Annotated in this window: 49 protein-coding genes and 3 tRNA genes (1 of these 52 running past the window's edge); 25 read left to right on the forward strand and 27 right to left on the reverse strand. The window is 63.0% G+C overall.

All coding sequences use genetic code 11. From position 1 onward, the window contains the following. The first annotated feature begins 308 nt into the window (after positions 1–308). The 6 genes from hisD (at position 309) to V3572_RS07050 (ending at position 5,967) form a co-directional block, all read left to right on the forward strand. Positions 309–1,619, forward strand: coding sequence for a histidinol dehydrogenase (gene hisD, locus V3572_RS07025; RefSeq protein WP_332110272.1), 1,311 nt, complete (start codon positions 309–311; stop codon positions 1,617–1,619). 38 nt (positions 1,620–1,657) lie between these two features. Further along, the gene (locus tag V3572_RS07030; RefSeq protein WP_332110273.1) at positions 1,658–2,554 is read left to right on the forward strand and encodes a phosphoribosylaminoimidazolesuccinocarboxamide synthase; all 897 of its coding nucleotides are present in this window, start codon (positions 1,658–1,660) and stop codon (positions 2,552–2,554) included. Positions 2,555–2,870: 316 nt separating this feature from the next. Further along, a tRNA-Arg gene (locus V3572_RS07035) sits at positions 2,871–2,947 on the forward strand. A 217-nt stretch (positions 2,948–3,164) separates the two neighbouring features. Then, the gene (locus V3572_RS07040) at positions 3,165–3,341 is read left to right on the forward strand and encodes a hypothetical protein (protein WP_332110274.1); all 177 of its coding nucleotides are present in this window, start codon (positions 3,165–3,167) and stop codon (positions 3,339–3,341) included. Positions 3,342–3,663: 322 nt separating this feature from the next. Beyond that, positions 3,664–4,683: a Tim44 domain-containing protein gene (locus V3572_RS07045; protein ID WP_332110275.1), complete on the forward strand. Its 1,020-nt coding sequence runs from the start codon at positions 3,664–3,666 to the stop codon at positions 4,681–4,683. A gap of 114 nt (positions 4,684–4,797) precedes the next feature. Beyond that, positions 4,798–5,967, forward strand: coding sequence for a TerC family protein (locus V3572_RS07050; RefSeq protein ID WP_332110276.1), 1,170 nt, complete (start codon positions 4,798–4,800; stop codon positions 5,965–5,967). 410 nt (positions 5,968–6,377) lie between these two features. Here the strand turns inward: V3572_RS07050 and V3572_RS07055 are convergent, their stop codons facing one another. The 11 genes from V3572_RS07055 to V3572_RS07105 all read right to left on the reverse strand — a co-directional run bounded on the left by V3572_RS07055 (position 6,378) and on the right by V3572_RS07105 (position 16,725). Further along, a complete protein-coding gene (locus V3572_RS07055) occupies positions 6,378–7,190 on the reverse strand; it encodes a hypothetical protein (protein ID WP_332110277.1) in 813 nt (270 codons plus the stop codon). 181 nt (positions 7,191–7,371) lie between these two features. Next, complete coding sequence (gene acs / locus V3572_RS07060) at positions 7,372–9,354, reverse strand: acetate--CoA ligase (RefSeq protein WP_332110278.1); 1,983 nt, start codon at positions 9,352–9,354, stop codon at positions 7,372–7,374. A 281-nt stretch (positions 9,355–9,635) separates the two neighbouring features. Then, positions 9,636–10,577, reverse strand: a complete 942-nt coding sequence (locus V3572_RS07065; RefSeq protein WP_332110279.1) for a LarC family nickel insertion protein — start codon at positions 10,575–10,577, stop codon at positions 9,636–9,638. Further along, positions 10,567–11,223 (reverse strand): nickel pincer cofactor biosynthesis protein LarB, encoded by a 657-nt coding sequence (larB, locus tag V3572_RS07070; RefSeq protein WP_332110280.1) that lies wholly within the window; start codon positions 11,221–11,223, stop codon positions 10,567–10,569. Before larB ends, V3572_RS07065 begins: the two co-directional genes overlap by 11 nt. After that, on the reverse strand, positions 11,220–12,038 hold the full coding sequence (locus tag V3572_RS07075; RefSeq protein ID WP_332110281.1) for an ATP-dependent sacrificial sulfur transferase LarE: 819 nt from the start codon (positions 12,036–12,038) through the stop codon (positions 11,220–11,222). Before V3572_RS07075 ends, larB begins: the two co-directional genes overlap by 4 nt. 29 nt (positions 12,039–12,067) lie before the next feature. Next, complete coding sequence (locus V3572_RS07080) at positions 12,068–13,738, reverse strand: 4Fe-4S binding protein (RefSeq protein ID WP_332110330.1); 1,671 nt, start codon at positions 13,736–13,738, stop codon at positions 12,068–12,070. Continuing rightward, the gene (locus V3572_RS07085) at positions 13,738–14,745 is read right to left on the reverse strand and encodes a DUF362 domain-containing protein (protein ID WP_332110282.1); all 1,008 of its coding nucleotides are present in this window, start codon (positions 14,743–14,745) and stop codon (positions 13,738–13,740) included. The genes V3572_RS07080 and V3572_RS07085 overlap by 1 nt, the downstream gene beginning before the upstream one ends. Before the next feature lie 55 nt (positions 14,746–14,800). Then, a complete protein-coding gene (locus V3572_RS07090; protein ID WP_332110283.1) occupies positions 14,801–15,223 on the reverse strand; it encodes a hypothetical protein in 423 nt (140 codons plus the stop codon). A gap of 11 nt (positions 15,224–15,234) precedes the next feature. Continuing rightward, the gene (locus V3572_RS07095; RefSeq protein WP_332110284.1) at positions 15,235–15,498 is read right to left on the reverse strand and encodes a hypothetical protein; all 264 of its coding nucleotides are present in this window, start codon (positions 15,496–15,498) and stop codon (positions 15,235–15,237) included. A 34-nt stretch (positions 15,499–15,532) separates the two neighbouring features. Further along, entirely contained in the window at positions 15,533–16,201 is a 669-nt protein-coding gene (locus tag V3572_RS07100) for a FecR family protein (protein ID WP_332110285.1), read from the reverse strand. Positions 16,202–16,648: 447 nt separating this feature from the next. After that, positions 16,649–16,725: transfer RNA gene (locus V3572_RS07105), tRNA-Arg, on the reverse strand. A 359-nt stretch (positions 16,726–17,084) separates the two neighbouring features. On the opposite strand from V3572_RS07105, the gene V3572_RS07110 reads away from it, so the two are divergent. From V3572_RS07110 to rho, 8 genes are all read left to right on the forward strand, one after another. Beyond that, positions 17,085–18,575 carry a Do family serine endopeptidase gene (locus tag V3572_RS07110; protein WP_332110286.1) on the forward strand — a complete coding sequence of 497 codons (1,491 nt, stop codon included), beginning with the start codon at positions 17,085–17,087 and terminating at the stop codon, positions 18,573–18,575. 57 nt (positions 18,576–18,632) lie between these two features. Then, positions 18,633–19,526, forward strand: coding sequence for a 4-(cytidine 5'-diphospho)-2-C-methyl-D-erythritol kinase (ispE, locus tag V3572_RS07115; protein WP_332110287.1), 894 nt, complete (start codon positions 18,633–18,635; stop codon positions 19,524–19,526). Between the two features lie 44 nt (positions 19,527–19,570). Next, positions 19,571–19,646: transfer RNA gene (locus V3572_RS07120), tRNA-Gln, on the forward strand. A gap of 141 nt (positions 19,647–19,787) precedes the next feature. Further along, positions 19,788–20,732: a ribose-phosphate diphosphokinase gene (locus V3572_RS07125; RefSeq protein ID WP_332110288.1), complete on the forward strand. Its 945-nt coding sequence runs from the start codon at positions 19,788–19,790 to the stop codon at positions 20,730–20,732. 53 nt (positions 20,733–20,785) lie between these two features. Beyond that, positions 20,786–21,382: a 50S ribosomal protein L25/general stress protein Ctc gene (locus V3572_RS07130; RefSeq protein ID WP_332110289.1), complete on the forward strand. Its 597-nt coding sequence runs from the start codon at positions 20,786–20,788 to the stop codon at positions 21,380–21,382. 189 nt (positions 21,383–21,571) lie between these two features. Further along, positions 21,572–22,180 carry an aminoacyl-tRNA hydrolase gene (gene pth / locus V3572_RS07135; protein WP_332110290.1) on the forward strand — a complete coding sequence of 203 codons (609 nt, stop codon included), beginning with the start codon at positions 21,572–21,574 and terminating at the stop codon, positions 22,178–22,180. A gap of 110 nt (positions 22,181–22,290) precedes the next feature. Then, positions 22,291–22,803: a CarD family transcriptional regulator gene (locus V3572_RS07140; protein WP_332110291.1), complete on the forward strand. Its 513-nt coding sequence runs from the start codon at positions 22,291–22,293 to the stop codon at positions 22,801–22,803. 348 nt (positions 22,804–23,151) lie between these two features. After that, positions 23,152–24,399, forward strand: coding sequence for a transcription termination factor Rho (gene rho / locus V3572_RS07145; protein WP_332110292.1), 1,248 nt, complete (start codon positions 23,152–23,154; stop codon positions 24,397–24,399). 171 nt (positions 24,400–24,570) lie between these two features. On the opposite strand, the gene V3572_RS07150 is transcribed toward rho, so the two are convergent. Further along, complete coding sequence (locus tag V3572_RS07150; RefSeq protein WP_332110293.1) at positions 24,571–25,050, reverse strand: hypothetical protein; 480 nt, start codon at positions 25,048–25,050, stop codon at positions 24,571–24,573. Between the two features lie 33 nt (positions 25,051–25,083). Continuing rightward, entirely contained in the window at positions 25,084–25,719 is a 636-nt protein-coding gene (locus tag V3572_RS07155) for a hypothetical protein (protein ID WP_332110294.1), read from the reverse strand. 248 nt (positions 25,720–25,967) lie between these two features. Here V3572_RS07155 and V3572_RS07160 point away from each other — a divergent pair, with 248 nt between their 5' ends. The 3 genes from V3572_RS07160 (at position 25,968) to V3572_RS07170 (ending at position 33,555) form a co-directional block, all read left to right on the forward strand. Next, a complete protein-coding gene (locus tag V3572_RS07160; RefSeq protein WP_332110295.1) occupies positions 25,968–27,428 on the forward strand; it encodes a beta-barrel assembly-enhancing protease in 1,461 nt (486 codons plus the stop codon). 2 nt (positions 27,429–27,430) lie between these two features. Beyond that, positions 27,431–27,835, forward strand: a complete 405-nt coding sequence (locus tag V3572_RS07165; protein WP_332110296.1) for a PPC domain-containing DNA-binding protein — start codon at positions 27,431–27,433, stop codon at positions 27,833–27,835. Positions 27,836–28,089: 254 nt separating this feature from the next. Continuing rightward, positions 28,090–33,555, forward strand: coding sequence for an alpha-2-macroglobulin family protein (locus V3572_RS07170; protein ID WP_332110297.1), 5,466 nt, complete (start codon positions 28,090–28,092; stop codon positions 33,553–33,555). Between the two features lie 139 nt (positions 33,556–33,694). On the opposite strand, the gene V3572_RS07175 is transcribed toward V3572_RS07170, so the two are convergent. The 14 genes from V3572_RS07175 to V3572_RS07240 form a co-directional block, all read right to left on the reverse strand. Further along, on the reverse strand, positions 33,695–34,321 hold the full coding sequence (locus V3572_RS07175) for a nitroreductase family protein (protein WP_332110298.1): 627 nt from the start codon (positions 34,319–34,321) through the stop codon (positions 33,695–33,697). A gap of 203 nt (positions 34,322–34,524) precedes the next feature. Further along, positions 34,525–35,220, reverse strand: coding sequence for a leucyl/phenylalanyl-tRNA--protein transferase (aat, locus tag V3572_RS07180; RefSeq protein ID WP_332110299.1), 696 nt, complete (start codon positions 35,218–35,220; stop codon positions 34,525–34,527). Positions 35,221–35,294: 74 nt separating this feature from the next. Further along, positions 35,295–37,652, reverse strand: a complete 2,358-nt coding sequence (gene clpA / locus V3572_RS07185) for an ATP-dependent Clp protease ATP-binding subunit ClpA (RefSeq protein WP_332110300.1) — start codon at positions 37,650–37,652, stop codon at positions 35,295–35,297. After that, on the reverse strand, positions 37,653–37,967 hold the full coding sequence (gene clpS / locus V3572_RS07190) for an ATP-dependent Clp protease adapter ClpS (RefSeq protein ID WP_332110301.1): 315 nt from the start codon (positions 37,965–37,967) through the stop codon (positions 37,653–37,655). A 308-nt stretch (positions 37,968–38,275) separates the two neighbouring features. Continuing rightward, a complete protein-coding gene (locus tag V3572_RS07195; protein WP_332110302.1) occupies positions 38,276–38,953 on the reverse strand; it encodes a class IV adenylate cyclase in 678 nt (225 codons plus the stop codon). A 55-nt stretch (positions 38,954–39,008) separates the two neighbouring features. Next, positions 39,009–40,079, reverse strand: coding sequence for a protein-glutamate methylesterase/protein-glutamine glutaminase (locus V3572_RS07200; RefSeq protein WP_332110303.1), 1,071 nt, complete (start codon positions 40,077–40,079; stop codon positions 39,009–39,011). Positions 40,080–40,242: 163 nt separating this feature from the next. Continuing rightward, positions 40,243–41,112 (reverse strand): CheR family methyltransferase, encoded by an 870-nt coding sequence (locus V3572_RS07205; RefSeq protein WP_332110304.1) that lies wholly within the window; start codon positions 41,110–41,112, stop codon positions 40,243–40,245. Beyond that, positions 41,099–41,635 carry a chemotaxis protein CheW gene (locus V3572_RS07210; protein ID WP_332110305.1) on the reverse strand — a complete coding sequence of 179 codons (537 nt, stop codon included), beginning with the start codon at positions 41,633–41,635 and terminating at the stop codon, positions 41,099–41,101. The genes V3572_RS07205 and V3572_RS07210 overlap by 14 nt, the downstream gene beginning before the upstream one ends. A gap of 16 nt (positions 41,636–41,651) precedes the next feature. Beyond that, a complete protein-coding gene (locus tag V3572_RS07215; protein WP_332110306.1) occupies positions 41,652–43,745 on the reverse strand; it encodes a chemotaxis protein CheA in 2,094 nt (697 codons plus the stop codon). Positions 43,746–43,790: 45 nt separating this feature from the next. Continuing rightward, positions 43,791–44,153, reverse strand: a complete 363-nt coding sequence (locus V3572_RS07220; RefSeq protein ID WP_332110307.1) for a response regulator — start codon at positions 44,151–44,153, stop codon at positions 43,791–43,793. Next, positions 44,128–44,481 (reverse strand): STAS domain-containing protein, encoded by a 354-nt coding sequence (locus tag V3572_RS07225; protein ID WP_332110308.1) that lies wholly within the window; start codon positions 44,479–44,481, stop codon positions 44,128–44,130. Before V3572_RS07225 ends, V3572_RS07220 begins: the two co-directional genes overlap by 26 nt. Before the next feature lie 110 nt (positions 44,482–44,591). Continuing rightward, complete coding sequence (locus V3572_RS07230) at positions 44,592–46,421, reverse strand: methyl-accepting chemotaxis protein (protein ID WP_332110309.1); 1,830 nt, start codon at positions 46,419–46,421, stop codon at positions 44,592–44,594. A 176-nt stretch (positions 46,422–46,597) separates the two neighbouring features. After that, positions 46,598–47,176, reverse strand: coding sequence for a DedA family protein (locus tag V3572_RS07235; RefSeq protein WP_332110310.1), 579 nt, complete (start codon positions 47,174–47,176; stop codon positions 46,598–46,600). A 481-nt stretch (positions 47,177–47,657) separates the two neighbouring features. Then, entirely contained in the window at positions 47,658–49,883 is a 2,226-nt protein-coding gene (locus V3572_RS07240; protein ID WP_332110311.1) for a toxin-antitoxin system YwqK family antitoxin, read from the reverse strand. A gap of 1,091 nt (positions 49,884–50,974) precedes the next feature. Here V3572_RS07240 and V3572_RS07245 point away from each other — a divergent pair. The 8 genes from V3572_RS07245 to flhB form a co-directional block, all read left to right on the forward strand. Further along, on the forward strand, positions 50,975–51,274 hold the full coding sequence (locus V3572_RS07245; RefSeq protein WP_332110312.1) for a hypothetical protein: 300 nt from the start codon (positions 50,975–50,977) through the stop codon (positions 51,272–51,274). A 22-nt stretch (positions 51,275–51,296) separates the two neighbouring features. Next, positions 51,297–52,568: a hypothetical protein gene (locus tag V3572_RS07250; protein WP_332110313.1), complete on the forward strand. Its 1,272-nt coding sequence runs from the start codon at positions 51,297–51,299 to the stop codon at positions 52,566–52,568. Between the two features lie 131 nt (positions 52,569–52,699). Then, positions 52,700–53,176: a chemotaxis protein CheD gene (locus V3572_RS07255; protein ID WP_332110314.1), complete on the forward strand. Its 477-nt coding sequence runs from the start codon at positions 52,700–52,702 to the stop codon at positions 53,174–53,176. After that, a complete protein-coding gene (locus tag V3572_RS07260) occupies positions 53,173–54,021 on the forward strand; it encodes an HDOD domain-containing protein (RefSeq protein WP_332110315.1) in 849 nt (282 codons plus the stop codon). The genes V3572_RS07255 and V3572_RS07260 overlap by 4 nt, the downstream gene beginning before the upstream one ends. Before the next feature lie 124 nt (positions 54,022–54,145). Then, positions 54,146–54,898, forward strand: a complete 753-nt coding sequence (locus V3572_RS07265; protein ID WP_332110331.1) for a tRNA lysidine(34) synthetase — start codon at positions 54,146–54,148, stop codon at positions 54,896–54,898. Positions 54,899–55,034: 136 nt separating this feature from the next. Continuing rightward, a complete protein-coding gene (locus tag V3572_RS07270; protein ID WP_332110316.1) occupies positions 55,035–55,955 on the forward strand; it encodes a M23 family metallopeptidase in 921 nt (306 codons plus the stop codon). Between the two features lie 257 nt (positions 55,956–56,212). After that, complete coding sequence (gene fliR / locus V3572_RS07275; protein ID WP_332110317.1) at positions 56,213–56,992, forward strand: flagellar biosynthetic protein FliR; 780 nt, start codon at positions 56,213–56,215, stop codon at positions 56,990–56,992. A 35-nt stretch (positions 56,993–57,027) separates the two neighbouring features. Next, on the forward strand, positions 57,028–57,671 hold the 5' portion of the coding sequence (gene flhB, locus V3572_RS07280; protein ID WP_332110318.1) for a flagellar biosynthesis protein FlhB. The gene runs 430 nt beyond the window's last position; 644 of the gene's 1,074 nt are visible here — the first part of the coding sequence; its start codon is at positions 57,028–57,030; its stop codon lies beyond the right edge, outside the window.

The following is a 57,671-nucleotide window of genomic DNA, read 5'->3' on the forward strand; positions in this document are numbered from 1 at the left end:
GCCTGGAACGAGGTCGGCATGCCCGCCGTGACGGTGCGCTCCAGGGCGTCGGGCCCCCTGATATCGTTGGCGTTTCCGGAGCAGCTTCGCAGCTCCGGAAACGCCAACGAAAATCCAGGTGGTGCGGAGAACGTGATAGCTCCCAAGCGCGGACGCGAAGCGCGACGAAGCTTTTTGGAGAAGGTCCAGGGAGAACCTTTTTTTCAAAAAAGGTTCTCCCTGGTCGCTACAGGCCGTCCCTCGACATCCCGGGACGTTCTGCGTAAAAAAACGCCCGTTGCAGACGAAAAAGAAAAAACGAGGTCATCATGTCCTGTCCGCTGTTCGTATGTCGCTGTCCGGAGGATTTCGCCCCCGTCCTGGATCGCCTGGCCGCCCGCAACGAGCCGCCGCACGGCGAAATCGCCGAACGCACCGCCGCCATCCTGGCCGACGTGGCCGCACGCGGCGACGCGGCGCTCGTGGACTATACCCGGCGCTTCGATTGCCCGGAGTTCACGGAAGCCATGATCCGCGTGCCCGAGGCCGACATCGCCGCAGCGGCTGAAAGCGTGCCTGCGTCGGACCTGGCCATCATCGCCGAGGCCGCAGACAACATCCGGCGCTTTCATCAGGCCCAGGTCCAGCATTCCTGGTGGATGACCCAGCCCGACGGCACGCTTCTGGGACGCATGGTCACCCCCGTGGACAGCGCCGGGCTCTACGTCCCCGGAGGAGTCGGCGGCGAAACGCCGCTCATCTCCAGCCTGCTCATGAACGCCATCCCGGCCCAGGTGGCTGGCGTAGCGCGCATCGCCGTGGTCTCGCCGCCCCGAAAGGACGGCTCGCTCAATCCCAACATTCTGGCCGCCGCCCATGTCCTCGGGTTGACCGAGGTCTACCGGGTGGGCAGCGCCTGGGCCATCGCCGCCCTGGCCCACGGCACGCGGACCATCGCCCCGGCCGATGTCCTGGCCGGGCCCGGCAACATCTACGTGACCACGGCCAAGCGCCTGCTCGTGGGCACGGTGGGCATCGACATGATCGCCGGACCCAGCGAAATCGTGATCCTGGCCGACGACACGGCCAATCTGGACTGGCTGGCGGCGGACATGCTCTCCCAGGCCGAACACGACCCCCTGGCCGCCTCGGTGTGCCTGACGACCAGCGAACAGATGGCCCAAGCCGTGCGCCGCGCCCTTGAAACGCAGCTTGCCGCCCTGCCCCGCGGCGACATCGCGGCCCGGTCCCTGGCCGATTTCGGGGTCGTGGCCGCCGTGGCCGACCTGGACATGGGGGCCCGACTGGTCAACCGCATGGCCCCCGAGCACCTGGAATTGGCCGTGGCCGACCCCTTCGCGCTGCTGGGAAAAATCCGCCACGCCGGGGCCATCTTCATGGGGCACATGTCGGCGGAGCCCGTGGGCGACTATTTCGCCGGTCCCAACCATGTGTTGCCCACCATGGGCACGGCCCGGTTTTCCTCGGGCCTGTCCGTGGCCGCCTTTTGCAAGGAATCGAGCATCATCTCCGCCTCGCCGGATTTCGTACGGGAACACGGCGCAAAAATCGCCCGGCTGGCCCGCCTCGAAGGCCTGGAGGCCCATGCCCGGTCCATGGAATGCCGTTTTGTGAAATAACGACCCCAAACCGCCCCAAACCGCAAGGACGATCCGCCATGAACGTGGTGACCACCACCGATATCAAGGAATATCCCCTGGCCTCCCGGGGCAAGGTACGCGATATTTACGAGCTGTCCCCCGAGACGCTGCTCATCGTGACCACGGATCGCCTCTCGGCCTTCGACGTGGTGCTGCCCGACCCCATCCCCCACAAGGGCATCATCCTCAACAAAATCACTATCTTCTGGATGAACCGCTTCGCCGGGATGATCGACAACCATCTGCTGGCCACGGACCCCGCCGATTTTCCCGCCGCCCTGGCCCCCTACGCCGACATGTTGCGCGGCCGGGCCGTGGTGGTCAAAAAGGCCAGGCCGCTGCCCATCGAATGCATCGTGCGCGGCTACATCACCGGTTCCGGTTGGAAGGACTACCAGGCCACGGGATCGGTCTGCGGCCACGCCCTGCCCGAGGGCCTTGCGGAATCCGCCATGCTGGCCGAGCCGATTTTTACGCCGTCCACCAAGGCGGACCTGGGCAGCCACGACGAAAACATCACCCTGGCCAAGGCCAAAGACCTGGTCGGCGCCGACATCTTCAACCAGGTGCAGGACATCTCCATCGCCCTCTACTCCGCCGCCCGGGACCACGCCCGGCAGTGCGGCATCCTCATCGCGGACACCAAGTTTGAGTTCGGCCTGACCGACGCGGGGCTTGTGCTCATCGACGAGGTGCTGACCCCCGACTCCTCCCGGTTCTGGCCCGCCGCCGGATACCAGCCCGGACGCGGCCAGCCCAGCTTCGACAAACAGTACGTGCGCGACTGGCTGACGGACATCGGTTTCAACAAGAAACCGCCCGCGCCGCACCTGCCCGAGGACGTCATCGCCCGCACCCGCTCCAAATACATCGAGGCCTACGAATTTCTGACCGGCGCGAAATTCGAGCGTTAGCCCGCCGGGGGGAACCTTTTTTGAAAAAAAGGTTCCCCCCGGACCCCCCGCCAAAAAACTTCGGCGCGCTTCGCGTCCGCGTGCGGGAGAACTTATGCTCTCCGCACCACCTGGATTTTCGTTGGCGTTTCCGGCGAAGCTTCGCTTTGCCGGAAACGCCAACGATATCAGGGGGTCCTGGGGAAATGATTTCCCCCGGGCGGGGTTCGGGGCGGCAGCCCCGACGCCAAGCGTGGTTCGGGTCGGCAGCCCCGACGCAGGGCGAAAGAAAAAACTTGACCGTGCGGGCTGCAGGGTTTAGTTATCCGCTTCTCGCGCGCCCGTAGCTCAGCTGGATAGAGCGCCGGACTACGAATCCGTAGGTCAGAGGTTCGAATCCTCTCGGGCGCACCATAAAAATCAAGGGATCCGTCGAAAGACCGGTCCCTTTTTTTATTCCCGCGCCAACGCCATTTTTGCCGGGCGGGCAGCGGCGCGGGCGTGGCGCCATGGCGGCAAAACGGCAATGCCCTCTTGCCCAGGCGACCGTGATGGCCTACAACGGAAATGCCCTCGAAGACTTTTCCCCTGCCAAACGCCGCCTTCGAGGAATCCACCTGGAAGTAGCCCTATGCTTGAAATCATCATTTATATTTTCGCCTCGATAGCCCTGGTCGTCGCTGCGGTCTTCATGGTCACCCGGCTGCGGCCCGGGTCTAATGATTCCATAGGTTCTTTCGACTTCGGCAAGTTCAAGACCCGCGAAATCAACAAGCGCGGCGTCCACGACAAGACGCGGTGGCATTAGCGTCCCTGGCGGAAAAAGAAACCGGCCGACCCTTCCTCCCCCCCACGGAATCGTGGCGGGCGGCGTTCTCGCTTCGAATCCGCGTGTTTCCCCATCCCGGCAGGCCCCGCCCAGAGCCCTTGACACGGAGAACGAAAAGGTTATTTTGAAACTCCTTGAAGGGGAGTAGCTCTTTCGGGCAAGGTCAACAGCACTGCGCTACCCGGCGCTTGGCCTTGCCGTCGACGCCAGTCGACGAGCGAGACCTTCTGCATGAGCAATCATGCTGGAAGTCTCGTTTTTTATTTGGGGACCTCCAGCAGAAACCAGACTGGAGGCTTCCATGCATCACCATCCGCCATCCCTCGTCAAACCGGCCGCCGATTGGCGGCAAACCGCCGCCCGCCTCGCGACGTTTCTGCGCCGCATCGGCATCCCGCTCCTCGCTTTGTGCCTGCTCCTTGCGGCCGTGGACATGGCCGAGGCCAAGCGCGTCGGCGGCGGCAGATCCTTCGGCAGCCGGGACACCTATTCCAAGCCCTACGACAAGCCGACCGCGCCGGATCGCAACTCCTCAACCTTCAATCAGCAGGCCGCCCCGAACCAGCCGGGCAGCCCGGCGGCCCCAGGCGCGCCCGGCGCCAGACCCGGCTTGTTCGGCGGCATGGGCGGCATGGGCGGCATGTTCGGCGGCCTGCTCATGGGCGGGCTCATCGGCTCGATGCTGTCCGGCGGCGGCATGGGCGGCGGCTTCGGCATCCTGGAGATTCTGCTCCTTGGCGGCGGCGCGTATCTGCTCTTCAGGCTCTTTTTGGGGCGAAAGGCAGCCCCCACGCGGCAGGCCGCGTCCGGCGGCGAGCGTTTCGCCTACGCCACGGGCCCTGGCGGCGCTCCGGACGCCGACCGGGCGCCGGACGGCTGGGGCGCGCTTAACGCCACGCCCCCGGGCCAGGATCGGGTTGAAACGGCCTCATCCCCGGTCATGCCCGCAGGCCTGGACGAGGCCGAGTTTCTGGACGGGGTCAAGGCCCTCTACGCCCGGCTTCAGGCCTCCTGGGACAGGCGCGACCTGGACGACATCCGGCAGTTCACCAGCCCCGAGGTGTTTTCCGAGATCACCCGGCAGGCCCAGGAAGACCCGACCCCGGGCAAGACCGACATCCTCATGGTCGAGGCCCGGGTGCTCGAGGCCGGTTCGCAGGGCGGCCAGACCGTGATCACGGTTTTTTTCGACGTCCTTTTGCGCGAGGACCGGGCGGCTGACGCCCCCAGCCAGGTCCGCGAGGTTTGGCGCATCAGCCGCGACGAAAAGGCCCCCAAGCCGTCCTGGACCCTTGAGGGCATCCAGCAGTTGGCCATGTAAGGCGCGACGCCATCAGAAAAAGCCGGGCCGGGCCGTCACTGACGACGCCCCGGCCCCGGGGCTTCGCCCTTCAAAACGATGAACCGGTTCTCGGAACCGATCCGGAGAGACATTTTGGGAACGGCCTGGATGTGGATAGGATTTAATGTGTTGGTCCTGGCGCTTCTGGCCCTGGACCTCGGCGTGCTGCACCGCAAGGGGCGCGAGATCGGCGTGCGCGAGGCGCTGCTTTTGAGCCTGGGCTATGTGGCTCTGGCCCTTTCCTTCGGCGTCGGCATCTATCATCTGCTCGGGCCGCAGGCCGGGAAGGAATATCTCACCGGCTACCTCATCGAGAAAAGCCTGTCCATCGACAACATCTTCGTGTTCGTGCTGATTTTCCTGCACTTTTCCGTTCCGCGCCGCAGCCAGCACACGGTTTTGTTCTGGGGCATCCTGGGCGCGCTGGTGCTGCGCGGGTCGCTCATCGTGGCCGGGGCGGCGATCCTTAGCGCCTTCCATTGGGTCATCTACGTGTTCGGGGCCTTTTTGGTGTTCACGGGGATCAAGATGCTGGTGACCGTGGGGCAGGAACCGGACATCGCCCAAAACCGCATCAACCGGTTCATGCGCCGCCATTTCCGGGTGACCGGCGGCTTCGAGGGGCAGCGGTTTTTTGTGCGGCGAAACGGACTGACGTACATCACGCCGCTTTTCATCGTGCTGGCGCTGATCGAGATCACGGACGTGGTCTTCGCCCTGGACTCCATCCCGGCCATCTTCGCCATCACCACCGACCCGTTCATCATCTATACCTCCAACGTCTTCGCCATCCTGGGGCTTCGGGCGCTGTATTTCGCCCTGGCCGGCATCATCCACCGCTTCCACTACCTCAAATACGGCCTGTCGCTGGTGCTGGTGCTGGTGGGGGTGAAGATGATCGTGAACGCCTGGTTCGGCGGCAAGGTGATCTCCACGGAACTGGCCCTCTCGGCCACGGCTGGGATCATCGCCCTCTCCGTGCTGGTTTCGATGATGAAGACCCGGGCCACGCCCGGCGCGGAGGAAAAGCGCGAGGCGGCGCGGTGGTGGGTGCCGGGAAGTCCGGCCAAAGCTGAGACTGAGACGGCGGCGGCTGGTGATGCTGCGGCTGATGCTGTGGGTGCGGCTGATGCTGCGGGCGGGGCTGCGGTTGATGCTGGGATTGCGGCCAGGACGACGGCTGCGACTGCGGGTAAGGCGGCTGCGGCCGAAGACGCGACAACGCCCCGGCCCGGGGATACGGACGTGCCGCCGAAGGGTTGATGCGGGCGGGATGTTCTTGCAAACCGCGCGGCACGTCGCAAAGTATGGTCGCGCCGGGCGGTCGCTGCACGCGCCCCCCGGCGCTCCTGACGCGGAACATGCCCATCGCCTGGAAATCGCACAGGGCCACCCCACTCCGGGGCGGCCCTTTTTCATGCCCGAAGCTGTTCCCAGGCCACGCCCATGGCGGCGGCGATCTTTTTCAGCGTTGCCACGCGGGGATGCGCGGCGAGTATACGGCATAAACAGCTTGGCATTATGCGTCATTTTCTCTGAAGATCGCTTCTCGGTCACGGACCCGACGCAGACGCGGATATGGAAGCAGCCTAATCGCTCCCCCGTAGGGGCGGCAGTGTCAGGTAAATACTATCACTGTACATCTGATTAACAATTCTTTTACTGAACAAACTCTATCTTGTATCGACATCCTCTAACCGAGAACTTTTTAACAGGAACACCCTCAAATCAACTTTCGATTGAAAATTTAAACTTTCACTATGGAACTCTGCAACCCCATTTAATATTTTATCAAGCCGATCTTCTCTGTCAGTAACGATTGAAAAAACAAACAAAATATTCCTGTTCAATGGAACCGGAACCCCATCGACAAACTGTTTTGCACGATATACAAAATTATCAATCTTATCCTTAACAGTAGCACCCATACGAGTAAAAAAAATATCTAACACAACAGCTCTATCTTTACCATATGACACAGCATCAAATACAACTTTTGAATTTTCTTTCAAAGCAAGATACCGATCGAAATTTAATCGCATTTCGCGTGATATCTTTTCAATTACGAGATCTTTAACATATATACTATACCCTCGATAACTGACGACAAATGAATTATTGTTTACACTAGACAGGTTTTGAATTTTCTCTGAAAATATTGTACAATCCTCTGATTCAGATGCCACTTCACTTTCATTGTCGAGCTTACTCATCGCATCAATATACGGTCTATGCTGCAGAATATCTTTAAAAATCTCATCATTGCTAAAGTCAGAAGGCGCATACAACACATGATGTTTTAATACCAACACACCGAAAAATAACAATAGAAGAACAATTGGGAAAAACATCAAAAAATATACATATACTAGTTGAGTTTCAAGAGGAATCAAAGGAAGAATGACAGTTCCACTCACTTCTGCCAATGCCGCAAAAATTGCGACAATGGTCAATGGATTACGAATATGCCCAACATGTTCAACCATCACCCACCCCAAAGACCAATATAACCACAATTCATATCAGATATATATACTTATTAATCAAGACAAACGATATGTGTCAAGTAAATCATTTACCATTCTACACGACCAAAAAGGGCCACCCCTCTCGGGGCGGCCCTTCCATTTTTCTTTTCTCCGGCCTTTCGCCGGAACCCACTCGGCGCTAACTCATCAACCGCTTCTTGCCGTCGATAAGCTCCCCAACCACGCTCGGATCGGCCAGGGTCGAGGTATCGCCAAGGCTCTCGGTCTCGTCCGAGGCGATCTTGCGCAGGATGCGCCGCATGATCTTGCCGCTACGGGTCTTGGGCAGCCCCGGCGCGAACTGGATCACCTCCGGCTGCGCGATGGGGCCGATCTCCTTGCGGACATGGACCTTGAGCGCCTTCAAAAGCTCCTCGTCCTCTTCGAAGCCCGCCTTGAGCGTCACATAGGCATAGATGCTCTGGCCCTTGACGTCGTGCGGCATGCCCACCACCGCCGCCTCGGCCACGGTCGGGTGCGACACCAGCGCCGACTCGATCTCGGCCGTGCCCATGCGGTGCCCGGACACGTTGATCACGTCGTCCACGCGGCCCATGATCCAGAAATAGCCGTCCGTGTCCCGGCGCGCGCCGTCGCCGCTCTCGTAGACGCCCTTAAACCCCGCGAAATACTGCTGCTTGAAGCGGGCCGGGTCGCCCCACACCCCGCGCAGCATGCCCGGCCAGGGTTTGCGGATGACCAGAAACCCGCCGTCGCCAAGCGGCGCTTCCTGGCCCTCGGAGTTGACGATGGCCGCATCCACGCCCGGCAGCGGCAGCGTGGCCGACCCGGGCTTGAGCGGCGTGGCGAACGGCAGGGCCGAGATCATGAGCCCGCCGGTCTCGGTCTGCCACCAGGTATCCACGATGGGCAGTTTCCCCTTGCCGATGTGCTCATGGTACCACATCCAGGCCTCGGGGTTGATGGGCTCGCCCACGGACCCCAGCACCCGCAGCGACGACAGGTCGTGGTTCTCGGTCCACTGCGGCCCGGAGCGCATCAGCGACCGGATGACGGTGGGCGCGGTGTAGAAGATGTTGACCCCGAATTTTTCACATATCTGCCAGAAGCGGTCCGGGCCCGGATAGGTGGGCACGCCCTCGAACATAAGCGAGGTGGCCCCAAGCGCCAGCGGCCCGTAGACGATATAGGAATGGCCCGTGACCCAGCCGATGTCCGCCGTACACCAGTGGATGTCGCTCTCATGCACGTCGAAGACCCACTGGGTGGTGTGGGCCACATAGGTCAGGTAGCCGCCGGTGGTGTGGTAGACGCCCTTGGGCTTGCCCGTGGAGCCGCTGGTATACAGGATGAACAGCACGTCCTCGGCGTCCATGTGCTCGGGCTCGCAGTGGGCGGTGATGTCCGGCGCGGCCATCTCTTCGTGCCACCAGGTGTCGCGGCCCTCGACCATCTCCACGGCGTTGCCGCCGTGTTTGAGGACGATGCATTTTTCAACGGTGGGGCATTCCGAAAGCGCCGCGTCGGCGTTTTGCTTCAGAGGTATGGTCTTCCCGGCCCGGATGACGGCGTCGCTGCACACCAGGATCTTGGACTGGCAGTCGTTGATGCGGTCACGCAGGCTGTGGGCGGAAAATCCGGCGAACACGATGCTGTGCGGCGCGCCGATGCGGGCGCAGGCCAGCATGGCGATGGCCAGTTCGGGGACCATGGGCAGATAGAGGCTGACCCGGTCGCCGCGTTTGACGCCCATTTTCTTCAGCACATTGGCGAAGCGGCAGACCTCGTCATGGAGCATCTGGTAGGTGTAGACGCGTACGTCCTTGTCGGCCTCGCCCTGCCAGATGATGGCCGCCTTGTTGCGCCGCCCGTTTTCCAGGTGCCGGTCCAGGCAGTTGTAGGCCACATTGAGCTCGCCGCCCGCGAACCACTTGATTTCGGCGGTGTCGAAGCTCCATTCCAGGGTCTTGTCCCACTTCTTGTACCAGGTCAGAAGCTCGGTGGTCCGGTCGGACCAGAAGCCCTCCGGATCCTCCATGGACCGCTTGTATACCGCGCGGTATTCGTCAAGGCTTTTGATATAGGCGTTTTCCCGTCCGACCATGGGCGGTTCGAACACGCGATCCTCATGCATCATGCTCTCAATTTTCTCCGAAGTCATCGTCTTCCCCCGGTTCCTTGGTTAAAACGCATTGCAAACGTGGGCGGAACCTACACGCCCGGCAAACGAATATCCACGCCTTTTCGGTAAACGGTTCGGATGCGTCGGTTATACGTTGCGCCCGGACCCGGCCGCGCCGTTTACCGGACCATGCCCGCCGTTTACCGTAGCGGTTCACGATCCGCCGGGGCCTTGTCCATGAAATCACAAGAGGCGCGGGCCTGTTCCCGGTGCAGGACATGCCGAAATGCGGTGTCCGGCCACGCCCCGGGCAGGACGGATCAGTCCCGATGCGCGGCGTGGCGGTGCGGCCCGTCCCCGGCATGGCTGTGACCGTGATCGTGGTCATGCTCGTGGCTGTGGCTGTGGCCGTGATCGGGGGCATGGTGTGCGTGATGGTGCATCAGGAGAGGCGGTGTCGCGCCGTCCCCCCTGGGAGCGGGGCATTCGGCGGCCAGGGCGGCGGGCAGGGGGTCGCCCAGAGCGAACATCGCGCCATTGGGCACGCCGGGGATGATCCGGCCGCCGTAGGCCCGAACCTGGCGCATAAGCCGCATGGGCGGCCAGGGGCCGAACTGCGGGGCGAAGGCCCGCAAAAGGGCCGCCGCCGTGGGGGTGACCGTCTCCCCGGCCCCGGGGATGCCGTACACGGGCATGCCCTCAAGCAGGGCCAGGGTGGCCGGGGCGGGCGTGGACAAAAGGCCGTGGGCGCAGGCCACCACCCCGTCGCTTATGGGCAAGGGGCTGCACACGAAGCGCGACGGATCGATCATGGCGAAAAGCTCGGCGGACAGGCACACGTCCAGGATGCTGTCCAGGGCCCCAACCTCGTGGAAGGCCACGTCGTCCACGGCCACGCCGTGCACGGCGGCCTCGGCCCGGGCCAGCTCCCCGAAGGCCGTAAGCGCCAGTTCCCGGCCGCGCGGCGACAGTCGCCCGGCGGCGAGAAGCCCCCGGATGTCGGCCATGGTGGTGTGGGAATGGGTGTGCGGCAGCCGGATGTCGCATCCCACCCCGGCGATGCCGGACACGGATGTGTCCACCACGGCCAACGCGCCGTCCAGTTCGGGCAGCCCAAGCCGCGTGACGACCTCAGCCAGGGCCGGGGCGTCCAGGTCGGCCAGGCGGACAAGCCCGGCCACGAACATGTCTCCGGAAAGCCCGGACGGGGCGCGCACCACCAGCACGGGACCGGCGGCGGCCGCTTGGGCATCATCTTTCATTGAGAAGCCTGATGATCCGGGCCGCGGCGCAGGCCGCGCCGTAGCCGTTGTCGATGTTTTGCACGCACACCCCCGGGGCGCAACTGGCCAGCATGGCGAAAAGCGCGGTTTGCCCGCCCTCGGCCACCCCGTAGCCCACGGAGGTGGGCACGGCGATGATCGGCTTGGGCGTCAGCCCCCCGGCCACCGAGGCCAGGGCGGCGTCCATCCCGGCCGCCACGATGACCGCGTCGTGGCTGTTGATCTCGTCCAGGTTCCGGGCGATGCGCCACAGTCCGGCCACGCCGTTGTCCTCGAAAAGGGTGTTCGGGATGCCCAGGTAGTCCAGGGTCCGGGCGGCCTCATGGGCCACGGGGCCGTCGGACGTCCCGGCCGAGACCACGGCCACCCGGCCCCGGGCCACGGTCGGCAACACGGCGGTATAGGCCGTGCGCGACAGGGCGTGGTAGTCGGCCAGGGCCCGGACCTCCGGGGCCAGGGCCGCAAAGACCTCCGGGGCCAGACGGGTGAACAGGAGCGGCGAGGCCCAGGGGCCGCCGTGCTCCCGCATGAGCCCCTCGATGACCGCCAGGGGCTTGCCCTGGCAAAACACGGTCTCGGGCAGGCCGATGCGCTCCTGGCGGCTGTGGTCGAAAAGAATGCTCATAAGGTGGTATGGAAGGCCCGGCCCCGGGCATAGCCCCGGGGGTCCAGGCCGATGGTTGCGATGTCGGGAAAATGCTCCCGGAACTGGCGGCCAAGCTCGGCCACGGCGGCCTCGATCTCCCCCCGCCGCCCGGCGTCCGAAGCCAGCAGGGACGGGTCCACCTCTATCCGGGCCGTATCGCCGTGGATGCGGCAGCGCACCAGATCGAGCCCCAGGCGGTCGCGCAGGGCGTCCTCGGCAAAGGCTACGGCGGCCAGGCGCTCCCGGGTGATGGGGGTGCCGGTGTGGATGCGGCTGCCCAGGCACGGCGAGGCCGGGGCCTCGGCGAAAAAAAGCCCCAGGGCGCGGGCCATGGCCCGGATGTCGGCCTTGGCCAGGCCCGCCTCCACAAAGGGATGGCGCACGCCGAAATCCTTGGCGGCCAAAAGGCCCGGGCGGTAGTCGGACAGATCGTCCAGATTCGTGCCGCTGGCCACCTCGGCCGCGCCCGTCTCCCGGGCCAGAGCGGAAAGCGTCCGGTACAGGGCGGTCTTGCAGTGGTAGCAGCGGTCCACGGGGTTTTCCAGGTAGCGCGGGTCGCGCATCTCCCCGGCGTCCACCCGCTGCACGGTAAAGCCCTCCAGGCGGGCCGTCTCGTCGAGCCGGGCCGTATCCCCGGCGGGCACGGCCGGACTCGCGGCATGAGCGATCACGGCCCCGGCGCCCAGGGCGCGATGGGCCAGGACGGACAAAAGCAGGCTGTCCACGCCGCCGCTTGCGGCCACCACGCAGGAGCCGTATCCGGCCAGGACGGAGGCGATGTCTGATGTGTTCATGGATTCGTTCGAACTCATGGCCCTCAATCTCAAGGGAGAAATCCCGGCGGCAGATCGCCCCCGCCGTCGGGATCGGGAAACAGCGGCGGCCCGTGCCCGGCATCGGGACGGCGCTTGATGCGCAGGCCCTGGGATTGCCCGGCCTCGCGATATGACCCGGCGGCCAGCCGTAGCGCGCCCATGGGCTCAACCACGATGGCCGGGACGGCGCTCACCGGACAGTGGCGTTCGCACCAGCCGCAGCCCGTGCACTTGTCCTCGATCACATGGGGCACGGCCACGTCAAGGCCCTCGGCCCGACGAAACTCCAGGGCGTTGTACGGACAGACCTCATCGCACACGAGGCATTTCCGGTTGAATTCCCAGGCCAGGCACTTGTGGCGCAACACCTGCGCCGTGCCCGTTTTGGCCCACAACCGCTCGGTCGGGACCAGTCGCCGGATGGCCCCGGTGGGGCATACGTCGCCGCAGGCCGTGCAGTCCGGCTGGCAGCCGCCGCGCCGGGGCACGGCCAGGGGCGAAAACAGCCCGGCCGCCCCCGTGGAAAAAAAGGCCGGTTGCAGCATGTTGGTGGGACAGGCCCGCATGCATGCCCCGCAACGCACGCACCGGGCCAAAAAATCCGGCTCGGGGACCGCCCCGGGCGGCCGCACGGCCGTGGGCGACAGGGGACGTCCGCCGGAATCGTCGGCGGAGACGCCCTCGGAGAGTCCCGTCAGCAGCGCCAGCGCCGTCCCGGCGCCCATGACTCCTGCGGCCAGAAACTCCCGCCGCGACGGCAAAACCGGCGCCCGTGAGGCCGCAGCCCCGGCATGTGGTCCGGTCCAGGGGGTGAACGCGATCACGCCCTCGGGACAGACGCCCAGGCAGGTGCGGCAGACGATGCATTCGGAAAAGACGGTGGTTTTCGGGTCGGCCGGTATGGCCCCCATGGGGCAGGCCCGGCGGCAGGCCCCGCAGCCGGTGCAGCCCTCCCCCACCCGGCGGACGACGAGCCCCGGACGGCGGGAGAAAAGGGCGATGATGGCCCCGGCCGGACAGATGTAACGGCACCAGAAGCGGGGATCGCGCCGGGCCAGAAAAAAAAGCGTCCCGAAAAAGACCGCGATGAACAACTGCCCGACGAAGCGGTGGCTGGGCAGGGTGGCATAGACCAGGGCCTTGGAGTCCAGGACGCGAAGCAATGGGTCGGCCGCCTCCAGGGCGGCGCGTGCCCCTAGCTCCGCCGCTGGCAGAACAAAAAGCCCGTACAGCCGGGTGATCAGAGCGAGGGGCGAGACGAAAAAGACCAGGGACACCCCGGATAAGGCGCTGGCGACGACGCCTGTCAAAACCAGATACTTGATGCGCCGGTGACCGGGGCCGGAGGCTGCGTCGCCGTTACGGGGGGCGCCGGGCCGCCTTTTCCGGCCCGCAAGCCGCCCGGCCGCGTCCAGGGTGGCCCCCATGGGACAGATGTTGCCGCAAAAGGCCCGGCCGAGAACCAGCCCGGACAGGGCCACAACACCGGCCAGCCACAGGGATGCGGCCAGAGCCCGGGCCGCGATGTCCACGCCAAGGACCAGAACCGGATCGAGCCGCAAAAAGAACCGGGCCAGGGTCGCGCCGGGTCCGGTCATCCCGGAATCCCGGGCCAGGGCCCACACGGCGATGACAAAAAGCCCGAGGCTTGCCGTCTGCACGGCCCGTTTGAGAACCATCACACCGCCACACGGCTCTCGCGCAGGTTTTCCACATCCATGCGTCCCAGCCCCCTTTCGTGGGCCAGGGCGATGTGCCTGACCTGCCTGGGCGCAAACCGCCTGCCGTACCATTCGGACAACAGCACGGCCCGGGCGTCGGCGGCCACGGGATCGCGAGAGGCGATGACCGTGTCCAGCACGTCCACCTTGCCCGGCCCGCCGGGACCGTTGGTGGTCAGGACGCGGGTGGCGTCCACCACCGCCAGGGCCGGGCGCAACAGCGAGACCAGATCCACGATGGCCACGTTCAGGTCATGCCGGGAGTGCATGACGCTGCGATCAAAGATGAGCCCCATGAGGTTTTTCATGGACAGGGACACCCCGGCCGAGGAATGGGATTTGGCCACGGGCGCGGAGATGAGCACGTCGGCGTCGAGCACGTCGGCCATGACCCGGGTGGATTTCATGGACACCCCCAGGGGGATGGCCGCCTCACGGTAGAACCGGGCGTCGCCCAGGGCCTGGACCATGCCAGGTTCCACGGATTCGCAGGCGGCGGCCACCCCGGACTGTTCCAGACAGGCCGTGCGGTCGTAGAGGGTGTGGTCCAAGATCATAATCCGGGAGGCCCCGGCCTCGCGGCACATGACGGCCAACTCCCGCACCACCTCGGGATGGGTGGTGGTGGCGGCCTCGGGCGGGTTGGGAAAGGAGATGTTGGGTTTGATGACCACCCGGTCGCCTGGCTTGACGAAGGCCGCCATGCCGCCCAGAAGCTCCACGGCGGCCCGGGTGGCGGCGGCGGGACGTCCCGTGGCCAGGGCGATGTCCGGCCCGGCCTCGGCCAGGGCGTCACGCGGCAGGACGAGATTCCCCACATCAAGGATTCCGGCGGCCCCGGCCGCAAGATACAGCGCCCCACGCATCTGCCGCTTGAGAAACTCCCGGCGGGAGACGGCTCCGTCAGGGCGCGGCAGGCACGAAAATCCATGCCCCGGACCATGGTGTGGAAAACGCACCTTCATGTCGCACGCCTCCTGCGGGCTGCGCCTGTCCGCGCCCTGCCCGATGGGAAAGAACCTATCTGGCCGCAGCCGACGCCTGCTCCATGACGCTGACGGCGTGATCCTCGACCACGGCGACCAGTTCCGCCACGTAGTCCTTGTCCCCGGTCTTCTCGAAGACATATTCCCGAAACGGCTCCAAAAGGGTGGAGCAGGCGGCGCAGGCGTCCGTGGCCGCCTCGGGCCGGTAGGGCTTTTTCCCGGCCTGGGCCGAGACGAAGGCGGCATAGGCGCAGTCCAAAAAAGGCTTGACCCGGGCCAGAAGCGCCGCGTCCTGGCCGCCGGGGGCCGTCGCCGCCGGGGCGGCCATTGAAGGCGCCCCGCCCGATACTCCCGCCGACGTGGTTTTTCCGGCCTGGCATCCCCACATCCCGGCCAGGCAAAGGGCCGCCATGACGGCCAGGGCCGCCCGGCGCAGAGGGCTTTGGCGCTGAGGCATGTCCATCCCCCCTATTTCGAGCCGGACAGACATCCGGCCAGCTTGGCCGCCTGCCCGGGGGCGGCGGCGGATAAGACGACTTCCAGGGTTTTGCGGCCGAGTTTTTGGCCGGTCTTGGTCACTTCGCGGGCGCTGGGGGTCTTGGCGAATTTCATGACCACCACCTCGCCCGTCAGGGGATTGGTGATGTCCTTCTCCGCCCGGGCCTCAAGCGCCCCCACGGCCAGGATCAGAAACGCCGCCGCGACGGCGAAAAAAAACGGGGTGATTCGCATGGATCGTTCTCCTTACGCCTGAAGGGCCGTTTTTTCAGCATCCGCCGCCGACCTGGGGATCGGCGGGAGCGGGCGAGAGATTTTTGAAAACATCGCCGACCGCCGACGGCGTCGCCTCCGGCGCCCCCATGGCCTTGCCGCGCTCCTTGGACACGCTTGTACCCGCAGGCGCCTCCACCGTGGCCCCGAACTCCCTGTCCGTAACCAGGGCCGGGCCGCCGGACAGCACGGAGACCTGCCCGGAACCGGCCGTGACGGAAATCCCCAGGTCCGTGCCGCGCACCCCGATGTCCAGAAGCGGGGTCTGCACCTTGAAGCTCTCGGGGCGCTTCTGGGCCATTTTTCCGGTGATGAACCGGAAAACGCCCACGGAACCGGTGAAGAGCATGGCATTTTTCCCGGGGGGGTTGTCGTAGGCGTAGACATAGTCCGCCAGCGCAAGCGCGCTCTCGGCGTCCATGACCAAAAGGGATTGGTCCAAAAACTGGAACTGGGCCCGGGAGGCCTTGCCCGTATGCAGCACATCGGCCCGGTAGACGCAGGCCGTGGGGGTCAGCAGGCGCGCGTCCCCCCCGGGGCCGCGGGCCTCGACCGTTCCGGCCACGTGCTGGGCATGCCCCACCGGGCCGGATTCCTGAGCGCGCGCCGTCGGGCAGAAAAAAAAGAGAAACACCAGACAACACGCCGCCGCAGGAGTTCTCATCGCTAAATCCCCCTTGGGAAGGACGTGAAACGACGTTTGGCGAAGACCGCCGCCATCGCGGGAGGATGGCGTACGGCGCGGCCGAGACAAGCCCACGGCCCATCTGTATCATTTTCTTTACAGGTATTCGTCCTGCCGCGTCAATGAAAACGGCCTATGCGGCACGGACGTCGGCACGGCGAACTCCGCGCCGGATATGGCGTTTCCCGCATTCTTCGGTTCCGGGCGGTTCCGGCCGGACACCCTTTCCAAACCGCACCCTGCACATGTCTGCACTTTAAACGTGCAACAATCTGCACAAATAATCCTCCGAGATGGTAAAAAAAGAAGACAAATCCCGGCAGAATGTGGAAAATGCACAAAGGCACGTTTCTTGATGGAGGGGTTTGTCCCGGCTGACGAACGAAAAAAGGGACGCAGCAACAAACCGCGTCCCTGGGACATGCCTGGTGCTCCCGGTAGGATTCGAACCTGCGGCCTATCGCTTAGGAGGCGATCGCTCTATCCACCTGAGCTACGGGAGCACGAGCCGGAAGGGGCGGCCGCCAGGCGCAATGCGGCGGCCAGTCTTGACGAAGCCCGAATCTGATATAGTATTTTTCGTCGCCCTGCTTGTCAAGATGGCGGCGACGGCTGAGGCCCCGGCGGCGCTAAAGCGCGCCAAAAAACGGCCTCCCGCGACGACTCCGCGACAGGTGTGGCGTCCAGGCGGGGCCGGTTTACAAGACCGGGAGTGGCGTATAAAATTTCTAATCGCCGGTGCGCCACGCGCCCTGTCCGGGGATATCCCCCGGACATGCCCGATGCGCGAACGCACCCGCAGGCCCCGGCGCATCCCCTTTGCGGGGGCATGAGAACACGCCGCGCGGCCCAGGAGAACCACATGATCCGCACGCTGAAATCGTCCGTCCTGGCGATTCTCGCCATCTTCGTTTTGGCCGCCTCCGCCGTGGCCTCCTCTCTTCCGGAGATCACCACCCTGGCGGAAAAGGCCGGCCCGGCCGTGGTCAACATCTCCACGACCAAAACCATCAACAACCAGGGCAAGCTGCGCGACTTCTTCCAGCAGATGCCGCGAAAAGGCACGCCATTTGACGACTTTTTCGATCAGTTCGACCGCTTCTTCGGTCCCCAGGGCCCCCAGGGCAACCAAGGCGGCCCCCAGGGCGGCCCCAACGGCGGTCCCCAGGGTCGTGAGCGCGGCCCCAAGCAGCGGTCCCTGGGTTCGGGATTCATCATCTCCCGCGACGGCTACATTGTGACCAACAACCACGTCATCGACCAGGCCGACGAGGTCAAGGTGCTGTTGCGCGACTCCGACAAGCCCCTGACCGCCAAGGTCATCGGCCGCGATCCGGAGATGGATCTGGCCTTGATCAAGATCGAAGGGAAAAACGACCTGCCCTACCTCGAATTCGGCGACTCCGGGGCGCTCAAGGTCGGGGAATGGGTGGTGGCCATCGGCAACCCCTTCGGCCTGCAAAACACCGTCACCGTGGGCATCGTGTCCGCCAAGGGGCGCATCATCGGGGCCGGTCCCTTCGACAACTTCATCCAGACCGACGCCTCCATCAACCCCGGCAACTCCGGCGGCCCGCTCTTGGACCTGGACGGCCGGGTCATCGGCATCAACACCGCCATCGTGGCCTCGGGCCAGGGCATCGGCTTCGCCATCCCCAGCAACATGGCCAAGGACATCATCACCCAGCTGCGCGAAAACAAGTCCGTCAAGCGCGGCTGGCTCGGCGTGACCATCCAGAACATCGACGAAAACACCGCCAAGGCCCTGGACATGAAGGACACCAAGGGCGCCCTTCTGACCTCGGTCATCCCCGGCGATCCGGCGGACAAGGCGGGGCTTAAGACCGGCGACGTCATCACGGCGATCAACGGCGAAAACATTGAGGACACCAACGCGCTTTTGCGCAAGGTGGCGGCCATCCGGCCCGGCGAAAAAGCGGAATTGACCATCCTGCGCAAGGGGGCCACGAGCAAGATCAGCGTCAGCCTCGGCGAGCGCGACTCCAAGAACCTGGCCCAGGGCGAGATGCAAAACGGCGAGGATGAGACCGCCAGCGAGACCATGCTGGGGCTCTCCCTGCGCCAGATGAACGCCCAGGAGGCCAAGGCCCTGGGCATGGACAAGCCCCAGGGGCTGTTGGTGGCGGGCGTGGCCGAAGGCTCCGCCGCCGAAGAGGCCGAGGTGCGCCCCGGCGACGTGATCCTGGAGATCAACCAGACCGCGGTCACCTCCGTGGACGCCTTCACCAAGGCGGTCAAGGAGGACGGCCGGAAAAAGGGCGTGGTCATGCTCCTGATCAAGCGTCAGGGTCAAAGCCTGTTCCGCACCATCCCGGTGACGGACGGCAAGTAGGACAACGATTGAGCGCGGGACGGGGCCCTCCCCGTCCCGCGTTTTCATCACCCCTCCATGACACAAACCGCCTCCACCGCTCCCGCCGGGGAAACCCGCCTGGCCGCGCCGTGCAAGATCAATCTGCATCTGCGCATCCTTCGGCGCCGCCCCGACGGCTATCACGATCTGGAGACCCTGTTTCTGGCCCTGCCCGAACCGGCGGACGAACTGGTCATCCGCCCCCTGCCCGGGGACGGCGGCCTGACGCTTGCCTGTTCGGACCCGGCCCTGGACGGCCCGGACAACCTCGTGGCCCGGGCCTACCGGGCCTACGGCGAAAACACGGGTTTTTTCCCAGCCCTCGACGTTTTTTTGGACAAACGCATCCCGGCCGGTTCGGGACTTGGCGGAGCCAGTTCCGACGCCGCAGGCATCCTGGCCTATCTCAACGGCCACGCCCCACAACCCCTGTCCGCCCGGGAGTTGTCGGCCCTGGGCGCAGGCCTGGGCGCGGACGTGTCTTTTTTTCTCCAGGACGGTCCGGCCCTGGCTCTGGGCATCGGCGAAAAACTGTCGCCTTTTCCCCTCGATCTTTCCGGATTCGCCCTGGTTCTGGTCTGCCCCAGACAGCGGGTGAACACGGCCTGGGCCTACCGGACCTACGACGAACAGTCAGGAAACGACGCCCCCGCCTCGGAAAGTCACTTGACAAGCGCATTTCACCGAAATATACGACCCTTTTGCGTGACCGGGCTGCCACTGTTCAACAGCTTTGAAGGGGTCGTTTTTGCGGCCCTGCCGGATCTGCGGCGTCTCAAGGAAACCCTGTTTTCCCTGGGCGCATCGGGTGCGGCCTTAAGCGGCAGCGGGTCCGCCATGTTCGGACTGTTCCGGGATCGGGAAAAGGCCCGCCAGGCCGTGGCCGAGCTTGTCCGCCAGGGCGTTGACGGACGACTGGTTCTTCCCTGACGCCGCTTTGCGGCGCTTTTTTTCCGGGATTGTCCGGTACTTGCTGGGGCGTCGCCAAGCTGGCAAGGCACGGGGTTTTGGTCCCCGCATTCGAGGGTTCGAATCCTTCCGCCCCAGCCATATTTCGTGCCCGGCCCCACACGCCCTTGGCGGGCCGGACGCCACGCGGGAACGCCGCATCCGGCCGTGGCTGGACGGAGCGGACGTCAAAGGCGCGCCGCAAGGTCCGCCCCCGGCACACCACTATCGAGGCAAAACTCCATGGCCCAAGGCGATCTGAAAATCCTCTCCGGCACGTCCAATCCGGCGTTGGCTGAAGCCATCTGCGACCACCTGGGCTGCACGCTTCTGCCCTCCAAGGTGAGCACCTTCAGCGACGGCGAGATTCGGGTGGAGATCGGGGCCAACGTCCGGGGTTCGGATATCTTCGTCATCCAGTCCACCTGCAAGCCCGTGAACTTTCTGTTCATGGAGCTGTGCCTGATCCTGGACGCCCTCAAACGGGCCAGCGCCCACCGGGTGACCGCCGTGGTGCCGTATTACGGCTACGCCCGCCAGGACCGCAAGGTGGCCCCCCGGGCCCCCATCAGCGCCAAGCTGGTGGCCGATTTTCTGACCGTGGCCGGGATGAACCGCCTTTTGACCATCGACCTGCACGCCGGACAGATCCAGGGCTTTTTCAACCTGCCCGTGGACAACCTCTATGCCGCGCCGATCATGGCCGAATATTTCAAGGGCATCCACAGCGACAACCTGATGATCGTCTCCCCCGACGCCGGGGGCGTGGAACGGGCCCGGTCCTTCGCCAAGCGTCTTGAGGGCGGGCTGGCCATCATCGACAAACGCCGCGACGCCCCCAACCAGGCCAAGGCCATGCACGTCATCGGCGACGTCACGGACAAGGTCTGCGTGGTCCTGGACGACATGATCGACACCGCCGGGACCATCGTCCAGGCCGGCCAAGTGCTGCTCGAAAACGGCGCCCGGGAGGTCATGGCCTGCGCCACCCACCCCGTGCTCTCCGGCCCGGCCATCGAACGCCTGGAGGCCTCGTCGTTTTCCCAGATCGTGACCACCAACACCATCCCCCTGAGCGAAGAAGCCAAGTGCTGTTCCAAGATCAAGGTGCTGTCCATCGCCGGGCTTCTGGCCAAGGCCATCCACAACATCCACACCGAGTCTTCGGTGAGCGTGCTTTTCACCTAATAAATCACACGCCGGGCGCGAAAGCCGCGCCGGAATCGAAAAGGAGAACCACCATGAAAGAGCAACTGTCCCTCGCGGTCACCCCCCGCGCTACGAAGGGAAAAGGCGCCTGTCGGCGGCTGCGCGTCGAGAACCTTGTGCCCGGCATCTTCTATGACTCCAAGGGAACCAACATTCCGGTCATGGTCGCCGAACTGCCCCTGACCAAGCTGCGGGAAAAGACCGGCTCCTCCCACGTTTTCGATCTGGTGATCGAGAGCGAGGAAGGCCCCCAGACCCGGCCGTCGCTCATCTGGAACGTCCAGCGCCACCCCACCAAGCCCCGCATCACCCATGTGGACTTCTACGGCGTGGACCTGGAAAAGGTCATCCGGGTGTCCGTGCCCGTGGTGGTCACCGGCAAGGCCAAGGGCGTGGTGCTCGGCGGCAAGCTCGAAATCTTCCGGGACATGGTCGAGGTGGAGTGCCTGCCCCTGTCCATCCCGGACATGGTGACCATCGACGTGTCGGCCCTGGACACCAATGAAAACATTGTCGTCTCCGATCTGGTCCTGCCCGAGGGCGTCAAGGCCGTCTACGAGGACAATTATGCCGTGGTGGGTGTGGTGTTCGAGGCCGAGGAAGAAGAAAAGACCACGGCCGAATCCTGATCATCGCCCTGATCCGGAGGCGGCCCTGTCCGGGTCGCCTCCTTTGCATCGCTTCATGCCGGACGGGCCGCGCCGGGTGTTCGCAGACGCGCGGCCTCGTTTTCCGCCCTCTCGTACGCACATGATGGCGACGAACGATATTTCCGGCCCGGGACTCGCCCTGCGGCCGCATCACAACCCCCGCTTGCCATGGCGTTCACTTCCCTGATTTTGGGACTGGGCAACCCCGGTCCCCAGTATGCCATGACCCGGCACAATCTGGGTTTCTGGGCTGCGGACGCCCTGCGGGAGCAAGGCCAGGCCTCGCGCATCTCGTCGCGCAAGGATGTCGAATTGTTTCACCTGACGCTTACGGGTCCGGCCAGAGGGCCGCATTTGCTGGCGAAACCCCTGACGTTTATGAATTTAAGCGGACTGGCCGCCTCCTATCTGTGTGGATATTACAAGATCGATCCGGAGAACGTGGTCGTGATGCACGACGAACTGGATCTGCCCCTGGGACGCATCCGGATCAAGCGCGGCGGCGGCGACGCCGGGCACCAGGGCCTGGCCTCCATCACCCGGGAACTGGGCGCCCCGGATTACGTGCGCATCCGCCTGGGCATAAGCCGCCCCGCCCCCGGGCGCGACGTGAAGGGCTACGTGCTGGAGCGCTTCCCGGAGTACGAACGGGCCATCGCCATGCGCGTGGCCGAGGACGCGGCCCGGCTGGCGACGCTCTTTTTGACTGAGGGTTTGGAGACGGCCAAACGGCAGGCGGGCCAGATCAACCATACGCCGCCCGCGAACCCCGCATGACCGCCGCCAGCCTGCCTGAATCAGACATGGACTATTTTCGCCCATTGCGTTATTTAGAAAAAACACTGGACGCATCCTCCCTTCTTCTCGACTCGCAAAGGAGCCCCACGGTGTTTTCTGTTGACCAGCTAGTCGTCTATCCCGCCCAGGGTGTGGGCAAAGTGGAACGCATCGAATCCCGGGACATCGGGGGGGCGACGACGGACTTTTTTATCGTCCGCATTTTGAGCAACAACGTCACGCTCATGGTGCCGGTGCGAAACGCCCAGAATGTCGGCCTGCGTCCCCTGTGTACCGAAGACCAGGGCCGGGCCATCATCGAGTCCCTGAAAGACCGTTCCGACTTCACCGGCTACACAGGGCAGAATTGGAACCGCCGCTATCGGGAATATTCCGAAAAGCTCAAAAGCGGGGATCTGGCCGATGTAGCCTATGTTCTCAAGGAACTTCTGCTTATCGGGCAGAACAAGGAATTGTCCTTCGGCGAACGCCGCCTGCTCGAACAGGCCACCGGACTTTTGACCCTGGAGCTGAGCCTGTCCCTTTCACAGGAGCAGGACGAGGTCAAGGCGGTCATCAACGAACTGTTCGCCGACGTGATCCAGCCCAAAGTCGTGGAGTGACCTGGCGGGGCGCGCAGGACGTCAAAAAGGGCACATCCCGCTTGACAGTGCCCGCAAATTGTATAAGTAACACCCCGGGCCGCCAAGCAGTGCCCCCTCCAAATCCGGTTCTTTTTTACAGAATTGACACTTCCGCGAAGGCAACAGCGACTGGAGCTTGATTTTTCCGCGAGCGTCATTCCGCTTACACTACCGTTGGCATCTGCGGGGAACGCACCTCCGCTGCACCGTTTCCGCGCCAAGAGAGCCATCGCATATTTCGTCAGGATCGATTCGGATTTTTTACGGGAAAACCCTCTCTTTTCCACGGCTGTGCACCATACAACGCCCCTTTGTACGGAGTAAGGAATGAATCTTTCGGAACTGAAACTCAAAAGCATGCCCGAGCTCATGGAGCTCGCAACAACCTACAACGTCGAGAATCCGAGCGGCATGCGCAAGCAGGAGTTGATCTTCGGCATCCTGCAAAACTGCGCCTCGCAAAACGGCTCGATCTTCGGCGAAGGGGTTCTGGAAATTCTGCCCGACGGATTCGGCTTCCTGCGCTCCCCCATGTACAGCTACATGCCCGGTCCCGACGACATCTACGTCTCGCCGTCCCAGATCCGCCGCTTCGGGCTGCGCAAAGGCGACGTCATCTCCGGCCAGATCCGCCCCCCCAAGGAGGGCGAACGCTATTTCGCGCTTTTGCGCGTAGGCGAAATCGGATTCGCCCCCCCCGAGGCCTCGAAAAACCTGGTGCTCTTCGACAACCTGACCCCGCTGTACCCCAACCAGCGGTTCGTCATGGAAAACGGCGGCGAGAACTATTCCTCCCGGGTCATCGACCTTTTGGCCCCCATCGGCCATGGCCAGCGCGGGCTCATCGTGGCCCCGCCGCGCACCGGCAAGACCATGCTGCTCCAGACCATCGCCAACTCCATCAACGCCAACCACCCCGAGGCCTACCTCATCGTGCTGCTCATCGACGAGCGTCCCGAGGAAGTCACGGACATGGAGCGCACCGTGCGGGCCGAGGTGGTCAGCTCCACCTTCGACGAGCCGCCCCAGCGCCACGTCCAGGTGGCCGAGATGGTCAGCGAGAAGGCCAAGCGCCTGGTCGAACGCAAGCGAGACGTGGTCATCCTGCTCGACAGCATCACCCGCCTGGGCCGGGCCTACAACGCCGTGACCCCCTCCTCCGGCCGGGTGCTCTCCGGCGGCCTGGACGCCAACGCCCTGCAACGCCCCAAGCGCTTTTTCGGCGCGGCCCGCAACATCGAGGGCGGCGGCTCCCTGACCATCATCGCCACGGCGCTCATCGACACCGGTTCGCGCATGGACGAGGTCATCTTCGAGGAGTTCAAGGGCACGGGCAACATGGAGATCTATCTGGACCGCCATCTCGCGGAGAAGCGCGTGTTCCCGGCCATCGACATGAACCGCTCCGGCACCCGCAAGGAAGAACTGCTGCTTCCGGAAGAAGTGCTCAACCGGGTGTGGATCCTGCGCAAGCTTCTGGCCCCCATGAACCCCATCGACAGCATGGAGTTTCTGCTGGGCAAGATGCGCGGCAGCAAAAACAACCGCGAGTTTCTGGACCTCATGAACCGCTAGGGTTGTGAAAGCGCAAACCCCTTTCAGCGTGACTGAAAGGGGTTTGGTTGCATCAAATGCTCTTATTTACTGAATTGCATCGTATTCTATTGTGAGTCTGACTGTACAACAGCACGCTCCGCAAAAAAGCACCCACACACAAATGTCTTTGATGCCTTTGCTGTCCGAAGTTTATTTTATTTTAACAATTTCAAGTACAGCTTCTCCTCTGTTACCTGAGCATTTATCCATCCCTTCGTGCTCATCAGTTAGATAAAAATACAGTGTTGTCTGGACACTCAGGTTTATATCCACAACCTCATCGGCATTTTTCACAAAAGCCTCTTTGGCATCAGGGTATTTTACCTCACTTCCAAGAAAATATTCTTCCTTCCCGTCAAAGACCATGACAAGCCAAAACCACGGCTGTGTCTTCCGCAATGTTGCATCTTTATTCGACGGATAGCGTGATACTGCTCCACCAGTCGGATGCGCTTTGTATTGCCCAGGTTCTAATTTTAATTTGACAGCGTTGCTCAAGCATCTTTCTTTATTGTTTTGAATGCTTGCGCAACAATTATTTTCTGCACCAACCTTCACTTCGTAACTCTGACAATAGCCAGACCCTGGAACGATTATCAAAACAAGCAACACAGGAAGAAGAAACTTCATACGCCCTCCAATAATTTAAAGGTTATATACATATCAATTTGTCGGCACTCTAGTAATTGGTCGGGAACTTCTTTCTAGTAAACCACGATTCTTCACGTCATTCCCGCTTACATCTCCGACCATTTTCTTGGCATTACGTATATCTGAAACAACTCCCTGTAATTCCCCCGCAAGATCGACATTTCTTGCAATTTCTGGCCTTTTGATCATTATATCTATCAAATCTGCTTTTTGTATGCATATATTATTCATAGCAACCATCCGCTTGACTATATCTTTAAACGACTTATCACTATTATTTTTTAATATATGCATCTGTTCCTTTGCATTGATTACTTCATCAAGAGTCATCAGTAACGTATCAAGCGTATGTTTGCCCTTATCAACGCTAATTTCTAACTTTATATTTTGTATTTCAAGTTTATCTATTGTCTCATCAAGTTTATTTACAACATCATAATGCCTTATATCACCTTCACTTTGAGATTGAAAATATGTAATCACAGACAGTACTCCTCCGATTAATATTATACATACAAAGGCTATCCCTTTATACCATTTTGTTTTGCTTTCTCCGTCAGAGCTCCCTATCTTATCCCCCGTAAAGTAAAGGAAGAGTGAGCCCACATTCAGAATGGCAATCAGTAAATATGGAAGCACATCGGACATTTGCCCCCCAGCTGTTTGCACGTATAAATAATATTCTCCTATCCATGACAAAAACTCCGATGTCAACTTATTTTTAAATATTAATTATAAACTAAACAATACTTTTGACGCCAGCATACGAATATATCGGCAAGTTTCCCGTAATAACACATATCAACCGCTGCACAGGTCACAGTTGGGATCATCCGCAATGAAAACTCCCCCACCCCGCCCTTTTCTTCTTTCGCCAACGGCGGTAAGGAAAGGACATGAGCACCCCACTTCGCCGTACGGCCGCCATCGTGGCGGTCATCTTGTGCCTTGTGGCGGGACGCTTCGTCCCGGGCGCATGGCCGACATCTCCCCGCGAGGCCCAGGCCGGACTTTTCGAGTTCACCCTCAAGGATGAACGGGAACTGGGCGAAAAATTCAACGCCCTGGTCCGCTCCCAGCTCCCCCTGGTGGACGACGCCGAGATCCAGGCCTATGTCACGGACATGGTCAACCGGGTGGCCAAGTCCATGCCGCCCCAGCCCTTCCCCCTGACCATCGGGGTCATCCAGAACAATGCCTTAAACGCCTTCGCCGCCCCGGCGGGCTACGTCTTCGTCTTCACCGGGCTCATCCTCAACCTGAACCACGAATCCGAGGTGGCGGCGGTCATCGCCCACGAACTGGCCCACGTCACCCAGCGCCATCTGGCCAGCCGATATGAAAAAATGACCACCCTGACCATCGGCCAACTGGTGGGCATGGTGGCCGGACTGGCCCTGGGCGCCGCCGCAGGCGCTCCCGAGGCCGGAAGCGCGCTTATCCTGGGTTCCCAGGCGGCCGCGGTCCAGACGTATTTGGGCTACAGCCGCGAGGACGAGCGCGAGGCCGATCAGGTGGGGATGAACTATCTGGTGGCCGCCGGATATCCGCCCCAGGGGATGGTCGGGGCCTTCGAGACCATCCGGCGCATGCGCTGGCTCAAGGGCCAGGCCACCATCCCGGCCTACTTAAGCACCCACCCCGATGTCACCGAACGGCTGGGCTACCTCAAAGACCGCATCAACCAGATGCCCAAGGCCATCCGCGACCGCAGGCAGGACGACGGCAAATTCCTTCGCGCCCAGACCATCATCCGGGCCCGCTACGACGACCCCCCGAAGGCCATCGGATACTACCGGGGACTAGGGGCCAAAATGACCTGCCTGGACAAGCTCGGACTGGCCGTGGCCACGGGCCGCACCCACGACATCGCCGCCGCCAGGACGGCCTTTGACGAGGCCATGGCCTGCGGTGGGGGAGACCCCTTGTGGCTGCGCGAGATCGGCCGCTTCGAGATCAAGTCCCGGCGCTACGAACTGGCCGAAGACTATCTCAAGCGCTCCGTGGAAAAAAATCCCAACGACCTGACGGCCCTTTTCGAATATGCCCGGCTTCTGGCCCAGACCGGCCATTTCGCCCAGGCCTTGCCCTACATGAACCGGGTGCGCATGAATTTCCCCGACAACGCGGAGATACAGACCGCCTACGGCCAGATGCTCGGGCAATCCGGCGATCTGTTCCGGGCCCATCTGCATCTGGCCTATGCCGCCGTCTATGAAAACAACGAACGCCAGGCCGAGTTTCAGATCAAAAAAGTCAAGGATCTGGCTAAGTCCGAGGAACAGAAACAGGAACTGGCCAAACTTGAGGAACTTTTCAAAAAACGGACGGAACTCTTAAAACGGAGGATTCTCTAAACATGAGCGCGCCGCATCTTTTCCGCTTGCCCAAGGACGCCGATCTTCTGGAGGCCCTGGACGCCATCTGTCGCGAAAAGGGCGTCACCCACGCCACGGTCTCGGTAATCGGCGCGCTGACCCGGGCCAGCCTGGGGTTTTATCTCCAGGACGAGCACCGCTATGTCTCCCACGAGGTGGACAAGCCGGTGGAGGTGCTGGCCGGACTTGGCAGCGTGTCCCTCAAGGAAGGCCTACCCTTTGTGCATCTGCATCTGACCCTAAGCGACGCCACCGGCGCGGCCTTTGGCGGCCACGCCATGCCCGGCTGCCGCATCTTCGCGGCCGAGGCGGTCTTCCAGACAGCCGAGGGGCCGGAAAAACACCGGGTGTTCGACGAGGCCACCGGCCTTTTCCTCTGGGGCTGATCCGTGTCGTCTCGGGAGGCCGCCGAACCCAGATTCCCCGGCCTCCCGATCTCCTCACAGTCTTTGATTTTTTTCTTATCCCCCCGGTCGCCTTGCCTCGCCCCAGCCCTTGTTGCTAGTGTCGCGCGGTACTGGCCCGTGGGGCGTGCGGCGTCGACCGCAGGCGTCGTCCCCGCAAGCCGACGCCGCTTCGAACGCGCACCACGACTTTGCGCGCTCAACACCGTCTCAATGCAGAAACGAGGTTGGCCCGCATGACCGCGCCCGAACGCACTCCGTGGTACAAAGACTGGAAAATCCAGCTCATCGTGGTCCTGGCCGTCATCGTCGTGGCCCAGTTCGTGTCCCTTTCGGGCCTGCGCACGCCCACCCCTCCCCCGGCGGTTTCCCCCGCGCCGGTGGCGGCCGCACCCGACGACGTGACCGTGGCCGGGGTGTCCATTGAGGCCGAACAGGGACGGGCCCTGCTCATCGCCTTCGACCACCCCGTGGCCGGAGTCACGGCCGGGAGCCGCCCGGCCAAGGAGCCTGCGGCCATTTCCCCGTCCGTGTCCGGCGTCTGGACCTGGATCAACCCGTTCATGCTGCGTTTCGAGCCGTCCGAACCCTTCGCCACGGCCAAAAGCTACGCCATAACCATAAAGCCGGACCATATCGTCACCGCCCCCCAACGTCTGACGGGCGAGACGAAGTTCGCCGCCGCCCACGGCGTCTTCGAGCTGACGCGCCTGACGGGCCACCTGGAATCCGCCGCCGAGGAGGCGCCCGGCATGGTGCGCATCGAGGGCGAGGCCGTCTTCAACCGTGCAGTGGACCCCGAGGCCCTGCTCGAACATCTGAAAATCCTGGACCCCCTGCGCGGCGACGGCGATCCCGTCTCCTTCTACATCCCCGACAGTTCCCCCGGCCGCAAGCTGGCCTTCATCAGCGACCCCATCGCCGCGAAGACCCAGGCCCGGGACATCACCCTGGTGATCTCCCCCGAGACCGTCCCCGAGAAAGGCGGCGTCCCCCTTGGCCGGGAGGTCAAAACGACGGTGCCCGTGGTTCTGGACACGGTGCTCAAAGTCAACGCCATAAACGCCGAGAGCCAGGGCGAGGCCAGCGTGCTGCGCATCAACTTTTCCACGCCGGTTGCGGCCAAGGCCCTGGAGGACCATCTGGCCATCACCCCGGAGGTGGCCCGGCGCATCCATTCCGAAGAGGGCGATCTCATCGTGACGGGCGAATTCATCCCCGGCCGGGACTATCAGGTGACCCTGCGCAAGGGCCTGGCCGCCGCCGACGGGGCCATGCTCGAACAGGACGTGTCGGAGCCGGTCTCCGTTCCGGACCTCGATCCCTTGGCCGTTTTCAAGGACCAGGGGATGTTTCTGTCCCGCTCGGGCTATAAAAATCTGGCCGTCAAAAGCGTCAACACCGACACGGCGGACTTGGTCATCGACCGGGTCTACTTAAACAACCTGTTCGCCTTCCTCAATTTCGACTATTCGGCCATGGACGAGTCCTTTACCGGCCAATACCTGAGCCACAGCCTGGGCGACCGGCTGCAGAAGGTCACCTTGTCCCTGACCGGGCCGCAAAACAAGGCCGTCACCACCCCCGTCAACCTGGAAAAATACATCGCCCAGCAGACCCCGGGCCTGTACCGGGTGGCCCTGACCCTGCCCGGGCAGTACGAGGGCGATCAGCGTCTGGTGCTCATCACGGACCTTGGCATCGTGGCCAAGCGCGGCAATGCGGACATCCTGGTCTTCACGGCCTCCTTCTCCACCCTGGCCTCGGTCCAGGGCGCCACGGTGCGCATCATAAGCGACCAGAACCAGGAAATCGCCCGGGGAACCACCGACGCCTCGGGACTTTTCCAGGCCACCCTGTCTGCGGAAATTCTTGAGAAAAACCAGCCCTACCTGATCACCGTGGAAAAGGGCGCCGACTTCAGCTTCCTGCTCTTCGACTCCTTCCATACGGACACCACGGGCATGGACGTGGACGGCCGGATGCTGTCCAAGACCGGCTACACCGCCTTCCTCTACGGCGAACGCGACATCTACCGCCCCGGAGAGACCTTAAACGGCGTGGCCATGGTCCGCGACGCGAGCTTAAAGACCCCGGCCTCCATGCCGCTGACGCTTCGCCAGACCGACCCCCAGGGCCGCAAGCTCGGGGAGACCGTGGTCAAGACCGACGACAAAGGCATGGCCTCCTTCTCCCTGCCGCTGCCCGGCTATCTCATCACCGGTCCCTATGTCCTCGAACTCCTGGCGGGCAAGGAGCAGATCGGCGAATACCGTTTCCAGGTCGAGGATTTCGTGCCCGACCGCATCAGCGTCAGCGTCGAGCCCGGCCAGACCATGGCCCTGCCCGGGGAGAGGCTCGGGTTTTCGGTCAAAAGCCGCTACCTGTTCGGCGCCCCGGCCGCAGATCTGCCCGTGGAGGCCCGGGTGCGCCTGACCAAGGCCCCGTTTACCCCCAAGGGTTTTGAAAATTATTCCTTCGGCGACCCCGAGCGCTCTTTCGAGGACACGGAATTTTTCCAAAGCGACGAATCCCTGGGCCCGGACGGCGCACAGACCTTCGAGGCCGAGCTGCCCCGGGACGTCCGGCCTCCGGCGGCGCTGTCGGCGGTCATCACCGCCCGGGTGCGCGAGGGCGGCGGGCGCGGCGTGACGGCCATGGCCCGGGTGCCTGTGCATGCCTATCCGTCCTATCCCGGGCTCAAGCGCCTGGAACGAGAAGGCCGGGAGCCGGGCAAACCCCTGGTCCTGGATTTCGTGAACGTATCCGCCGCCGGGGAGGAGGCCAAGGCCGGGGAGCTCAAGGCCCGCTTCTATAAGGACGACTGGCAGACGGTGCTGCGCCGTGATCCGGGCGGCAGTTTCAAATACGATTCCGTGCGCGATTCCAGGCTGCTTGACGCCAAGACCATTGCCGCCGGGGCCAGCCACGGGACCGTGACCTTCACCCCGCCGACCGTGGGCAGCTACCGCGTGGTGCTGACGGATACGGCCACCGGGGCCGCCAGCCAGGTGGAATTTTTCTGCGGCGGCTTCGGCTATTCGCCCTGGGCCCTGGAAAATCCGGCCCGCATCGAGCTTGTGCCGGATAAAAAGGAATACGCCTCGGGAGAGACCGCCACCTTCCAGGTGCGCGCCCCCTTTGCCGGACGCATGCTGGTCACCGTGGAAAACGAGGAGGTGCGCCAGGCGTTCGTCATGGACATGCCGGGCAACACCGGCCAGATCAGCATTCCGGTCAAACCCGAATACATGCCCAACGCCTATGTGACCGCCACGTTGGTACGCAAGGCCTCCGACCTTTCGTCCGGTTCCGTGGCCAGGGCCTTCGGGGCCGCGCCCCTGTACGTTGACCGGGCCGAGGGCCGCCTGGAGGTCATTGCCTCCTCCCCGGCCGAGATGCGCCCCGGGACGCCCCTGGTTATCGACGTGACCACCCGTTCCGGAGCGGCCCTGACGGTGTCCGCCGTGGACGAGGGCATCTTGCAGCTCATTGCCCAAAAAACCCCCGATCCCTACGGCGAATTCTACGCCAAGCGGCAGCTCGGGGTGGAGTCCTACGACATCTTCTCCCTGCTTCTGCCCGAGGTGCCGCCGCTGCACGGCAAGTCCCTGGCTGGCGGCGGCGACTCCCTGGAGGATTTGAGCAAATTCCTGCGCTCGGAAAGCCCGGCCTCGAGGCTGGTGGCCTTCTGGTCCGGGGTGGTCGTGGCCGACGGGCAGGGCAAGGCCCGGGTGAGCTTCGACGTGCCGGAATTTCGCGGCGCGGTGCGCATCATGGTCGTGGCCGCCGACGGCCGCCGCTTCGGCGCGGCCGAGACCGTCACCCGGGTGAAAAGCCCCTTGTCCGTGTCCCCGAGCTTCCCGCGTTTCCTGTCCCTGGAGGAGACCGTGGACATCCCGGTGGCCGTGCGCAACGACACCCCCGGCCCCGGAGACTTCGCCGTGACGCTTGCCGTCACGGGTTCGGCCTCCTGCGCCGCCCCCCAAAAGTCCGTGTCCCTGGCCCCGGGTGAGGAGAAGACCCTGTTTTTCCCGGTGGCCACCGGTCCCGGGGAAGGCATGGCCACCTTTGCCGTGACCGTTTCCGGAAACGGCGAAAAGGCTGCCGCCAGCCAGGAGCTCTTCGCCCGCTCCCCGCTCCCGGCCCGCTCGGACATCCAGTCCGGCGGCCTGGAGAGCGCCTCGACCAAGCTCAATGACGTTGCGGCCGGATTCGTGCCGGGCACGGCGCGCCGCGACATCTTCATCGGCCGCCAACCCCTCTTGCGCTTCGCCGCAAACCTGCGCGAACTGCTGACCTATCCCCACGGCTGCGTGGAGCAGACCGTGTCCAAGGCCTTTCCCCTTTTGTATTTCGCCGATCTGGCCAAGGTTCTGGCCCCGGACATCCTGCCCGGCGGCCAACCCGCGGCCATGGTCCAGGCCGCCGTGAAGCGCCTGATGAGCATGCAGATCTACGACGGCGGCTTCTCCATGTGGCCGGGCGGCCGGGAGGCCGTGGACTGGCCCAGCGTCTATGCCGCCCATTTCCTGGTGGAGGCCAAGGCGGCGGGCTACCATGTAGATGAGGACTCCCTGCGCCGGGCCCTGCGCTTTCTCGCCGGGCTGGCCAAAAACGCCGCCAGCGATGACCAGGGGGGCGAGGACGAGGGAAGCGGGGCCAAGGTCTCGGCCTATGCCCTGTACGTCCTGGCCCGGGCGGGCAAGGCGGACATCGGGGCCATGGACTATCTGCGCGACTCCGCAAGCGACGGCCTGCCCGCCGACGCCCGGGGGCTTTTGGGCGCGGCCTATGCCGCCGTGGGCAACCAGAAGGCCGCAAGCGCCTTGCTGGCCGGTTCGCCGCCAGCCGACACCGTGAAACGCTTAACCGGCGGCGCCCTGGATTCGCCGCTTCGGGACAAGGCCCTGTATCTGGCGGCCTTGACCGACGCCGCGCCCAAGGACTCGCGACTGCCCAAACTCGCGGCGGACACGGCCCGGCTCTTCGCCGCCGTGCGCCATCCCTCCACCCAGGAGGCGGCCTTCGCCTTCGTGGCCCTTGGCAAGTATTATGCGAAGCAGGCGGCCAAGAAGCCGTTTTCCGGCAAGCTGTACGCCGGTTCGACGCTTCTGACGGATTTTTCTTCCGACAAACCCTTGTCCCTGCGGGGCATTCCCGACGCCGGGGTGCTGCGCATCGAGATGGACGGCGGCTACGAGGCCGGGGCGGCCTTTTTCAGCGTGGAGACGCGCGGCGTGCCCCTGATGTCGGCCTACAAGCCCGAGCGGGCCGGACTTGAGATCGTGCGCGAATACCTGGACCGCCAGGGCAATCCGCTATCCGGGGAAAGCGTGCCCCAGGGAACCCTCCTGGTGCAGAAGACCTCCGTGCGCAGCCTGTCCGGCGCGGTGGAAAACCTGGTGCTCCAAAACCTGCTGCCCACGGGCGTCGAGGTGGAGAACCCGCGTCTGGACACCACGGAGAAGCTGCCCTGGATGACCGGGGACGATCTGGAGGCGGATTACGTGGATTACCGGGGGGACCGGGTCAACGTGTTCGCCGACCTCCCGGACGAGAAGTGGCGCAACCATTTCAGCCTGCTGCGCGCGGTGACGCCGGGGACGTTCCATGTGCCGCCGCCCCAGGTGGAGGCCATGTACGACCCGTCGCTTATGGCCTCGGGGCTGCTCGGGAAGATCACGGTGCAGGTGAAATAACGGACGTCTCGGCCCGGACGTTCTTCCCGGGCCGCAAAAGGCCGACGCCCCCTCCGGTTCGCCGCAGGGGGCGTTCGCTTTGTGACGGACGGCCGCCGCGAAGCCGCCGGACTCGCCGGGCGGCGCTGGGCCTTTCGGATTACAGGCGGATGGCGGACAGGGGTTTGCGCACGCGGGGAGCGGGGTCGCCCGGGGCCGGATGGCCCACCGCCAGGAGGTTCACCACCCGCAGGGCGGGGTCGATCCCGAACCGCTCCTTGATCGCTGTCTCGTTGAACATGCCGACCCAGCAGATCCCAAGCCCCATCTCCACGGCCCGCAACATGAGAAAGGCGTTGGCCAGCCCCACATTCATGGCCGCCGCACCGAAGCGGGCCATATCCGGGGCGCTTTCCTCATGGGCCACGTAGGCCTCGATGCCGTCCATGGTGTCGCCGGTGACGAGGTTTTTGTCGCGATAAAAAAACGCGGCGGCCTGGGAGTCGCGCACGTAACCGGCCAGATCGGCGCAGCACACGAAGATGGCCGCCGCCCCGGCCAAGAATCCCTGGGAGCGGGTGGCCAGGCTGGTGGCGAAAAAGGCCTTGTCGGCCGGGTCGGTGACCACCTTGTAGCGCCAGGGCTGGGAGTTGAGGCTGGACGGGGCGAGCCGGGCCGCTTCAAGAAGCGAGGCGATCTCGGCCTCGGCAAGCGGCGCAGAGGTGAAGGCCCGCACGCTGTGCCGGGCCAAAATGGCATCCATGACGCCCATTTTCGTCGTGGTCATGGGAACCTCCAGGGTGTTGCGGGACCGCTGCGACGGGCGGCCCCGGGGATTTTCGCCACACGGCCGCATCCGCCCTATCAGGCTTTCGTGGCGGCGTGGCGACGAAAGCCTACCCAGATTCCCGGCGGGCCTCAACCCCGGCCCGAGGCGAGGCCGGACAGCGACAGGGACGCCATCCTGGCCAGCCGGGCGCCGCTTTTCCCCTAAAACCGCCCCTTTTCGCCCCGCCCTGCGCCGTGAAGCCCCAACGCCGCGCGCACAAGCTGCAGAAATTCCTCGCGCGGTATCTCCCGGCAGCCGAAACGCGCCATATGCTCCGTGGTCTGCTGGCAGTCGATGAAGGAACATCCCCGGGCATACAGATGCCGGGCCAGGGTCACAAAGGCCGCCTTGGAGGCCTCGGGCACAAGATGAAACATGGACTCGCCGAAAAAAGCCCGCCCCAGGGCCACGCCGTAGGCCCCGCCCACGAGAACCCCGTCCTGGCGGGCCTCCACGCTATGGGCGAAGCCGGCCCGGTGCAGGGCCACATAGGCCGCGACCATCTCCGCCGTGATCCAGGTTCCGGGCTGTCCCGGACGATGAACACGGGCGCAGGCCGTGATCACGGCCAAAAAATCCGTGTTCAGGGTCACCTCGAAGCGGTTCTGGCGTAAAAGCCGCTCCAGGCGGCGCGGCACATGCAGTTCGGCCGGAAACAGCACGGGCCGGGGGTCCGGCGACCACCACAGGATGGGGCTGTCGTCGTCGTACCAGGGGAAGATGCCCTGGGAATAGGCGGCAATAAGGCGCGGCACGGACAGATCCCCGCCCACGGCCAAAAGCCCGCCGGGCTCGGCCAGGCGCGGCGGCGGAAAACGCAGGTCGCCTGGGTCGTCGGACAGGGCGTAGATGGGCATGGAAGGCCGCCATCAGGTTGTCCCCCACGGGGCCATGACGGCCCCGCAGGAGGAGGATGACAGATGGCGCGGGGTTACTGGACGACCTTGCGGCGGCCGGACTCGCGCGGCACGTAGGTGAAAAGGAAGGACGACCCTTCCGGGGCCACGGCGCTGGCGTCGTTGACGGTCTCGATCCCGGCTGCGGCGTTCGCCTGCGCCGGGGCGTCCGCAGGCGCCGGGGCGTCCACCACGGCGTCGCCGCCCTGGCGCAGGCAGCCGAAAAGCAGCTCGTGGGCCAGGACGTCCTTGATCTCGGCCTGGATGACCCGGGCCAGGGGCCTGGCCCCGTAGGTCGGATCGAAGCCCTTTTTGGCCAAAAGGGCCACGGCGGCCGGGGTCAGGGTCACGACGACCCTGCGGTCGTGCAACTGGTCGTTGAGCTCGCCCAGATACTTGGCCACAATGCGGTCCATGACCTCGGGGCTTAAGGACTTGAAGGTGACGATGCCGTCAAGACGGTTGCGGAACTCCGGGCTGAACAGGCGATCCAGGGCCTTTTTGCCCTGGTCCGAACGGTCATCGGGGGTGTCGGCGTCGCCGAAGCCGATGCTCTTGGCGGACATCTCCCGGGCCCCGGCGTTGGTGGTCATAAGCAGGATGACGTGGGAGAAATCGGCCTTGCGGCCGTTGTTGTCGGTCAGGGTGGCGTAGTCCATGACCTGCAACAGGATGCTGAACATGTCCGGATGGGCCTTCTCGATCTCGTCGAGAAGGAGCACGCTGTGGGGGTGTTTGCGGATGGCGTCGGTCAGAAGGCCGCCCTGGTCGAAGCCCACGTATCCCGGGGGCGCGCCGATAAGTCGCGACACGGCATGCTTCTCCATGTATTCGCTCATGTCGAAACGCACGAAGTTGACGCCCAGCACGTTGGCCAGTTGCTTGGCCAGCTCGGTCTTGCCCACCCCGGTGGGACCGGCCAGGAGGAAGGCCCCGGTGGTCTTCCCCTCCGCCGACAACCCGGCCCGGGAACGCTTGATGGCCTTGGACACGGTGCCGATGGCCTTGTCCTGGCCAAAAATCACGGCCCGCAGCTCGCGGTCCAGGTTCTCAAGCCGCGTCTTGTCCGACCCGGTGACCCGCTGGGCCGGAATCCTGGCCATCTTGGCCACCACCTTCTCCACGTCGGCCACGCCGATAAAGCCGCGTCCGGTCTTGCCCGAGATGCGATGCACGGCCCCGGCCTCGTCGATGACGTCGATGGCCTTGTCGGGCAGGTAGCGGTCGTTGATGTGCCGGGCCGACAGGTCCACGGCGGCCTTGACCGCGGTATCCGTGTAGCGCACGCCATGGTGGGCCTCGTAGGCCGAACGCAGCCCCTTCAGGATGTCCACGGCCTCCTCGCGGCTGGGCTCGGCAATGTCGATCTTCTGGAAGCGCCGGGACAGGGCCCGGTCCTTCTCGAAATGGTTCTTGTATTCCTCGTAGGTGGTGGAGCCGATGCAGCGCAGGGTTCCCGAGGCCAGCACGGGCTTGAGGATGTTCGAGGCGTCGAGGGTGCCGCCGCTGGTGGCCCCGGCCCCCACGATGGTGTGGATCTCGTCCACGAAGAGGATGGCCTCGGGCTTGCCGGCCAGTTCGGACAAAACGCCCTTGAGCCGGGCCTCGAAATCGCCCCGGTACTTGGTCCCGGCCAGAAGCGCGCCCATGTCCAGGGCGTAGATCTCGGTATTGGCGAAGACCGGCGGCACCTCGCCGTTGACGATTTTCAGCGCCAGGCCCTCGGCGATGGCCGTCTTGCCCACGCCCGGGTCGCCCACGAAGATGGGGTTGTTTTTGCGGCGGCGCATGAGCACCTGGATGGTCCGCTCAAGCTCGGGAACCCGGCCGATCAGGGGATCGATCCGCCCTTCCTTGGCCTTTTGCACCAGATTGACCGTGAACTGTTCCAGGGCCGTGGCCCCGGGCTTCTGCTCCGGGGACTCGCCCGGGCGTTGCTCCGGGCCGTCCTGCCGCCAGGGCTCGGCCCCCTGACCGCTTGAGATGGACTCCAGCACGTCCAGGCGGGTGACGCCGTGGGACTTGAGGAAATAGACGGCGTAGGAGTCCTCCTCGTCGAACAGGGCGGCCAGGACGTCCCCCACCTCCACCTGGTTTTTCCCGGCGTTTTGCATCTGCATGATGGCCCGCTGCAACACCCGCTGCACCCCAAGGGTCTGCACCACCTCCGTGGGCGACTCCTTGGGCAGGACTTCCATGTGGTCCAGGAAAAACCGCTCCAGCTGATTTTTCAGACGCACCACGTTGGCCCCGCAGCCGGTCAGGATGTCCTTGCCCGAGTCATCCAGAAGCACGGCATACAGCAGATGCTCCAGGGTCAGGTATTCGTGATTGCGGCGCTTGACTTCCTTGACGGCGTTGGTCAGCACCCTTTCCAGTGTCTTGCTTAACATCTAGACCTCTTCCATGCTGCATTTGAGCGGATATCCGTTCTGGCGGGCCAACCGGCGCACCAGGGACACCTTGAGTTCGGCCACTTCCGCCGTATAGACCCCGCACACGCCGACGCCCTTGTTATGCACGTTCAGCATGATCTGGACGGCCTCGGCCTCGGTTTTGCGGAAAATCCGCATCAGCACTTTGACCACGAATTCCATGGTCGTATAATCGTCGTTGTGCAAAAGAACCTTGAAGCGTTTGGGCTCGCGGACCTCGTCGGCCAGCCCCACTCCGGATTCCTGCTCCTCATTTTGGATCGGTTCGGTCATATCCCGCTTCTTCTGCGATTCAAACTTTTTATATGATAGACGACGCCGCTGCGCCGCACCCTGGGTTTCATAATAAGACTCGGGACGGGTCTGTCGAGGGCGGGCCGGAAAAACGGGCGCTGGCGCCGCCCTGAAGCATGCCGCCCCGGCGAAACGGCCGCTACGGCATGTTCTCGCCCGGCCGCCCCGTCTGTCGGCATATCCCTGTCGCTTTACCGTAAGGAAAATCGCCCCGGCTTACAACTGCGCCCGCACAGGCCGCCCCGTTCCACCGGGCAAGCCCCCGGACGGGCCGGGACGCCGGGCGTTCATTCTTCAAGCGACGGCGCGGCCAAAAGCCGGGCGGCTTGCTCCGGCGGGAAGACGAAGCTGTCCGTCGGCCCAAGCCCCTGGGCGTCCAGATGCTCCAGGTGCAGGTCGTGGTAGGTGGCTGTGCGGGCCGAGGCCGGGTCCAGCCCAAGCCGGGCCGCCCAGGCCGTGATGTCGTCCGGGTCGCCTTCGAGCTCCACGAAGCGGCCAAACGGCAACCGGTCCAGGCAGACGTGCAGGCCGCCCAGCATCCAGGCCTGGCGCACCTTCTCGTAGCGCAGGGCCTCGGCGTAGCCCAGGCCGTGCAGGATGCCCTCCATGGCCGAAAAATCCTCCACCCGGGTTTCGAGCTCCTGGCGCACTTTGTATCCGGCCGGGGCCTGCCCGGGCGCGGGGAGCTTGACGGTCACCACCCCGGAGGCGGCGGCCTGTCCGCCAGGCGAGTTGCGGCGCAGGCGCAGCAGGATGCCTGCGGCCCGCAGGGGACCGGGCGCGACCGTCCCGGCGTCCGGCCCGGCGTCCGGGGAAGCATCCGGCCCGGCATAAGGGGAAGGGGCGTCGAAGACGATGTTTTGCTCGAAGACCACGGGTTCCGGAACCGCACCGGCCTCCGCCAGAGACTGTCGCAGGGCCGAAAACCCGGCCACGGGGAATTTCAGCTCGATTTCCAGAGGCATGGGATATCCTGTGGAAAAAACGTCCTCACCCCTTGCCAGGGCAGGCCTCACCCCGTCAGGTGGCGCAAGCGCGCACCACGTCCGGGGCGATAAGGGTCAAGGACAGGATTCTGTCCGCGCCGCCGCGCTTGATGGCCTCCTGAGGCATGCCGAAGACCACGCAACTGGCCTCGTCCTGGGCGATGGTATAGGCCCCGGCGTCCTTCATCTCCCGCAGTCCCTCGGCCCCGTCGTCGCCCATGCCGGTCATGATCACGCCCACGGCGTTTTTCCCGGCATAACGCGCGGCCGAGCGGAAAAGCACGTCCACGCTGGGCCGGTGCCGCTTGACCAGGGGGCCATCCTTGACCTCCACATGGTAGCGCGCGCCGCTGCGTTTGAGCAGCATATGCTTGTTGCCCGGGGCGATAAGCGCCTGGCCGCGCAGTATGGTGTCGTTGTCCTCGGCCTCTTTCACGGTGATCCGGCACAGGCCGTTTAAGCGTTTGGCGAAGGCCGCCGTAAACTGTTCCGGCATATGCTGCACGATGGCGATGCCCGGGCAGTCCTGGGGCATGGCCTCGAGAAAGACGCGCAGGGCCTCGGTGCCTCCCGTGGACGCGCCCACGGCCACCACCTTTTCCGTGGTCCCGAACATGGCCTTGCCCGTCGGGCCAGGCAACATGGCGTCGGCTCCGAGCTTGGGCTCCACCTTCATGGGGGGGGTGGGGACCAGCCGCTTCATCTTGGCCCGGCCCGCCGCCTTGACCGAATCACAGATGCGGATGCGCGATTCCTCCAAAAACTGCCGCGTTCCGAGCTTGGGCTTGAGGATGATGTCCATGGCCCCGTATTCCATGGCCCGAAGCGTGGTCTCCGACCCGGACTCGGTCAGGGTGGAGCAGATGACCACGGGCATGGGATGCTGGGACATGATCTTGCGTAAAAACGTCAGGCCGTCCATGCGCGGCATCTCGATGTCCAGGGTGATGACGTCCGGTGCCTGCTCCTCCATCTTCTTGGCGGCGGCGAAGGGATCGGCGGCCGTACCCATGACCTCGATCTCCGGATCCGACGACAGAATGTCCGACAGCGTCTGGCGCACAAGCGCCGAATCGTCGACAATCAAAACCCTGATCTTCTCCACCCTTCACCACCCTTTGAAGGCGCTCGCCGCTCTGCGCTGCGCATGTCCGTTTTGTACTGTGACTCCTGCGGCGTCGGCAAATACGTTCTCAATACGTCGAGCCAACTCCGGTCCTGTTCTCCGTCTTTTTACGAAACCCTGCTTGCGCTGCAATGACGCCCTGTCAAGTGCGCCGGTATACGGTGGGAGACACCTGGCGCAGGGGCAGATCCATGCCGGTCAGGCTTTCCGAATGGCCGATAAAAAGGTGCCCGTCCTTGCGCAACTGGCGGCAGAATTTATTAAGCAGGGTCTCCTGCGTGGGGCGGTCGAAATAGATCATCACGTTGCGGCAAAAAATGATGTCCATGGGGTCTTTGAAGCTGAATTCCTCCATGAAGTTCAGGCGGGAAAAGGTCACCCGCTCCCGCAAATCCGGGACGATGCGCACCAGTCTCCTCAGACGGTCCTTGCTGCGCAGGAGATATTTCCGCTTGAGGTCGTAGGTCATGCCCTCCACCCGATCCTCGGGATAGACGGCCCGGCGGGCCTTTTCAAGGACCTGGGAGGAGATGTCCGTGGCCGTGATGGTAAACCGGAACCCCGGGGTTTTTTCGGCATACTCGCTTAAGACCATGGCCAGGGTGTAGGGCTCCTCGCCCGAGGAGCACCCGGCGCTCCACAGCCGCAAGGGATGGACCACCCCGCGCATGGCCACCCAGTGGGGCAGCACCACCTGGCGCATGATGTCGAAGTGCTTGGATTCCCTGAAAAACTCGGTTGTGTTGGTGGTGATGGCGTCGATGAGGTGGGAGAGTTCCTCGGAAAGCCCGGAGGGGCTGAAGAGATAGTCGTTGTATTCCCGAAACGATGGCATGCCGAGCAGGCGCAGGCGCTTTTGCAGCCGGGCCTCGACCATGGTCTTTTTCGATGTCGGCAGCTTGATGCCGCACTCGGTATGGATAAACTCGCTGAAGCGCCGGAAATCCTTGTCGGCCATGCTGACCATGGACGACGGTCTGGTGGACTCGCGCTTGGGCCTAGGCTCCGGCATCGACGGCGACCTCGCGTCCTTCGCTTACGGGTTGCCCCCGCCCGGCGTCGGCGGCAAGCGTCAACTCCTCGGCCGAAAAAACCTTGTTGATGTCCAGGATGACGATGAACCGATCCCCGCTTTTGCCCATGCCGGTAATGAACTCGGCCTTGATGCGGGTTCCCATGCGCGGCGGCGGCTCGATCTGGGAGCTTTCCATCTCGTAGACCTCTTGGACCGAATCGGCCAGAGCGCCAAGCACCGTGGACTCGCCGTCAAGCTCCACCTCGACGATGATGATGCAGGTGTTGACCGTGCGCCGGGTCTCGCCCATGCCGAACTTCATGCGCAGATCCACCACGGGCACCGCCCGGCCGCGCAGATTGATGACCCCCCGGATGAATTCCGGGGTGCGCGGCACCTTGGTGATGGAGGTCAACTCCAGCACCTCGCGCACGGACCCGATGTTTAAGGCGAAGAGTTCGTTTTCAAGGACAAACGTCAGGTATTGATTGTCATTTAAGGTCGTGTCGTCGGAAGCCATAGGCGCTTTCCCCCTTTCAGTTTCCGGATTCGACGGCCGCGCGCAGAAGCCCCGGCACGTCGAGAATGAGGGCCATGGTTCCGTCGCCCTTGATGGTCGCGCCGGACAGCCCTTCCACATCGCGGTAGATGCGTCCCAAACTCTTGATGACCGTCTGGTGTTCGCCGATGACCCGGTCCACCACAAGGCCCACCCGAGAGCCCTCGACGCTGGAAACCACTACCTGTTCCACGTCGGGGGGACTGCCGTCAACATCGAAGAAATCCCGCAGCCGGATGTAGGGAACGATCTCGCCGCGCAGGTTGATGATCTTGTCCCCCTCTCCGGACTCGTCGCGCGGCAGGTCGACGCATTCTTCCACCAGCGACAGGGGCGCCACATAAAACTCCCCGCCCGTCTGGATCTGGAGTCCGTCGATGATGGCCAGGGTCAGGGGCAGGCGCACGGTGATGGTCGCCCCCCGGCCGGGAACGCTGTCGATCTCCACGGCCCCGCGCAGGGATTCGATGGCCCGTTTGACCACGTCCATGCCCACGCCCCGGCCGGAGACGTTGGTTATGGCCTTGGCCGTGGAAAAGCCCGGCAGAAAAATGAGATTGAACAGATCCTTGTCGGAGAGTTCGGCCTCGGGGGGCAGAACCCCGCGTTCCACGGCCTTGGCCCGGATGGCCCGGGCATCAAGCCCCCGGCCGTCGTCGGTGATGCTGATGACCACGGAACCGCCGGAATGCTCGGCCGACAAAAACACCGTTCCCCGGGGGGGCTTGCCGCTTGCACGGCGCTCGTCGGGGCGCTCCACGCCGTGGTCGATGCTGTTGCGCAAAAGATGCACCAGGGGATCGCCCAGGCGTTCGATGACCGTCTTGTCCAGTTCGGTCTCCTCGCCCGAGGTGACCAGGTCGATCTCTTTGCCGAGCTCGGCCGAGAGGTCGCGCACCAGACGGCGGAACCGGCTGAAGGTGGAGCCGATGGGCAACATGCGGATGCCCAGCGTGGAGTCGCGCAGGTCGTCGCTCAACCGCTCGAGATGTTCGGACAGGGCCTTGAGGGTGGGGTCGTTGCCCTCAAGGACGACCTGCTTGATCTGGGACTGGACGATGACCAGCTCTCCCACCAGATCCACCAGATCGTCGAGCTTCTCGGCGGCCACCCGGATGCTCGACGCCGATTCCGCCGCCGGCTCCCGGGCCTTGCGGATCTCGCGCACGGCCTCTTGCTCCACCAGGGCGGCCTCGACCTTTGCCGTGGGCACCAGCCCGGAATCGGCCAGCACGGTTCCCAGCCGCTTCTGGGCGGCCAGGGCCTGGGCCAGATCGTCCGGGGTCAAATCCCCGCGTTCGACCAGGATCTCCCCGAGTTTTTTGTACACCCCGGCATCGGACAAGGTCTCGCCATTGTCGATCTGGTCGATGGTCAGTTCGCAATCGTCCTCGACGAACGCGAACACCTCCTGGATCTGCGAATAGCTCTTTCGCGCCCCCAAAATGATGTCCCACCAGACGTGGCAGACCTCGGGGTCCATGTCTTCCAGGCAGGGGACTTCCTCGGTGTGCAGATAGCGGCGCATGTCGCCAAGCTCGGCCACATCCTCAAGAAAATGGAGCGGATTGTTGCCCGTGGCGTAAAATCCGGGCCCGGGCTTGAAACGGATGCGGTAGGTGGCCATGCCGCGCACGGTCTCCGGCGCCACGACCGGGGATTCGGCCTGGATCGGGGCGGCCGGGGAAAACCGGCGCAGCCCGTCCAAAATGCCCTGCCCCTGCCGGGCGATGACGGGATCCGGCCCGTCCGCCGTGTCGGCAGCCTCAAGAAGCAGCTTGATGTGGTCCCGGGCCGCCAGGGTCAGGTCCAGGAGGGTCTTGGAGACCGGGAGCAGGCCGTTGCGCACCTTGTCGAAGACGGTCTCCACCTCGTGGGTGAAGGCGGCGATGTCTTCGAAGCCGAACATCGCCCCGGATCCTTTGATGGTGTGCATGGCCCGAAAGACGCGGTTGATGAGATCCTGGTCTTCCGGCTGGTCTTCAAGGGCCAACAGCGAGGCCTCAAGCTCTCCCAACAGCTCGCCTGCCTCTTCCCGAAAGGCCATGCGGTGCATGTCGTCCTGGGACATATGGCGTCCTTGTCGCCGGGGAGAAAGCGCCCAGCCTGGCAGTGGTTACCGGAGCACCTTTTTGACCACGGCCAGAAGTTGCTCGGGAGTAAACGGCTTGACGATCCACCCCGTGGCGCCTGCCGACTTGCCTTCCTGCTTCTTGGTCGCCTGGGACTCGGTGGTGAGCATGACGATGGGAATGAATTTGTACGCCGCCTGGGCCCGGATGTTCTTTATCAGTTCGATGCCGTCCATATTGGGCATGTTCAGGTCGGTGATGACCATGTTCACGGCCCCCCTGAGCTTGCCCAGGGCGTCTTTGCCGTCCGAGGCCTCAATGACCGAATATCCCTCTTTTTTGAGGGTGAATCCGACCATCTGCCGCACACTCGCCGAATCGTCAACGGTCATGATCGTTTTGGTCATGCCTCTCCTCGTCTTTCCAAAATTCAGCAAACATGCCGTTTTCCACAAAACCCGACACTCTGACGGCCTGGCGTGCGGCGTCGGACAACGGACCAACCCTCTGTATCCGCTTGGCGTCCCGGGCGGCGCTCAGGCAGGCCGCATGCACCACTTCGAAAAGGCTGGCATCCACGGCCTCGACCCCGGCCACGTCCAGACGCGCCATGTCCGTCTCCGCCAGAAGGTCCAGGAGCTCCCGGCGCAGGGCCGCAGCGTGCTCCACGGTCCAGGCGCCCGTAAGACGCAACGTGACGCCGACATCGTCCCGAAGCACTTCATGCAACCCCATGGCCCCCCCTGATGACAAGTCGCCGCATGCGGCATGATTTCCGCTGTGACGCCTGTGTCTTTCATATCCCAGCCACTCGAAACCAGCAAGAAAGACACCGATGTCCTGAATCAAAAAAGCTCCACGTTGTCGCCCAGGCCACCGGCGTCAGGGGTGGCTTTCGAGCGGTTGTCCTTCTTTTCCGCCATGCCCGCCGCGCCGAACACGGACTCATGCACGTCCCGTTCGGCCTCCATGGTGTATCGGCCAAAGAGTTCACGCAGCCGGTCGGGACGCCTGACATCGCTTTCCACCGGCACGATCCGCTTGGACAGGGCGCGAAAGGCGTCCAGATCCCGCCGCACCGACTCCAGGCGGTCCCCCACCTCCTCGTGGAAATGCACGCCGGAGGCCAATCCCTGCACGGCTTCGCCCAACTCCGCGCTTTTTTCGCCGATTTCGGCGAACATGGCCGTCCTTTTCCGGTTCATATCCCCGATTTGGCCCAGCAGCCCGTCCAGATGGGCCGACACCTCGTCAACCCGGGAGACATCGTAGGAGATGCTGGCGTTGTCCTGCAAAATGTTCGACGATTTGGCCACGTCCCGCAGGATGCGCGACACCTCGTCGGTCTGTTGCCTGGCCTCCACGGACAATCCCTGGATGGCCGAGGCCAGCACCCCGAGGGCGGCGCCCTGCTCCCCGGTGTGGGCGGCCTTGATGCTGGCGTTTATGGCGATAAGCTCGATTTCCGAGCCCACGTCCTCGATTTTGCCCACATACCCGCTCATCTCGGAAATCGTCCCGGCCACGGAGCTCATGATTCCGGCCAGTTCCTCGCCCTTGGCGGCGAATCCGCGAAGCGCGTCCTTGACCTGGGCCACATCCTGCGCCACCCGGCCAAGGTCCGCGCCGCTACGGTCATCCCCCGCGACACCCAGAACCTCGCCCCCGATGGACATGATGCTTTCGGCGATGTCGCGCAAATTTTCGACCAGCGTCTCCACGGCATTGACGAACCGTTCCCGGGCATTGCCCAGTTGGGAACACTGCAAATCCAGCACGTCCCCGATCCAGGCCACCACCTCCCGGTCCTCGTCCCCGAATCCGTCCCGCTCCGTCTCCAGGGGCTGGTCGGCGAACCTGGCCGCCACCACTTGGTCCACGTCGCCCATGGCCTGCTCCACATGTTCCACCTGCTGCCGGACGATATCGTGAAACTGCATGGACAACACCGCGCTGGAGACGTTTTCGGTGACGGTCCTGGTCTTGTCGGAAATGGTCTCGGACAGGGCGGCGGAGGTGGCGGCCAGCCTCGAAAGGGTTTCGATATTCTCATGCAGTCCGCCAAAAATGACCGAGGAACAACGCTCCTGGCTGTCCACGACGGACTTGGTCTTGACCTCGGCCTCATCCACCAGTCCGCGCAACGCCCGGTTGCGCTCGTTTATCTGTCCGGCATAGCCGATGATGTTGGCGGCCAGCTTCTCCACGTCGTCGGACAGGGTGCTGAATCCCAGGCCCTGGGTTCCCAGCCGGGCGCTTTCGATGCGCGTGGAGATGCCCAGCATGGACAGTCGTTTCACAATCCTGCCGAATTCGCTGGAAATCTTCTCCAGATCGGCCACGATCCCGCGGACGGAGGTCAACTCCTCCAGGCTCTCCCGGCTGTTGCCCATCTCGCACACGCCGGTCATCTGTTCGAGTTCCGTGGAGAGGTTGCCCAACACCTCATCCATGGATTCGCCGGAGGTCGTGGCGGCCAAGGCGGCGGCGCGTTCGGCAAGTTCCTCGGATTTGGAGCGTAAATGGTGCAGGCGCTCGCCCAGGGAAAGAAAATCGCGCTCCCTGGCGGCGACAACGCCGCCAAGCGAACGCCCTGCGGCGTGCATGAGGCTGCGGCACTCGCGGAAAAAGCCGCTTGGCGCGGGGAGGGAGGCGCCGGGTTCCTTTTTTTCCATGTCTACCGCTTCCGGAATCGCCCGGGAGGCAAACCACCCGATTCCGTGGTCAGGGGAAGGCAGGGATCGCACAACCGCACAACGTCACAGCCATGGCCACCCTGTTTTCAGGTCGCTACGCGACAGGGCGGTCGCTTCCGTTATCAACCCGGCGAGCGGAAAGAGTCAAGGCGGGATCACTTCTTACGCAACATTTTCCTGATCCAGAAGAGAAGGACCACCAGGGCGATGACCCCGAAAATGATGAGTTCGACGTTATGTACCTCTTTGAGAACGCTTTCGAGCACGTTCTCCAGAATATCCCCGAAGAGGTAACCGATGCAACCAAAGGCCACGGCCCAGACAAACGCGCCGATGGCATTGAGCGCAAAGAACTTTTTGACGGAAATATCCGTGGTGCCGAGGATGAAGGGGGTCAGGTTGCGCAGGCCGTAAAAAAACCGAAACGTCAGGATGAGCACTTCGTGGTACCGCTCAAGGAGCTTGTGTACCCGGGCGGCCCGCTCCTGCCATTTTTCCCTGCGCTTGAGAAACCGGTTGCCGAAATACCGGCCGATGAAAAAGGCCGCTTGGTCGCCGGCCAGGGACCCCGCAAAGGCCGTCAGGATGATCCCGTGCAGGGACAGCCCGAAATTGCCGGTCTGCACCGCGAACCCGGCCAGAAGCAAGATGGTTTCCCCTTCGAGAAACGTGCCGATGAAAAGGGCCAGATACCCGTAGTTTCGGATGACTTCCTGCAAAAACTCAAGTGACATGGCGTGGTTGCGCTCCAATCGTGGTCTGGTGGCGAAAAATGGCGAAGCCCACCGGGTCGAGTAAGCCCTTCGCGGGCGCATGTCCACCGCGCCGTGATGACAAAACGGCCGCAAAACGATGGCGTCCTCCAGATCATCGTGCCAGGGGCCGAATTCAAGGGACGTTTCACCTTGTTGATGGAGCGGTTGATCATCGACGCGTTGACCGAGTGCGCCACGCTGACCGGGGCGCGTGGCATCATGACGAGAGACTCTGGGACGCCGTCTGGGGCGTCATGGAAAGGGCCGCGCCCAGGGGCCGGGAACGCGACCACCCAAGCATGCGCCCGGCGCGACGGGGAGATCGTCCATGACCGGTTCCACATCATGAAGCATGTGAGCGAGGCGGCGGACGAAAGGGGCGCCCCACGGGCAACCCGGAAGCGCCATACAAGGGCCACCCCGCCAAGAGTGGCCCTTCGTGGTCAGGGACGGGGCTCGTTTACTCGGCGCAGTCCACATACACCGGATCCCCTCCGCAGGTTGGAAAATTGAGGCATTCGGGGCCATAGCCCTCGCGGTAAACATACCACAGCCCGATGCCATACCCGCCTGCGCAGTAGTTGCCTTTCGTACGAAGCGTTCCATCCTCAAAGTACTCCGTATACAATCCCTGTTTGGAACCATTAACGTATGTAAACTCTTTTTCGAGCTGTCCGTTTTCAAACCATGATTGGTACTTTCCATGGAGAATGTAATCTTCATTCATGTGGTAGTGTACCTTTTTTTTCCCGTTCTCGTACCACTCAATCTTCATATTTGGATAACCGTATTCAATGTCGTAGCAGAGTACATGCGATGGATCGGTGCAGGCCGCATCCCGGTATGTCTCTTCCGCCACCCGATATCCTTTGGTGAGATGCGTCCAAATCCGTGTGTGGGAGTTGATCTCCATGGGCCATCCTGGCGGAACGTTGAGGCAGTACTGCGGTTCGCCCTGGACCTTGATCTGGACGGAGGCTGTTTGCGCCTGTCGATAGGGATGGGTGGAATCCCCGTTGGACGCCACCGCAACGATGATATCCTTCAGGCTGGCGGTGAAGTGGATGGGTTTTCTCGGGATGAGGGGGCCAAGCCGGGCGAAACCGCCGGAGCCGCCCGTTGCCTTGTACAGGGCATAGGTAATTTCCGGCGCCTCTTCGGAAACAGCCACCCAGTTCGTGTCCCCGGATTCCAATTTGTTGAGGACAACCCTCCACACCCGTCCGGAAAAAGGTTCGATGTCATCGACGAATATCGCGTAGGGCGTGTAATCGCCATTTTCGTTTTCGAGATAGTGGGTGCGACTGCCGGGCAGGGGCTGCCAATTGGCATACCCCGTATTCCGGGACGCGGTTTTTTCAAGAAAATCTGTCCAGTTGGAGGATATGGTCGCCATGCTGCCCACGGTGTCGATAAGCGCCCCAAGGTCGGACAGGCCGGAACTCCCCGTCCCCTGGTCCTGGACAGCGCGCCACAGGTCGTAAACGAAGCTGTTGCTGCCGCGCCTGTCGCGCAGATAGCGCAGAAAGCCCGACGCCCAGTAGCCCAGGTTCTGGATGTCGCCGCGTTTCGCCCCCACGCCCAGGCCGTGATTGAATTCGGGCAGGGCGTTGATGAAGACCTGGGAGACGTAGGATCCGGAGTCCAGCATGACGCCCTCGAACCAGACCGACGAGGCCTCGGACAGCATGAGAAAGTTCGGCGTGCTCCAAGGATGGCGAATGGCCAGACCAGAGCGTGGGTTGTACAGATTCTGGATGATATGGAAGTATTCGTGTCCTACCGTGACCTTAAGGCGCTCCAGTTTATCGGGAGTGCAGATGTTGAAGTTGATGTTCATGTACTGGCCGGCCTTTCCGGAGAGCGGCACTCCAGCCTCGCCGTCGGTATCGCCCATGCCCTTTTCAACGGTGATGTTCACCGGGGTCTGCAACCTGTTGGCGGAAAAGCCCATGGCCGTCAGTTTCGTACGGGCCAGTTCGGCAAAGTTGAGTATCTGCTGTGGAATATCCTCGGGATATGCTGCGATGGAGGCCGGATAGTAGAGGCGGAAATGATCGCTGCGCAGGGTCTCGAAGCCGGTGATGCGCCAAAAGGTCGCTTCCCGGTGGGTCGGAACATTCTGTTTTTCCCCGTTGCTCATCCCGGCCCCGGCTCCGGATTCGCCGTCGTTCGGGGCGATATCGACATAGAGCTTGCCCGCTACGACTCGTCCGGTGACGATCGCCGGGCGGCTGTCGCTCCGATCGGCGTCCACCACCAGACTTTCGGCCAGGGCCACGGGCATTTCCCGATCCGATCCGCCGACCTGGCCGAGGCAGATGGTAAGGGCCTTGTTCCAGCCTTCGGCGTCCACCCGCAGTTTCCAGATCAGGGACTGGGGGGCGCCCAGGAAGTCCGGCTTGGAGGATTGTCCCGTGAGCGAGAGTTCCGTCACGGACGAAAAGGCGCCCGCCGGGACTTGCACGGACACGGTATCCACGGCCAAAACGCCCCCCGCCGCCCCGATCACCCCTTTCGCCGAGGGCCTGGCGTTCGCGGCTATGACGGGGACCATCAACAGGAGGGCGTCGTCGCTGGTCTGGGCATGGGCTGGCCCGCTCAGATATCCTGAGAATAGCAGGCAATGGCACAGGACGGACAACAGTGCGGCGGCAAGGCTTTGCTTTGATTTGCGCGGCATCATGGGTACCTCGTTTTGTATTGCCGATGACCTCTGCTGAGCGATTTCCCCTGGCCTGAATGCAGCCACCCATTACACATCTTGCAGACATTGTTTATACTAATCCAGGCAAAGCCAAGAACCGCAGCACGCAACGGGTTGAGAACTGTGTTGGCAAAAGCAAAAAGAAAGAAGGAAATTTCATCAAGGATGTTCAGGTCGCAACCGCTGGCCGAGCTGCCCTCGGCCTGTTTGCCTGCTATCCTCTGGGTTCGGCCTCTCACCATGCACGGATCGGAGAAGTTATATTGGGAAACATGACGCATTTGCACAAGTTTGCCAACTCAAAAATGGGGCAGTGGGATCCTTCGGGAGACGCTTAGGAGGATAATTATCTGGAAAATAGAGGGATTCCTGGCTGAGACAGGTGTAAAAAGAATTTGCACCCCCTGCACATCTGTTCGCTAGACCCGGAACGCCTCTTCGCGTCCGACCTTACCTGGCGGGGCAGCCCCCCCCTGGGGCAGTGCGACATTCGACAAGGAGCTCCCAGCACTCGTCGTCAGCGCCGAAGAGCGCCTCACCGGCATCCTCACTCACACCCTTTTGGAATGGCTCTCTTCGTGGCAGCCGTTGGCGGTTGTCTAACCCATTGATTTCCCAAACCGCAGGGTTTGCGAAAAGCCTCGGTTGCCGTGGGAGTCAACTGTCTTCGCGAACAGAGCCTTTGGAATTGCACCGTGCTTTTGCCATAAAGCGTCGGCAAAAGAAGGAACCGGTTGCGCCGGGGTTCAACCTTTGGCACACTTGAAACGTCGCCGGTCTCATTCCGGCCGCCCTGCGCCCACCGTCGGCGCAGGCCGTGGGCGGCGGCCCGGCGCGACATAACCCGGCAGTCTTTTTCGGAACGAATGGGTATGGACAACTGGTTTGGCCCGCTTGTTTTTGGGATCGCGTTTACCGTATTCGCGCTCTTGCTCTTTTGGATTCGCTTTCGCATTGAACGGAAGGACGATGATCGATCACAACGAAAAAGGCGCAACGACCTTGATCCACAGTAACGCTGCCGCTGTGCATCCCGGCCGGTCCTGGCGCGACACCTGCCCGGCTCGCCCATGATCCCGTATGACGACCTTCACTACATCCTCGGCCTTTTTCTCATCATTTACCTTTTTTACTATGCCTTTTTCGTCAACCGACACCGTTTTCTGATCAAATACGACGACGAAGACTACATTCGCTATGAACGCATGACGCTTCGCGAAAAATCACACATGACCGACGAGGAGATCGACGATTTCCTGCGCGAACGCAGGCGTTGCAAGAACAGGTATCACGTCTACAACATGATTTTTTTCCTGATGTTTGTGGCGGGTTTTTTCGTCTTCGTCAAACTGCTGGTCCAAAAAACCTGACGGCCCCATGGGAGGGCCTCGTATGCACGACCACCGTCTTGCGCTTCGCCGCGCCATCTCCGCCTGCGGCCTGTTCGTGGCGCTCTTCTTCCACGCCCCGGCAGGAGCCCAGGATCTTGAGCCCCTGCTCCTCGTCCCCTCCATTACGGGAGCCCGGCGCCGCGACAGCGACGGCGATGGGCTTCCGGACGTTTGGGAAACCCAGGGGTACACCGAAAACGGCGTTTTCGTGGACCTCCCGACCATGGGGGCCGATCCGAAGCGCAAGGATCTCTTTGTGTGGATGGACTACATGGTCCGCCCCGACAGCATAAGCCTCGCCCCATCCCAGACGGTCATCGATCGCATCAAGGCGGTATTCGCCAACGCCCCGGCGCAAAACCCGGACGGAACCACCGGCATAAGCATCCATCCGGTCCTGGGCAGCCAGGTGACCTATGTGCAAACCCTGGGCGAAGCGGGGGATTACACCAAGGTCTGGTTGCAATTCGACTCCCTGAAAAACGATTTCTTCAACCCGGCCTACGCCAAGGCCTTCCGATACATGATCTGGGCCAACTCCTACAACCAGGATACGTCCAGCGGCCTGGCCCGGGACATCCCGGCCGTGAACTTCCTGGTCACCCTGGGCGAATGGACCACCCCCGGCGGCACGGACTGGGAAAAACAGGGCACCTTCATCCACGAACTGGGACACTGCCTGGGCCTGACCCACGGCGGCACGGACCACGCCAACTACAAACCCAATTACCTCAGCATCATGAGCTATTTTTTCCAGACATCCGGATTGTACATCGACGGCCACTGGGGCGATGCAGGCTATCCCCTGCATTTCGACTATCAGCGGATGAACACGCCAAGCCTCAACGAAAACCACCTGGATGAACGTCTCGGCATGACCGGCGCCGACGATCTCTCACGCTACGGGGCCCTGTATTATTATTTCAACAGCACATGGAAAGAAGCATTTGCGGCAAATGCGGCGGGACAGATCGACTGGAACAAAAACGGCGTCATCGAGGCCGATGTGGCGGCGGACATCAACGCCAGCGGCGGCTATTCCGTTCTCAGCGCCCAGAACAACTGGCCCAACGTCAATTATAACGCCAACGGCCAGATTGGCCCCAACAGCGACACCGCCGTGGCCAAAGCCCGGCGGACGGCCATCCCCGACGAGTTGCGCCACGAACTCGACAACGAAACCAACGAACGCCTCAAACGGCTCCGCCAGGAGTTGACCCCGCCGCCGTCCGGGACCGCTACCGGGCCCGCAGGCGACCCCACGGCCCGCTAACGGGAGGCGGCGACCACCAGGGTCTTGCGCTCCGGGAACCGACCCCTGCTTGTCTCCGGCTCCGATTGCGGATATTGCCGAAACCCAAACCCGCGCGAGGATGAAAGGAGCGCATCGCTTTCAACCCAGCTATGGAAATCGTCGTCGGCATCTCGGACATGCGGATCACCAACCGCCCAAACCAGATCCTGGTCACCCATTCCCTGGGTTCCTGTCTGGGACTCGTGGTCTTTGACCCCGCAACCGGAGTGGGCGGCCTCATCCATTGCCTGCTCCCCGTGGCCCGGGAGGCCCGCGAGGGAAAAACCCTCAATCCCTGCATGTACGTCAACACCGGCGTGCCGCACATGATCAAATCCATGTTCGCCAAGGGGGCCAAGCGGGAGCGTCTGGTCATCAAGGCCGCAGGCTGCGGCCGGATGATGAACGTCTCCAACTCCTTCGATACCGGTGCGGCCAACCTCGCCGCATTGCAGAAACTCCTGGACCACAACCATCTTCGCCTGTCCGGTTCCGACGTGGGCGGCTCCATCCCCAGGACGGTTCGCCTGTACATGGATTCCGGGCGCGTGGTGATCAGTTCCTGCGGGAAAAGCTGGGAAATATGAAACGCCAAGAGATCATCGCCAAGGCTCTGGCCGTGCCGCAAATGCCCATGCCGGTACAGAAGATCATGTCGATCATCAACGATCCGGACGCCACCATGATGCAATTGGCCAGGTTCATCGAATACGAACCCGGCCTGACCGTCAACCTGCTGCGCATGGCCAATTCCGCGTTCTTCGGCGGCCACGGCATGGTGACCACGGTCAAAGACGCCATCATGCGCCTGGGGATGCAGCGGGTCTACCAGATGGTTTTGGCCTCGGGCGTGGCCCCCTTCGCCAAATATGAAATCAAGGGCTATGGCCTGCCCCCCGGACAGCTCCTGGAGCATTCGGCGGCCCTGGCCGTGGCCTCGGAGCATCTGGCCGGGGAGCTCGGCCTGACAGCCCCTCCCCACACCTTCACCTCGGGCCTTTTGGTGAACATCGGCAAGGTCGTGCTCGGGGCGTTTCTGGCCGTGGATGCGGAACCGATCATGGAAATGGCCTATTCCAAGGGAATCCCCTTCGAAAAGGCCGAGCGGGCGGTACTTGGCATCGACCATGGGGAACTCGGCGCGCTCCTGCTTGAGCATTGGAAGCTCCCCGAACCCATCGTCTACGTGGTCCGGCACCGGCTTGCCCCGGACGCCGCCCCCGTGCGCGACCTGGCCCTGGATCTGGTCCATGCCGGGGACGTCATCGCCAAGATGACCGGAATCGGGCTTGGTTACGACGGCATGCACTACGCCCCCAGCGAGACGGTGTTCGCCAGGCTGGGACTGACGGCGGAACACATGGAGCGGGTCATGGAGAGCTCCATCGAACATTTTTCCGAAATCCGCGACATCCTTTTGGGCACGGAATGACCGTGCGCCCCGGACTCCCGCCGCGTCCCGCCTGCCGGGATAGCGCTCCCCCCGGGCTTCGCGCCGCGGCAAGGCCATGGAGATGACGGACGCCATACGAGCGGGCCGCAGCGTTGCGGACGACATGCGGCTTCAGGACAAAAATCCGTCCTACGCCCAGAAATTCTGCATCGCCAAGGCTGGAAAGCTGCTCATGCACACCGGGGGCCTCGTCCCCGGGGCGCGCGTCGGCGTCGCGGTCTCCGGAGGCGTGGACAGCATGGTGCTTTTGCGGGTCATGCGGGCCCGCCAGCGCATCGTGCCCTTCGCCACAGAGCTTATGGCCCTGCACCTCAATCCCGGCTTCGATCCGGCGAACCATGCCCCCCTGGCCGGATTGTGCACGGCGCTTTGCATCGCCGCCCACATTGAGGTCACCGACCACGGGCCACGCGCCCACTCGCCGGAAAACCGAAAAAAATCACCTTGCTTTTATTGCGCCTGGTTGCGCCGCAAACGCCTTTTCGAGCTCTGCCGCCACTACCGGCTGACCCATCTGGCCTTTGGGCACAACGCCGACGATCTGGCCGCCACCTTTTTCATGAACCTGTTCCAGGGCGGACGGGTGGACGGCATGTCCGCCCGGGAATCCTTCTTCTCCGGACGGTTGACGGTCATCCGGCCCTTGCTGTTGGTAGACAAAAGACAGATCCTCCGGGCCAGCCGGGAGTGGGAACTCCCCGTCTGGGAAAACCCCTGCCCCCACGCCAAGCGTTCCAAACGCCTGGAGATCGCCACCTGGCTGACGGAGCGGTTCGCTTCGGATAAAAAATCCCGGACCAACGTCGTAAACGCCCTTCGCCGTTGGCAACTTGACAAGGATGCGGCCGACCGATAGCGTTCCACGGTCTGTGAAGAGCCCTTAAGGGGCCTTGCCTTTTCCGGAGCGCTCCGGGAGGCGCCCCCTCCCGGCCAACCGGTTTCATTTTTTTACAAATCCATCAGCGCGATCCGTTTGAAACGGTACACGCGGCATGGCCGCAAGACGACACAACATGCTTCGCGATTATCAAATCGTCATTTTCAAAGACCAGCACGGCGTCTACCGAAAACTGCGACTTCGGGGATGGCTCTTTTTTCTGACCCTCCTGGCCATTGCAGCCATGGTGGCGGCCAATATCGTGCTGCTGTCCTATTATGGCGACTACACGCTCAAAGAGCACGAGCTGGCCGCCTCAAAAAAAACCGTACAAGAACAAACATCCCAACTGCTCAGCCTTTCGGAAAAAATAAAAGGCATCGAGACCGATCTGCAACGCATCCGGGATTTCGACGCCAAACTGCGTCTCATGATCAATCTCGACCAGGAACCACGCAACGTCAGCCCCCAGCAGGCGGAAGGCGACCAGGACTTCACCAAAAAATACATCCCCCTCTACCGCCAGGAGATGTTGGCCAGGAACCTTCACAAATTTTTGCACGACCTGGGCGCGCAGGCCAGTCTGGAAAAAACCGGGCAGGAAAAGCTCCTGGCCCTTTTCAACGAAAAAAAGGATTATTTGAGCTCCACCCCGGCCATCTGGCCCACCCAGGGGTGGATCTCCTCGGAATTCGGCGAACGCGTCTCCCCCTTCACCGGGCGCAAGGAACTCCACAAGGGCCTGGACATCAGCACCACCCTGGGCGCCCCGGTGTACGCCACGGCGGGAGGCGCCGTATCCTTCGTCGGCGATGGGCAGGGCTCCGGCCCGACGGTGACCATCGAGCATCGCGGCGGCATCTCCACCAGCTACAGCCATCTGCGCGAATTCACCGTGTCCCAGGGCCAGTCCGTCTCCCGGGGCGACATCATCGGCTACGTGGGCGATTCCGGCCGCAGCACCGGGCCGCACCTGCATTACGAAGTCCGCGTCAACGGGGTTCCGGTCAACCCCATGCGCTACATCCTCAACTGACCTCCGCCCTCCCGGCCAAAGCCCCACCACGCCGCCTCAGAACAGGGGCCGAGTCCGACCCTGAAGCTGGCTGTTCTTGCTGGCGCATCAAGGTGAGCTGGCGCCCGCCACGCAGATGGATGTTGAGATAACAATTTGAATGTCTTCTTTGTTTCGTAGATGGCGCCAGCGTCATGGTGAAGGCCTGGACACCGCGGCTCCGGCCGGAGGCGCCAGGCGTCCGGCCGGGCTGGTCCGTTTTTTGCTGTCCCGGCGGCATGGATCTTTTCAATTTCGATCCCGCCACCATCTTCAGCTTTTTTCTGACGCTTCTGCGCGTCAGCCTGATCCTGTTTCTGTTGCCCGTCTTCGGCGGCTCCATCCTGCCGACCCCCATAAAAGGCGCCCTGTGCATCGTGCTCAGCCTGGCCATCTGGCCCAAGCTGTCCTTCCCCGGGGTTCTTTTGCCCGGCAATCCCTGGATGATCGCACTGATGCTCTTCGGGGAAATCATCATGGGCCTTTTGCTCGACGTGGTGGTGCGGTTCCTGTTCGCGGCGGTCCAGACCGCAGGCCATTACATCGGGTTTTCCATGGGATTCGCCATGATGAACGTGCTCGACCCCCTGACCGGAACCCAGGAACCCATCACCGGGCACCTGCTCTACCAGACGACAATGCTCATCTTCCTGACCCTCAACGGGCACCTGTTTCTGCTTCAGGCCATGGGGGACAGCTTCCATCTTGTCCCGCCCGGGGGCCTTTTGATCAATCCGGAACTTGGGGAAAACATCCTGATGTTTTCCTCCCACATCTTCACCCTGGCCCTCAAAATCGCCTCCCCGGTCATCGCCTCGCTGTTCCTGGTGGATCTGGCCCTGGCGCTCATTTCCCGGGCCGCTCCGCAGATGAACGTCCTTTTCGTCGGTTTTCCCTTGAAAATCGGCGTCGGCTTCCTGTTTTTGATCCTGATATTTACGACCTTGGCCAGATATGTCGGCGACTACATCCTGGAAATGGGCGTCATCTACAACGCCATTCTGAAAAGCTCGGGATGATGGCCCGATAAGGCCGCATCGCACAAGGCGCCGCCATGGGCAAACAAGAAGATCCGAGTAAAACAGAAAACGCGACACAAAAACGCGTCGGCAAGGCCAGAAAGAAAGGGTCTGTCGCCAAAAGCCAGGAACTCCCGAAAATCATCGTGTTGTTCGTCGGGCTCATGGCCCTGAACTTCTTCATTGTCCGGATGGACCAGGAAATGCGGGAGATATTTATCTGGGCCTTCAAAACAGGATTCACCACGACCATCACCGCAAGCGGCGTCTACGAAATCATGGTCATGATTTCCAAAAAGCTGGCCGTCATGCTTTTGCCCATCATGCTTTCCATTGCCGTGGCCGCCTACATCACCCAGCGCATCCAGGTCGGCAAGCTGTGGTATTCGAGACTGTTCAATCCCGATTTCAGCCACCTCTTCAATCCCATGGCCGGCATAAAGCGGATTTTCATAAGCACGGAAACGCTTTTCCGGCTGGGGAAACAACTGGCCCAGGCCACAGCCATCGCCGTGGCGCCTTATCTGGTGCTCAAACACGAATTCGCCAACTTCGTCCCCCTGTTTTACCAGACTCCCCAGGGATTTGCGACCTATCTCCTGGGGACCGGCATGACCATGGTGCTCTATGCCCTGGTTCCCATGGTGCTCATCGCCATAGCCGATGTCTGGTATTCACG

Source organism: Desulfolutivibrio sp., from assembly GCF_036584575.1.
GTDB lineage: Bacteria > Desulfobacterota > Desulfovibrionia > Desulfovibrionales > Desulfovibrionaceae > Desulfolutivibrio.

Excerpts from the sequence above, each read along its gene's own strand:
- V3572_RS07040 (WP_332110274.1), top strand. The coding sequence starts at position 3,165 with ATGCTTGAAATCATCATTTATATTTTCGCCTCGATAGCCCTGGTCGTC.
- V3572_RS07090 (WP_332110283.1), bottom strand. The coding sequence starts at position 15,223 with ATGCCTCAGCGCCAAAGCCCTCTGCGCCGGGCGGCCCTGGCCGTCATG.
- V3572_RS07195 (WP_332110302.1), bottom strand. The coding sequence starts at position 38,953 with ATGCCTCTGGAAATCGAGCTGAAATTCCCCGTGGCCGGGTTTTCGGCC.
- acs (WP_332110278.1), bottom strand. The coding sequence starts at position 9,354 with ATGACTTCGGAGAAAATTGAGAGCATGATGCATGAGGATCGCGTGTTC.
- V3572_RS07260 (WP_332110315.1), top strand. The coding sequence starts at position 53,173 with ATGAAACGCCAAGAGATCATCGCCAAGGCTCTGGCCGTGCCGCAAATG.
- V3572_RS07215 (WP_332110306.1), bottom strand. The coding sequence starts at position 43,745 with ATGTCCCAGGACGACATGCACCGCATGGCCTTTCGGGAAGAGGCAGGC.
- V3572_RS07165 (WP_332110296.1), top strand. The coding sequence starts at position 27,431 with ATGAGCGCGCCGCATCTTTTCCGCTTGCCCAAGGACGCCGATCTTCTG.
- V3572_RS07080 (WP_332110330.1), bottom strand. The coding sequence starts at position 13,738 with ATGGTTCTCAAACGGGCCGTGCAGACGGCAAGCCTCGGGCTTTTTGTC.
- V3572_RS07270 (WP_332110316.1), top strand. The coding sequence starts at position 55,035 with ATGGCCGCAAGACGACACAACATGCTTCGCGATTATCAAATCGTCATT.
- hisD (WP_332110272.1), top strand. The coding sequence starts at position 309 with ATGTCCTGTCCGCTGTTCGTATGTCGCTGTCCGGAGGATTTCGCCCCC.
- V3572_RS07235 (WP_332110310.1), bottom strand. The coding sequence starts at position 47,176 with ATGTCACTTGAGTTTTTGCAGGAAGTCATCCGAAACTACGGGTATCTG.
- V3572_RS07075 (WP_332110281.1), bottom strand. The coding sequence starts at position 12,038 with ATGAACACATCAGACATCGCCTCCGTCCTGGCCGGATACGGCTCCTGC.
- V3572_RS07175 (WP_332110298.1), bottom strand. The coding sequence starts at position 34,321 with ATGACCACGACGAAAATGGGCGTCATGGATGCCATTTTGGCCCGGCAC.
- V3572_RS07150 (WP_332110293.1), bottom strand. The coding sequence starts at position 25,050 with ATGAAGTTTCTTCTTCCTGTGTTGCTTGTTTTGATAATCGTTCCAGGG.
- V3572_RS07240 (WP_332110311.1), bottom strand. The coding sequence starts at position 49,883 with ATGATGCCGCGCAAATCAAAGCAAAGCCTTGCCGCCGCACTGTTGTCC.
- V3572_RS07220 (WP_332110307.1), bottom strand. The coding sequence starts at position 44,153 with ATGACCAAAACGATCATGACCGTTGACGATTCGGCGAGTGTGCGGCAG.
- fliR (WP_332110317.1), top strand. The coding sequence starts at position 56,213 with ATGGATCTTTTCAATTTCGATCCCGCCACCATCTTCAGCTTTTTTCTG.
- rho (WP_332110292.1), top strand. The coding sequence starts at position 23,152 with ATGAATCTTTCGGAACTGAAACTCAAAAGCATGCCCGAGCTCATGGAG.
- V3572_RS07210 (WP_332110305.1), bottom strand. The coding sequence starts at position 41,635 with ATGGCTTCCGACGACACGACCTTAAATGACAATCAATACCTGACGTTT.
- V3572_RS07065 (WP_332110279.1), bottom strand. The coding sequence starts at position 10,577 with ATGAAAGATGATGCCCAAGCGGCCGCCGCCGGTCCCGTGCTGGTGGTG.
- V3572_RS07045 (WP_332110275.1), top strand. The coding sequence starts at position 3,664 with ATGCATCACCATCCGCCATCCCTCGTCAAACCGGCCGCCGATTGGCGG.
- V3572_RS07100 (WP_332110285.1), bottom strand. The coding sequence starts at position 16,201 with ATGAGAACTCCTGCGGCGGCGTGTTGTCTGGTGTTTCTCTTTTTTTTC.
- V3572_RS07095 (WP_332110284.1), bottom strand. The coding sequence starts at position 15,498 with ATGCGAATCACCCCGTTTTTTTTCGCCGTCGCGGCGGCGTTTCTGATC.
- V3572_RS07205 (WP_332110304.1), bottom strand. The coding sequence starts at position 41,112 with ATGCCGGAGCCTAGGCCCAAGCGCGAGTCCACCAGACCGTCGTCCATG.
- V3572_RS07250 (WP_332110313.1), top strand. The coding sequence starts at position 51,297 with ATGCACGACCACCGTCTTGCGCTTCGCCGCGCCATCTCCGCCTGCGGC.
- pth (WP_332110290.1), top strand. The coding sequence starts at position 21,572 with ATGGCGTTCACTTCCCTGATTTTGGGACTGGGCAACCCCGGTCCCCAG.
- V3572_RS07230 (WP_332110309.1), bottom strand. The coding sequence starts at position 46,421 with ATGGAAAAAAAGGAACCCGGCGCCTCCCTCCCCGCGCCAAGCGGCTTT.
- V3572_RS07110 (WP_332110286.1), top strand. The coding sequence starts at position 17,085 with ATGATCCGCACGCTGAAATCGTCCGTCCTGGCGATTCTCGCCATCTTC.
- clpS (WP_332110301.1), bottom strand. The coding sequence starts at position 37,967 with ATGACCGAACCGATCCAAAATGAGGAGCAGGAATCCGGAGTGGGGCTG.
- V3572_RS07225 (WP_332110308.1), bottom strand. The coding sequence starts at position 44,481 with ATGGGGTTGCATGAAGTGCTTCGGGACGATGTCGGCGTCACGTTGCGT.
- V3572_RS07125 (WP_332110288.1), top strand. The coding sequence starts at position 19,788 with ATGGCCCAAGGCGATCTGAAAATCCTCTCCGGCACGTCCAATCCGGCG.
- clpA (WP_332110300.1), bottom strand. The coding sequence starts at position 37,652 with ATGTTAAGCAAGACACTGGAAAGGGTGCTGACCAACGCCGTCAAGGAA.
- ispE (WP_332110287.1), top strand. The coding sequence starts at position 18,633 with ATGACACAAACCGCCTCCACCGCTCCCGCCGGGGAAACCCGCCTGGCC.
- V3572_RS07160 (WP_332110295.1), top strand. The coding sequence starts at position 25,968 with ATGAGCACCCCACTTCGCCGTACGGCCGCCATCGTGGCGGTCATCTTG.
- larB (WP_332110280.1), bottom strand. The coding sequence starts at position 11,223 with ATGAGCATTCTTTTCGACCACAGCCGCCAGGAGCGCATCGGCCTGCCC.
- V3572_RS07130 (WP_332110289.1), top strand. The coding sequence starts at position 20,786 with ATGAAAGAGCAACTGTCCCTCGCGGTCACCCCCCGCGCTACGAAGGGA.
- V3572_RS07030 (WP_332110273.1), top strand. The coding sequence starts at position 1,658 with ATGAACGTGGTGACCACCACCGATATCAAGGAATATCCCCTGGCCTCC.
- V3572_RS07265 (WP_332110331.1), top strand. The coding sequence starts at position 54,146 with ATGCGGCTTCAGGACAAAAATCCGTCCTACGCCCAGAAATTCTGCATC.
- V3572_RS07055 (WP_332110277.1), bottom strand. The coding sequence starts at position 7,190 with ATGGTTGAACATGTTGGGCATATTCGTAATCCATTGACCATTGTCGCA.
- V3572_RS07170 (WP_332110297.1), top strand. The coding sequence starts at position 28,090 with ATGACCGCGCCCGAACGCACTCCGTGGTACAAAGACTGGAAAATCCAG.
- aat (WP_332110299.1), bottom strand. The coding sequence starts at position 35,220 with ATGCCCATCTACGCCCTGTCCGACGACCCAGGCGACCTGCGTTTTCCG.
- V3572_RS07255 (WP_332110314.1), top strand. The coding sequence starts at position 52,700 with ATGGAAATCGTCGTCGGCATCTCGGACATGCGGATCACCAACCGCCCA.
- V3572_RS07155 (WP_332110294.1), bottom strand. The coding sequence starts at position 25,719 with ATGTCCGATGTGCTTCCATATTTACTGATTGCCATTCTGAATGTGGGC.
- V3572_RS07085 (WP_332110282.1), bottom strand. The coding sequence starts at position 14,745 with ATGAAGGTGCGTTTTCCACACCATGGTCCGGGGCATGGATTTTCGTGC.
- V3572_RS07245 (WP_332110312.1), top strand. The coding sequence starts at position 50,975 with ATGATCCCGTATGACGACCTTCACTACATCCTCGGCCTTTTTCTCATC.